The organism is Aeoliella sp., assembly GCF_965227375.1.
In the GTDB taxonomy this organism is placed as follows: Bacteria; Planctomycetota; Planctomycetia; order Pirellulales; family Lacipirellulaceae; genus Aeoliella.
The window spans coordinates 2,702,580-2,760,250 of record NZ_CBDDFX010000001.1 but is presented as its reverse complement, the minus strand read 5'-3'; the positions used below and the strand labels follow the sequence as shown (position 1 = coordinate 2,760,250).

The following is a 57,671-nucleotide window of genomic DNA, read 5'->3' as shown; positions in this document are numbered from 1 at the left end:
CGATCGCTTTCTCGTCAATGCATCGTGCGGGCACGATGGTGAAGGCCGTGTGAAATCGATTCGCAAATACTACCACAAGGCCAACGCGGCCTACTCGCTGTACACCACCACCGAAGACTACGCCCGGTTTCTCGTAGAGATTCTGAAGGAGGATCGCACCGCTCCACACTCGATCTCCGCCGAGATGCGCTCGCGGATGCTCACGCCGATCTCCGAGCGCGAGGATCAGCAGGCCGAGTGGGGTCTGGGTTGGGGACTTCGGAAGCTCGACCCTCATCGTCAGGTGTACCACAGCGGCTCCAACGGCACTGGCTTTCGCTGCTACAGCGAGTTCTTCCCCGAAACGGGCGACGGGCTGGTGATCATGACCAACAGCGCGACGGGCCGCCAGTTGTGGGAAGCGGCCGTCGATCAATGGCACTCTTCGGGCACGTGAATCCCGGAAAACAACCAATCTCGTCGGGAATCTCAGCTATTAGTGGCGGCGGTGCGGCCAACCGTGTACCATCCACACCAGTGCTTTACCATATCCGGATTTTGGAATAGCCAAAGCACTCGCGGGGGTTGGACAGTTCTTTTGGGAGGCATGATATGCTCAGGCGAATTCTTGGCGGATGGCTGCTCTTCGCAATCGCACTCACGACCGCAGCGGCCAACGCGCAAGGTCCCGCCAAGATCGGCGAGGACATTCGCCTGCCGGCTGCTCCGGAGCAATGGCTGAACTTTCCTCCGCTGTCACTCGATCGGCTGGGCGGCAAAGGCGTCGTACTCTATTTCTTCGACGAAGAGTGTTCCAACTGCGCGAAGCGTTGGCCTGAGTTGATGAGGCAGGCGGAGTTGCATTCGCAGGATCCGGTGGTGATCATCGCGGTGAACTCGGGCAACTCGCCGCGCGACGTGGCCGCCTATGTTCGCGAGCACCAGATTACCTGGCCGGTAATCGTCGACTCCGATCGCTCCTTCGAACGAGTGGCACTCGGCCTCATGATTAACGTGCAGACCAAGCCCTCCGGCATTCGCATTCGCAAGGCAGACGGCAATTGGGAAGCCAACATCCGCAGCCGCGTGCCCGACGCGATCAACGCCGCGGCCAAGGGCGGTAAGTGGCGAGTTAATCCCGCCATGGTGCCCGTGGAACTCCGTGCCGCGTGGGGTTTGGTGGAGCTCGGCAACTTCGCTGCCGCCCTGCCGATGATTGCCCGCACCGAACGCCGAGGCAACGACGCGGTGAAGAATGCCGCCGCCGCGCTGCGCGATGCAGTGGCCGTTTCGCTGGCCGAAGAACAAGAATCAATCGACAAGCTGCTGGCCGAGGACCGCCAGTGGCAGGCGTTCGTGGCTATCGGTTCGTTGCTGGAAACGTACAAGGGCTACGAGGTCGACCCAACACTCGAGGTGAAGTATAAGGAACTCAAGAAGTCGGACGCCATCCAACAGGAGCAAGCGGCCGCCAAGAAACTGCAACAAGCCATCCGCACCGGCTCCGTCGGTTCGCCAGCGGCGGTAAAGCGGGCGACGACAATGCTCGAAAAAATAAAGGAGCAGTATCCGGACACCGAGGCGGCCACCAAGGCGGAGAAACTCATCGAGCAAGTCACCGCCCCCGCAATGCTTGCACCTCCCGAAGGCTGAAATGCCCAGCATGGGTGGCGCATCTTAAGGTCGTTTTTGAGCACGCAGCGACAAGTTGTCTGCTCCTGCTTCAGGTAAAGTCGCCAGAAACTTCCTTTACCGTAGTTGTTGTCCGCTCTAATCTTGGCCCGAGCCTGCAACCGGGATATCATCAGACTTATCACAACTCCCATCCCACAGGAGGTCCGCTATGTTCCGATTCGTTCCTGTTTGTGCGGTTGTATTTTCACTCTCCTTCCTGGCGTCGCGACCGGGTATCGGTCAAGAACAAGACGCAGCAACAGTTCCTGCCAAAGAAGAGGCAGCGGCTCCCGACGAAACAGCGGCAGCTCCTGAAGTAGCGGCGGAGCGTGCCGAAGCAATGGCTCCTTCGAAAGCTGCTGCTGACTCCGACAACAAGCTGGCCGACCTGCCCACGTCGCCCGATCAGTGGATCAACTCGGCGCCGCTGCCGCTCGAAAGCCTCGTGGGCAAGGGTATCGTGTTCTACTATTTCGAGGAGCAGTGCCCCAAGTGCGAAGGTCGCTGGCCCGACATCCTGGAAGTGGCCGAGCGACACCGAGACGAGCCGGTGGTGTTCATCGCAGTGAACTCAGGAAACTCGCCGGAGCAACTTCGTAGCTACCTGAAGCGCAACAAGATCGACTGGCCGGTGATCGTCGACACCAATCGTGCGTTCGAAGAGTCGTCGCTCGGCATGGAGATCAGCCTGCAGAACATCTACCAGACGCGGATGATAACCGCCGGTGGAGAATGGAAGAGAGGGAACCCCAACGAACTCGACGATGCCGCGACGACCGCCTCCGAGGGTGGCAATTGGTCGATCGACCCGACGAGCTTGCCAGAGGAACTACGCGCTGCATGGCGAGACATTGAGATTGGCAACTACGCTCACGCCGCGCGGAGCATCATGCGAGCTGGCCGCGAAGGCGACGCTGCAACCAAGGCAGGTGCTAAGCAGCTGTTCGACGTGGTGCAAGGCTCGATGAACACCGACTTGGCGGCCATCGGCCAGCAGCTCAAACGCAACGAGAACTGGCCCGCCTACCAAGCCCTAGAGTCGTTCCTTGCCAAGTACAAAGGCTATCCCATGCACCCGGCCGTGGCCGAGAAGCATGAGCAGGTCAGCCAGATGGAAGAAGTACGGAACGAGAGCCGCGCGGCCAACAAACTGGCCTCCGCAATCCGCACCGGCTCGCGCGGCACCTCCTCCTCGGTGAAAAAGGCCGTGGAGATGCTCGAAGAGTTGATCGGCGACTACCCGGATACCGAAGCAGCTGTGGAGGCGAAGAAGCTGCTGGCGCAGGTGAACGGTGGGGAGGGCGAAGCGGGAAGCTCCGTTGAGTAGAATGTCTCCATGTCTGGCAAGCCGCAGAAGACCCGACTGACTCCCAAGCTTGCAGCCGCCACTAGAGAACTGCTGACCCGGTGGGGAGTGGCGGACCAAATCGACCTCTATCAGTCCGTGGCTTTGCCATGCATTAGCTACCGCGCTCCATCCAGTCAGCAGGATCCGAAGCCATCACTACCGACAACGTTTCTGGGCGGGGGCCCGCTCGCACCCCCTGAGTTCACCTGGCCCTGTCACAAAGGGAAGCGCATTCCATTCATTGGCCAGATTGATCTGAGCCACGTACCACAAGACTTCAGCAATCCGCTGCCAGCCTCGGGGATTCTCTACTTCTTCTGCTGGTGCACTAACGAGGAATTCCCAAACCCGTCGCAGGTCGTTTGGTTGAATCCTGAGGGGAGCGATCTGGTTCAATTCGAAGCAATCCCGCAAGGAACATTGCCTGACTGGCAAGGTGAATGCGTCTACGAACTAGAATCATGCCAGTCTGTTGTTGTCGGAGCAACCGTTACCCGTGATCGTCTTCGCTCTGAAGCAATTCGGACTGGTCTATATGTGGAAGAACAACTTTCGGAGTTCAGCGAAGACGTACTCGGTGATGTGCCCGATGAGTACGATGGCGACGTCGTCTCCCTCGCCCAAGATACGCCACTTCCAGTTGGTTCTGAGTGGGGTCAGTCTCTCGGATATGCTAGGGAAGACTTTTTACTAGGTATGGAGTCGTGCTTGGAAGGATACCAGGAAGAGGGAGAGGTCTGGCTGAACCTGCTTCAAATTCCTTCACTCGGCAACATGCTCTGGTCAGACTGTGGCTACCTGATCTTCCTCATCCGCCAAGCTGATCTCAAAGATCGGCGTTTCGACCGCGTGCGAGTGGAGGTGATGAGCAGCTAGTGCAGCCCTCACGGGCGGTTGGTGTCCGTAATCCACTGGGCGTTCGGCACTTTCGTCGATTGCGCTTGCTGTGGGCTGCCAAATTTCGCTCCTTGGGAGCTGCTTCTGGTCGAAGCTTCGAGAAATTCGTGTTCATCAGTGTCTAGGGGCAAGTTCCTACCCCCAAAAGTCAGCCTGTAACGGTTGTGACGGATTTTCTCTCAATTCCGGTCGCACCGATCGCCGATGGTATAGGCACCGGCCACTAGGTAGACCCAAACACCTCGGCGAGCCGGAACTGACCCGCACAAGACATCGATACATTCGGGGGGAACCATGCATCGCCGCTTTGCTATCGCCGCCTTCGTGGCCGCGATGCTGTTTGCCGGACTGTCGGCCCAAAAGGCCGAGGCCCAGCAGGCGTATGGGCGGGCTTGGGGGCACACGTACACGACCCAAGACTGGAACCGCTTTTACCACTACCCGTACGTTTACTATCCGCAGAACTACTGGGGCAGCGAGTACTACCGCAGCGCCGATAGTCTGTACCACCGCTATCCGCAGGAAATGCGGATTCCGGTCTACAACAAGCGTTGGCACAACTACTATCCGTCGCCACGCAAGTACCACATGGGACATCACTTCATTCTCGACGTCTTTTAGCCGCCGGGCCCCTGGGGCCCACCTCTGCTTCGGAGTCGATTCGGGGGGACTGACGCCGACGGCAGGCCGAAAGATCAAGCGAATGAGGGACCGTGAAAACCGCGGCGCCAGCCATCCGGCCGGCGTCGCGGTTTCGCTTATTTAGGGGTGAGAATCGGCGAGAACTGGGCTCGACGGCGAGATCTTCGCCAAATGGGCGGTTTTCGACTAGAATGGGCAATCTACGGCCCTTCCTTCCGCGGTGCTGCCCGGACCAGTACTCGCTCCCTCAATCCACAGCTTGCCCCCATGACGCTCTCTTTGCGCCCAGCCTGGCTGCTTGCTGGATTGCTCGCGTTCACCAGCAACGCACACGCTCAACACCAAACCGATAGCTTCTCACCGGTCTCGGTGGGCAGCGTGTTGCCGTATCAGGTGCAGCTCGCGGAAACCTCCCTCGGCACTGCCGAATTACCCACGCTGCAGTCCTACGCAGCCGCGGAACACGACGGCAAGTGGGTGCTGGTTGCTGGGCGGACCAACGGGCTGCATGGGTTTTCGCAAATCCCCACTGAAAACTTCCCGGAAGCCTACCGCTCGTACGACGTGTGGGTGGTTGATCCGGCGGCCGGGCAGTCGTGGCGAAGATCGCTCCACCCCGACGACAACGAGAATTCGGGCCTCACCGCCAACCAGGCGATTTCGATTGGCACCACCAACAATCAATTTGTGAAGCTGAATGACACGCTATATCTGACGGGTGGTTACTCGGGCGACGACACTATCGGAGCGCTAACCGCGTTGGACCTGCCGGGTATCGTCGACTGGGTGCAAAATGGCACCGGCATGGCGAGCAACCATATTCGCCAGGTGGAGGATCCCTACTTTCGCGTGACCGGCGGTGCGATGTACGAGTTGGACGGCAAGGTCCAACTGGTGTTCGGCCACGACTTCCCGGGCCGCTATCGTCCCGGCAAGAACGGCATTTACACCCAAAGCATCAAGAGTTTTGAAATCAACGACGACGGCACCACGCTGAGCTTCTCCAACGCCACCAGTACCACACCAGTCGACGAATACCGCCGCCGCGATCTGAACGTGTACCCGGTCCTCAGCCCTGATGGATTGGGCGGGCATACCGAAGGGCTCACCGCGCTGTCTGGCGTGTTCACCGAGTCCGATGGAGTGTGGACCGTGCCGGTGGAGATCGACGAGTACGGCGCCCCTTCGATGGCCGACCCCGAGCTGGCGGGCACCTTCAAGCAGTCGATGAACCAGTACCACTCGGCCAAGTTCGGTATGTACTCCGCCTCGACCGGCGCGATGCACGAGGTGCTGATGGGCGGCATCACCATCAACCAGTACGACTGGGGCACCGGCATGTTCGTGCAGGACAATGCCGCGCCGAACACCAGCCAGGTCACCTCGGTGGTGGTCGACGCCGATGGCAACTATTCGCAGCACCTATTGGGCGCGTTCCCGGTGATCCTCGACGAGCACGATTACTACTTGCGACTCGGCGCGAACGGCGAATTCTTCGTCGCGCACGGCATTCCGACGTTCGACAACGGGGTGATCGACTTCGACGAGCTTCCCGCCGGCGAGACGGTCATCGGCCACGTGTTCGGCGGACTGGCCGCCAATGCCGACCACATTCGCAACAACCCCGATCCTTACGCGGCCTCGATTGCTTCGGACATGGTGTTCGAGGTCACGGTGAGCATTCTCGAAGGCGACTTCAACCGCGATGGCTACGTGAACCTTGCCGATTACACGGTGTGGCGAAACACGCTCGGTGCGTCGGTCACTTATGGCACCCACGCCGACGCCAGCGGCAATGGCGTGGTGGACGCTGCGGACTATACAATTTGGAAGAGTAACTTTGGCCTGGCCAACACCCAGCCCGTCGCGTTGCCAGTTGCGGCACTGCAAGTGCCCGAGCCCGCCACGTGGCTGCTGTCCGCACTGTCGATCGTGTGCCTGGGTGCGTCACACCTTGCGCCCCGTCCAGCCATCTGCCGTGAGTAAACTCTCGCCCACCGACGCCCTATTTCGCTTTCGCCAAGAGCGGGCGAGTCAACTGGACGACCGGCTGTGCGTCTCGCTAGCCGGGGATAGCCCGGCGATGAAGCAAGTTCGCAACCAAATCGCCGCAGCCGCTGCGAGCGGCGCGAATGCGATGATCCGCGGCGGCGATGCCGCGCAACTGCTCGACATCGCCGAAGCGATCCACTTTCGCCGGCATTCCGATGGCGGCGGTGCTTTGTGGACCGTCGACACCGAAGACGCCCTGCCCAACGAACTCAGTCGCGTGCTGCAGGCAATGGAACGCAACCAGGAGCCCGGCACGTTGCTGGTGAACTCGGTCGATCACCTGCCCGCCGAGCAGCAGGTGGAACTCCTGAACGCGGCCGGGCGCGACGCGTGGTCGTCGCCAATTGTCGCCACGCAACCAGCGGCATCCGAGACTGAGTCGGTCGGCATCTCGGACGAACTGGCCGCGCTGCTCTCGACCATCGAGATCACCGTGCCGCCGCTAGCCGACCGCACCGAAGACATTCCGCCGCTGGTCGAGTTGCTGCTGGAAGAACTAAACCGCGAAGATAAGTCCAATGTTCAGATGGCGCCCGACGCGCTCGACCTGCTGATGATCTACCAATGGCCGGGCGAGTTGTCGGAACTTCGTCATGTGGTGGCTAAGGCGCACGCTCGCTGCCGCGGACAATTGATCACGCCGCAGCACTTGCCCCGCACGCTGCAGCACGCGGTGGAGCACGCCGGGGCGGAGGAAGATAGACCGCAGCCCATCGATCTCGACGACTACCTCAGCCGCGTGGAAGCCGCACTGGTTCAGCGAGCGCTGGAACTGGCCGGTGGCAACAAGGCCGAGGCCGCGCGACTCCTCGGCGTGTCGCGCCCGCGACTGTATCGCAAACTGGAACAAATGGGCCTAGTGGAGCCCGCGGTGCCGAAGGAGAAAGCACCAGTCGAAGAACCTGTTCCCGCGGAGAAGCCCACCCCGCGCGAAGTGTCCGACACGGATGAAGGAATCGAGTTCCTGCCCGTGGACGGAGAATAGTTGATTTCCCTCTCGCCATGCCCGTTCATCCACCCAGCCTCGCGTTCCCCTGGCCGCAGCCACATGAGTTGCGGGGGCCAGCGGTACGCATGGTGCTCCGCGACCCGGCGTGGATGGCCAGCGTGCGGCGAACGATCGATCTCTGGCGGACCACCCGACATCAACCGCTGCCGGTGGTGAAATTTACCGACCTCGCGGAGCTGGACGCCGCGGCGAGCGACCGGCGGTTGTTGGACATTGTGGAAGTCTCGAGCGGCGAACTGTCCAGGACCGCGGATTGGATTCGCCGCCGACGAGGCAAAAATCGGGTCGCCGCCCTGCTCTGCCGCCAGGCGTTCACGGCCCCCGAGGACCGCACGGCAGCCGCACAACTGCTGCGCGAGGCGGGTGCGGTCGCGGTAATCGCCACCCCGCAAGATGCCCAGCGGCTCGCGGAACTGCTTTGTTGGCTGTGCGAATGCTCGCCGGGCGTGGAAGATCCGCTGGACGAATTGCCGCTACCCTGCTGGGCCCCGCCTTGGCAACCGCGTCGCTGACCTCTACGGTTGAGGTAGCTCGCCGAGCCAAACCATCCGCCCCCATCGCAACCGTGGAGCATCACCATGGCGGGAGAACCCGTCCAAGAAGACGCCGTTTACCAGGCACTCTCCGACTTTAACGACCCCGAGACCGGCCGCAGCGTCGTCCGGATGGAGCAAGTCCAAGGCGTTGAGATCGGTACCAACAACGTCACCGTGCAGCTGGGCCTCACCAGTTGGGCTGGTCCCATTCGCGAGGTCGTACGGCAGGACTGCCTCACGCACCTTCGCGAGCGACTGCCGGCCGACGTGGCCGTGGAAGTCGAGATCGTGTCGCACGAGCGTCCCGCCGAGCGAATCGGGCAGATTGGATTGGCTGCCAAGAGCGTGATTGCCGTCGGGTCGGGCAAAGGCGGCGTCGGCAAAAGCACGGTGGCCGTGTCGCTGGCCTACGCCCTGCGCAACAGCGGAGCCAAAGTCGGCTTGATGGATGCCGATGTCTACGGTCCAAGTGTGCCCCACCTGGTCGGCGCCAACCAGCGACCTCACGTGGTCGAAAAACGCCTGCAGCCCATCGAGAAAGATGATCTGAAGATCATGAGCATGGGCTTCCTGGTCGCCGAAGGCGAAGCGGTGGTGTGGCGCGGGCCGATGCTGCACGGCGCGATCACGCAATTCCTGCGCGACACCGAGTGGGGCGACCTCGACTACCTGATCATCGACATGCCGCCGGGCACGGGCGACATCGCGCTGACCCTGTCGCAACTACTTCCGCTTTCCGGCGCGGTGGTGGTGTGCACTCCGCAGGACGTAGCGCTGTTGGACGCGGTCAAGGCGGTGGCCATGTTCCATAAGGTGAATATCCCCATGCTCGGCGTGGTGGAGAACATGAGCTACTTCCTCTGCCCCGACAACGGCAAGCGGTACGACATCTTCGGCTCGGGCGGCGCGCGCGATAAAGCGATTGAGTTGGGTGTTCCGTTCCTCGGCGAAGTGCCGATCAACATCGCCATCCGCGAACGGGGCGACGCGGGCGAGACCTCAGCCAACTTGACCGACGAAGAGACCAGCCGGTACTTCCAAGCGATTGCCGGGCAGATGGTGCACAGCATCGTTCGCAACAAGGCCAAGCAGCCGAGCAATTCGCTGCCGGTGCTGTAAGTCGGGACGGAGCAGAATTTCGGCGAGCCGGAAGCGTTAGCGCCCGGAGTAGTTCGCTGTAAGCGCAAAAAAGAGAGCCGCTCGGCCCGTCCGCGGATGCGTAGGGCCGTCGGCTCTTTCTCGTTACTACAAAAGGAACTGACCAGAAGAATTGTCAGTATCCTATTTCGATTTAGCGCTTCTTTTTCTTCGCGGTCTTCCGCTTGGCCTTCTTCTTGGTGGCCTTCTTCTTTTTGGTAGCCTTCTTCTTCTTTTTGGTGGCCTTCTTCTTCTTAGTGGCCTTCTTCTTCTTGGCTACCTTCTTCTTCTTCTTGGCGGCCTTCTTCTTCTTGGCGGCCTTCTTCTTCTTAGGCGCCTTCTTCTTCTTGGCAGCCTTCTTCTTGGTTGCCTTCTTCTTGGTCGCCTTCTTCTTCGCGGTCTTTTTCTTGACCCGCTTCTTCTTGGCCACAGTCAATCCTCCATTAACGGGAAGTGGCACGCCGGGAAGAGGTTGCCACTCGGTTGAACCCTCGTGGTTCGCTTCCCGGACCCGCCAGCGAAATAATCGACCGTCCTTCCGCGACGGTCTGTGGCAACTCGGTTTGGGATGCAAACAATCATGCGTTAACACAACGTTGCAACTTACGCCAAGTTACCATGTATCCTTAGTCGGTAGTTGTACGAAATCTTTCGCTTTATGCAACACGTCTTCAACACTTTTTTTGTGTCCAAACCCTTCGGCAAGGTCCACATCCACTGCGCGCCACCTTCATTCCGAAGCGCGATCGGGCGTGGTACGCAACTTCGAGGTGCATCTTCATGCGGTTGCTGCAGCGCGGGTGCGCGATGTTAGTAAATGGCCACTCGAGAACCATCGACGAGTGTTAACGAGGGTTGCGTGCGCGTTTGATGCATGCCCAACAACCATCGCTCCTGCGGACGAGCGGTGTTCAGTAGATAGCGGTTTTTGCAGGGAAAAACGCACTTTTCTTCATCACCGCCTGGCTCTTGCCAAGCATCGACGACCGCTTGCCACGCCGCGCGCCGACAACTTCGACGAATGTGTATCGGATCGATGCCATACCAGCTACTTGGCATCTGCAAGTGTTTACATCCATGCCGATTTGCCACTTCAATCAACCCTTCGTTGGTTCGCTGCGCATGGTCACAAGCCGTTTTCAAAGTGAGACGAGACGGTGGAAAAAAAATTGTGCGAAAAATTTGAAAGCGGACGTTCGAAGTCGCCAGAATTGATTCAATAGGCAGTTCGGTCACCACGATTTGCGCTTCGAGTTGTTCAAGGCGCGCGATGCACTCCGTAGCCCAATCGACCAGTTGTTGTGCACCTGCGCCATACAACAAATCGTTACCCACATCCGTTACCAATGCGAAAGTAGGTAAACTTGGGCGTTTTCGCACATCCTCCCACAAGCCACACGGAAGGATACCTGGCAGCTTGCGCCAAGGGATAGAAGACTTCCAGTTGTACGACCTTCCGAAGCCGTGCGCAACGAACACTTCCACCGGGCCACCTAGCCGCGCAAGCGCCGCGCGAAGCAGTGTCGACAACCCCAAACGAAGGTTGCTCGCCCCCAATAGCACCAAACGAGCGACAGGTTCGGTAGGAGCTCTACTGACAGATGTGGTCTTCACCATCCGTATCCCGGGCCACCGGTATACCGTTGCAGCGTGCGATAGTTGTTGTAAGCCAGGAAGCCAAACAAGATCGCCAGGTAGATGTCCTTAGTAATGATCACGCTCACCACCGCCATCCCCACTGCCACGCCGAACGAGATCTTGAGCGACAGCTCAATACCGTCCTGAGGGTCGCGAGGGCCTAGAGTAAGCACTTCGCGAGCGATTCGACCTCCGTCGAGCGGATAAACCGGCAGCAGATTCATCAGCCCCCAGAAAATGTTCACCCACAGGAGCATTTTCACAATGATGTTTAACGCCTCGAGGTTGAACCTCTGGAAGTACAAAGTGCCAATCACCAGCCACGTCCCGCTGAGTTGCTTCTGGTCCTGAAGTTCCATCGTTTGTGGATCGGCATAGCCCCAACGCGGTACGAAATCTGTGTACTGAGTCATCACCAAGATCGCGAGCACAATCACAGCGAACAGAAACCCAGCCACCGGTCCCGCGAGCGAGATGAGAATCTGGCTGCGCGGCGAGCGGTCGCAGTCGTCGCAAATTGCCAAACCGCCCAAGCCCCACAGCACAATGCGGGGCCAGCCACCGTATTTGCGCTGCAGCACGGCGTGCCCTAGTTCGTGCACCAGAATCGATACAAACACTACGCCTACGGTCAACAACGAGGCGATCGGCTCGCCGCCAAAAGAGTTGAGCCCAATCACCAGCGCGATCAGCCAAAACAACGGATGAACACGCACGGGAAAACCGGCGATGCGAAAGTGGACGTCGGCCTGGGTAGGTGCGGGTTCGCCGAGCATGGGTGGATCAAAGTGGGCAGGAGGTTAGGATTGTCCCCTCTCCCGGTCCCTCACCTTGGGAGAGGGACCGGGAGAGGGGACTTAGAACATTCTACGCTGCGCGTCTTTGCTTGCTCAACTCAGCGGTAATATAGTCGGCCGCACGCTGCGATGCGCCGCCCAGAGCTACGCGGTCGCGCAGGTCGCTCATGCGGCTCTCGAGCGATGCCCGCTTCGCATCGTCGGTAAGCCACTCGACTACGTGGCCCGCGAGGTCGGCAGTGCGGTCCTCGCAGGTCAGGTACTCGGGCATCAGCACGTGGGCGTCTTCGGGGCTCTCCGGGTCGTATACCGCGGGGGTTTCGGGAAACAAGTCGTCGGTTGTCAGCAAGTTCACAAGCGTGATGTACCGCACCTTGCGGAATCGCCGCTGCACCGCGTAAGCCAAACGGGATATGCGATACAGGATCACACTCGGCTTGGTGTGGTACAGCAACTCGAGCGAAACCGAGCCCGATACGGCCATGGTGGCCGTAGCGGCTTCGATCAATTCAGGCGTGCGGCCGACGTGTACCTCGGCGTCCAGGCCGCAGTCGGCCACCATCTGGCGCGCCATCTCTGCTTGGCTCTCCTTGAACGCGGCAATCGCAAATCGGGCTTCGGTCACCTGCTGGCGGACTAGTCGGGCGGCCTTCAGCATGTCGCGAAGGTTGCTCTTCACTTCCTGGGTTCGCGAACCTGGCAGAATGGCGACCAGAGGACGGTCGGACGTTTGCTGCGCGGCGACAAACTCACCATCGAGCTTGCGTTCCCGCAACTCGTCGAAGTAGGGATGGCCCACGTAGGTGGCGTTCACGTCGCGGTCGCGGAACCAGGTCTCCTCAAACGGCAATTTGCAGAGCGCGTGGTCAACACTCGCGCGCATCTTCTTGATCCGCCACGGCGCCCAACCCCAAAGCTGAGGGGTGCCGTAATAGAACACCGGAATGCCCCGCTCGTGCGCCTTGCGGGCCACGTGCCAGTTGAAGCCGGGATAATCGATCAGCACCACTGCGTCGGGCCGCTCGCGCTCGAAGTACTCGTCGGCCTGTCGCAGGTAACCGAAGAACTTGGGCAAGTGCAGCAGCACGCGGCCAAACCACATGATGGCTAGTTGCGTCAGATCCTGGTGCAACTCGCACCCGGCAGCGGCCATTCGCGGGCCACCAAAGCCAACGCACTCGACGTCGGGCCGACGCTCGGCAAGCGCTCGGATGAGGTTCGCACCGTGCAGATCGCCGCTCGGTTCGCCAACAGAGAAGAAGATTTTCATCGAAGTCACGCGGGGGAGAATATCGTCGAGCCGGCGTTGCATGCAGCCGGAATCCGCGGAGTATCCCAGAATTGTCAAACTGGGCAAACCGCAATTCAACGCGACTATTTCAGGGCTTCCTCGACAATGCTCGACTCGCCGTGGCGAGGTTCGGCGATGCGGAATGTCTGCCACAGAGCGGCCAGCACCATGAGGAAGCCGAGCACGAACACTGGCAGGTACCCCGCCCACTTGGCCAGCAGGCCCACCAGCGGCGCGCCGACCATCACAGGCAGAGCCATGCACAGGCCGATGGCGCTGATGTACTTCGGATGGTCGTGCCGATGCGCGATTTCCAGTGCGTAGTTGGTGAGCAATCGCAACGTGACCGGCGAAAACCCCAGCGGTACGAAGATCAGCCAGGCGTAGCTTTCGCGTAGCCAATCGGCGCCCAGCACCGCAGCTACTGCCAAGAGCGGCGACAGTGCGCCGCCCGCCACGGTGAGGTGCAGCGCGGCTCGATTGCCGTACCGATCGGCCAGCGGCCCGACCACCAGGCTCAACGCGGCCGTGCCGGCGTTCTGCACGCACACCCATAGGGTCATCCGGCGCAGGTCGAAGTCGGCGGCATTGGTCACGGCCGAAACGTAATGCGGAAACAGCATGAAGGACGTGCTGAACAGCACCGTCAGCAGCGCCAAGGCGCGGGCGTTTACGTCGTGCTCGATCACTTGCCACGCGTGATGAAAATAACGCCACACTGGCGAACGAGACTGCTTGAAGTCGTCGGGCGCTTCCCGGAGCGGCAACGTCACCAGCCCCGAAGCGGCAAACAACGCTGCCGAGCAGCCAAACAGCGCTGCAAAGCCTTGCTCTTGGTTCGACAGCCAATCGGGCATCCACGCAATCGCGGCGACAATCGCGATCGGCGCGCCCACGAGCACGCTGGCAGAGAACAGCCGACCGCGAAGTTGAATTCGCACCAACTTGCCCTGCAAGGCGTGGGCCGCGAGTTGGTTCATGCCAGTCAAGGCGAAGAACATCGCGTACAACACGAGGAACACCGCCGGCATCCACCAGCGAGGCCGACCACTGCTGTCCTGCCACCATCCGGTGCCGCACAACACCGCGAGCCCCGCGAACGGCACCGCCATCGACATGCTGCAGGCCGAGTACCACCACTTCTTGCGGCGGGCGATCTTCAGTGTCCGCGAAAACAACACCGGTGGAATGCTCAAACCTAGCCGACTGAGCACCATCAACAGCGCCTGCAATACCGGCCCCCCTCCGATCACGCGCATGAAGACCGGCATCACGATGCTCTCGGTCTTGAAGATCCAGCCCACTCGCAGCAGGATCTGGTGCAGGGCCAAGAGTAGGAAGTTCACTGCCTCGTCGCGCCGTTCCCGCGGATCGGCCTTCATCGGCGATGCGTAAGGCTCGACGTCGATCGGCAGTTCGTCGGTGTAACGCAAGGCGCGTGGCGGGGGTTGGGGAAGGGATTAAACCATCACTTGGTCGCGCGTTGCTCCAGGAGCATTCGCAGGTAGCTTCGGGGCTCGGCGTTGCCGAGGCCCAACTCTTGCGCCAGCTCGAGCACCGCCTGTTGCGCCTGTTCGGCTTGCGACTGGTCGGCGACGATTTCGATTTCGGCAAACAGCCCGACGTCATCCACGTGGTCGATCGCCAGTTCCACCTCAAACTCGCCGGAAGTTAGCTTGAACCGGCGACGATGCTTGCTGACAACCGCCACTTCGCGAAAGCCGAGCGCGTCGAACAAGGCGGGCCACGACTCGGGCGTGGCGAGTGGTAGTTCGATTTCCTGACGGGTCTTCACCACGGTCTTGTGCTTGGGGCCTTTGTAAGTCACCACGGCCCCATCGCCGGTGCGGCGGATGCGGAGCGCTTCGTCGGTAGTGCGAAAGTCGCGCGCGGGGTGGTTGTAATACGTGTCGCGCTGTTCGACCGGCTCGAGTTCCTCGGCCGAGAGCTTCGCAACCCGCGCGAGTAAGTCGTCCGCACTGTCGATTCGAAACTTTTGTTCGATTTCAAGCTGCATCGAAAACCTCTACATCAAGACACACCGCTAGCCGGACCGCCACGCGGTCCGCGACTCGCTGCAATGTCCGCGTGCACTAGTGCTTTGTCAAACGAATCTTTTCGGCTTGACGAGATACTAGTCGCGCAGGTACGTCGCTTCGGTGTACGTCGTGCTGGAGTCGACTCGTTTGGCGACCTCCCCAGCGTCGACTCCCCACACGGGGTCGATCTCCACGGCCACACCCTCTTCGACTTTGGCGCCGGCCTCGGTGAGCCACTCGCAATGCTGATCGACCATGAACCGCTGCACGTACTCCGGTGTGTCTTTCGGTGCTCCGGGGGCGTTCTTCAGGGGAGCGAAGCACTCTTGTTCGGTGTACTCCACCACGATCGGTCGCGCGGCTTGCGGCAGCAGGTCGAAGATGAATCGTTCGAACTTCAGCGCGTTCGGCTCGGTCGGTTCGACCAGATTGCCATTGGCGTCGAGGTGCGGCACTTTCTTATGGGCCACATGGAACGGCAGCGCGTCTTTGAACGACAGCATCCGCTCGAGGAACGCCACGTCGAACACGTGAATCGCAATGCTGCCGGCCCAGAACCGTAGCGATCCGTCGTCGTTGCGCACTTGAGCCACGTCGTCGGGAAAATCGCTGTACTCGATCACGTGCAGCCGGTCGCCTAGCATCACAAAGTTGCCAAGTTTCTCTTCGGGTGTCTCCTTGGCCACAGCGATGCTGGTGAGTTCCGACTTGCTCAGCAGGTGATAGCCGATCAGCTCCGCGTCGCACATCGGTACGATCGGATTGTCGACCTGGAAGTAGAACAACTGTTCGACGCCGCGCGACTTCATGTGCTTAATGGCGCCGCTATTCTCCAGGGCCGCTACGGTGCCGCCATGGCCATCGGGGCTCAAGAACAACTGATGCTTGTCGGCCAGCAGCAGTTTACCGGTCTTGTCGTCGACCGCGGGCATCGTGCCTTGGCAGAAGATCATCAGGTCTTCCTCCGGCAGACCAAACCGGTTGTGGTCGGCCAGGAAGGCAATGGTCTCGTCGTGCGTCACCGGGCTGGTCATCAAATAGACCGGCACGCTCTTGCCGTACTTCTTGGCCAAGCCGACCGCTTTACGGAGGTGGATCTCAAACAGCGACGCGCCCGACACCGGGCCGATGGGATACATGCCCTTGGGATGCTCGAACCCGAGTCGACTCCCCTGCCCTCCCGCCACCAGCAGGATACCCAACTTGCCATCGGCCATGGCCGCCGCGCCGGTCTGCTTTGCCTCGTCGGGCTTGAGCCCCAGCGTCGAAGTGCCCTCGCCACGGCGGTCGGCCAGTCGCATGGCCGGCGGCGGTGTCGCCCGCCGCGCTTCGGCCGCCCAATCGGGTTGATCCACGTCGCCCTGGAATAGCCCGGCAATGAGATGGAGGTCCACCGACTCGAGTTGCGTGCGGAGTTCGGCTTGCTGGTCGGCGGAGAGCGAGTCCCAGAAGGCGAGCAGGTGCTCTTGGCCGGCGGACGCTAAGCTCTTTGCAAGTTCTTGTGGAGGCAGAGGCATGGTTTAAAGTAAATCAAAGGCAATGGTCGGGGGAGGCTTCGCCTTCGATTATCAACGCTGCCCCGCGATGTGCCTAGGTGCTTCCCAGAGCCGAACGTTTACTGGCTTGCCGCTTTTTCCGCGCCGCGGAATGCTCGCATCAGATTGCCGCCCAGGATCAGCCGGATGTCGTCGTCCGAGTAACCGCGATCAAGCAGGCCCTGCGTGATGTAGGGGTAGGTGCTGACGTCTTCGAGCTGGACCGGTAGCGCCGTCACTCCGTCGAAGTCGGAGCCGATGCCAACGTGCTCGACGCCGGCCGTTTTGGCGATGTGGTCGATGTGGTCGAGCAAGTGGTGGATCGTGCCACGGGGCGTGGGGTTCTCGACGCGCCAACGCTTGACCTGCGCCTTCGCTTTGTCTTCGTCCATGGTTTCCATCAACTTGCGCCTCATCGCCATTCCCTGCTCGTTGACCTCCACCGCTTCGGGCACAAGGAATCCGGAGTAGAAGTTCACCATCACCACGCCGCCATTGTCCGGCAGGCGTTTCAGCACATCGTCGGGGACGTTTCGCTTCGCGGAGGCCACGCTGCGGGCGGAGGAATGCGAGAAGATCACCGGCGCGCGCGTCACGTCCAACGCGTCGTGCATCGTGGCGGCCGAAACGTGCGACAGGTCGACCATCATGCCCAGGTCGTTCATCGTCTTGACGACCTCGACACCAAACTCGTTGAGGCCGTCGCTCTTCGAGTCGTCGGTGGCCGAGTCGGCCCAACTCAACGTGTCGCTGTGGGTGAGTGTCATGTACCGTGCACCCAAGTCGTACAGGTTCTTCAGGTTCGACATCGACTCTTCGATGCAGTGCCCTCCTTCCACGCCGATCAACGACGCGATGCGTCCCTCGCCATAGATGCGGTCGATGTCGTCGGTGGTGAGCGCCAGTTCGAAATCGTTGGGATAGCGGGCGATGATTGCTTTGACCAGTTTGATTTGTTCAATCGTGTCGCCCAGCGCGGTGCCGCGATAGCCGGAACTGACCGGCACGTAGACGCTCCAGAACTGCGCTCCCACGCCCCCTTCGCGCAAGCGCGGGATGTCGGTGTGAAGCTTGGGCTGGTGCTGAGAAATGTCGACGTTCGCCAGGCTGCTGGAAAAGTTGTCGCGGATCTCCCAGGGCAAGTCGTTGTGGCCATCGACCAGCAGGCATTCGCGGTGCAGCTTCTTGGCCTGCTCGGTGAGCACGATGGGCTTTCCATAATTCATGGTCGCGTCCTTGGTAGTCTCGTCGGCCCACGCCTTAAATGTGCACAACAGAACCACCAGGGCGACGCTGCACACCATTCGACTACGCAGGATAGGTCGGGTATTCATGGACATGGGACAAAGCGGTCCTGTGGCGGGAGGCAAGTGGCGGGGGGTGGCGGCAAGCGCCGTTCATCGGCACTATCGTAGTGTGTCGCTACGACGGGCGAAAGCAAATTAGCCGCAGCACGACGCAGAAATTGCGCAGACGACGGTCTCGGCGGCTATAATCGGCGGAGATTTGGCTGTCTCATCTCCTTCGTGCAGGTCGATCATGACCCAACCTCTCTCGCGCATCCTCCGCAAGTGGTTCGCCTGGTTGATGGCGTTGGTGTTGGTCATGTCGTTGGCCACGTGGTTCTTCATGCGCGACACGCTGCCGCCGGTGATTCGCATCGGCACGGCGGTCGAAGGCGGCCTGTACTACGAAGAAGGGCTGAGCGTGCAAGAGGCCCTCGATCGCCGCACCAGCCATCCCACGCTGGTCGTAGAGACTTCCGGATCGCAAGACAACTGCGACCGCCTGCGAGCTGGTGAAATCGACGTGGCGATTGTGCAAGGCGGTTCGGTGTCGCTCGACGGATTGGCCATCGTCACTCCGCTGCACCACGACGTGGTGCACGTGGTAGTGCGTAACGAACTGCTGCACGCAGGCCCGCCCGAGGATCGAGTCACTTCGATCGCCGACCTGGCCGGCAAGCAAATCTCGATCGGCCTGGAGGGATCGGGCATGGAGAAGAGCGCTCGCGACATCCTGGCGCACTACAATCTGCTCGGCAAGTCGACGCTCCGCGAAGTGCACTTCACCGATTTGCAGACCGACGACTCGCTCGATGCGGCCGTGGTCACCACAGGCGTGGAGAACGGCGACTTGCGGAAGGTGCTCTCCAGCGGCGAGTTTGGTCTCTTGTCCGTCGACTCCGCAGCACTTGCGCGGCGGTATCGCCATTTCGACGCTTACGAGGTTCCCAAGAACATGTGGCCGCCGGCGCCAGACCGGGCTGTCTCCTCGGTGGCCACCTCGGCGCTGGTTGTGGTGCGCGACGATGCCTCCGACAAGCTCGTAAGGCTGCTACTGGATTCGTTGTTCGAAGACAACCTGATGAGTCACTTCTCCACGGTGTTCGCACCACAGGAAGCTCGCGACCTGGCCCCGGCGCGACTGCACCCGGTGACCCGTCGGTACCATGATCCGTTCGGCCAATACGGGGTGATGCACACCGTTCTCGAAGGCCTGGCGGCTGGCAAGGAATTGTTGTTCGCGCTGGGTGCAGCGGTGTACCTGGCGTGGGATCGCTGGCGGCGACTCAAAGAAAAAGAGAACCAGCAACAGATTCGGCGGCAGAAGGAACGACTCGACGCGTTCCTGGAGCAAACGCTGGCCATCGAACGCAAGCAGATGACCGAGGACGACGTCGACCAGCTCAAGCGGTTGCTGGATGAGGTGACCGACATCAAGCTCCGCGCGCTGACGAACCTGACGCACGAAGACCTCCGCGGCGACCGCACTTTCTCCATCTTTCTGATGCAGTGCGCGAACCTGATTAGTAAAATCCAGCGAAAGATCGGCAGCACCAAGTCGGGCAAGTAGCGCCGATCGGCGTTCGCGTGGCCCCCGGTGTCTGGTGTTGAGCTTTTTAGCCGTTGGCCAGCATCGCGGCCACTGACTACAACTTCGGGCCGCTCCGCATCTACGGCTTGCGCGGCGATTTTTCGTGCGCCGTGGGTGGCTTACAATTCGTTCCACGCCAATTCAAGCGACGACGCGACGGATTCTTGTTCGTTTTCGCGTGACTCCGTTTGCACTCCAGTCGCGGTGGCCTTCCGACTCAGGGGTTGGACCAACTCGCGGCGTAGCAGCAGGTCTTGCGACTGTGCGTCGCCAGCGTCTCCCTCGGTGCTGCTGGATACGGATTTCGAGCTATCGGTGCTTTCCGCTGACGGTGTGAGGTACATGGCAAACGCCGCGTCGGTGGCCAAGTCGCTCGGCTCGGCAGCCGCTGCGCTCGATATGGCAGCCGCCAACGGAGCCTCGACCGCGGCCGGCAAGCTCTGGCCGAAGTGGTCCTTCCACACCTGCTGGTCGCCGACGTTGACGAGCCCGTCCCCGTCGCCATCGGCCCCTTCGTAGGCGGCGACGCTCGCGCCCAGATTGTTTCGCCACACGGTGTAGTCGGCCAGGTTCACCGTGCCATCCTGGTTATAGTCGCCAGGTAGTGCGGGGCCAGTCGCTTGTTCGTCGACCCACAAGAACAGCGAACCAGCGTCGGTGAATTCTTGCTCGTCCAAGGGCGAGCCGATCCACAACTCGTTGCCGTTGAAGTCGACGATGCCCAGCTGTTCCGCTGAGAAACCTGAAGATTCAGACGCGGTATCCACAATCTTGCGGTCGAATTGCCAGCCACCCGTTTCGTCGTAGCGATACAAGTTGACCGCGCCGGCGCCAGGGTTCTGCTCATCGTCCACCTGGTCGCCAATCGCGAGTAAGTCGCCCGAGAGGGCGAGGCTGCTGTTGTTGTACACGTCGGTCGCCATGGTCCATTGCTGCTCGACAGTCCACGTAGTGTGATCGGTGGTGGAGTAGACCGCGAGCTCGTTTTGGCCGACGTCGGCCACCAGTCGGCCGTTGTCGTAGTCGAACGAATAGCCGATGCCCCATGTGTTCCCGACCGCCGGCAGGATCTGGCTCAAATGTGTCCAGCCAGAGCCGTTCCACTGATAAACCTCGATGTTGCCGGGATAGGTGTCGACGCCGACTGTGGTCTGCGTGTAGGGCTGGCTGACAAACAAGTAGTCGCCATCGAGTTGAAGAGAACCATAGGAGAGATCCGGCAGCCCAGTGACGGTGGCCGTGGTGGTCTCGCTCCACACGCCGGCTCCGTCGCGTTCGAATGTTCGCGCTTCGCCACCGAAACTTCCGTCGTCGACGTACACTACCGCTCGGTCGCCATCGATGTCGACTGAACCATAGAAATTGCCGAAGTCGAACGACTCGGCAGCGAGCCAAGTACCGTCGCCCTGCCGATTGTAGAAGTTCAGCGTGGTGAAATACTCAAAGCTCAGCGAGTCGTAGTAGTACGTGGTGACTGCTGCAGCCGAATCAGTGGACGCCACGTCGATAAACGTATCGAAAGGGTCGAGGGAGAGATCGAATTGGGCTGCTTCGCTCCAGACACCCGCTTCGCGGTTCCACAGTGTCACCGATGGCGCCAGCGTTGAGCCGCTTGCTTGGGCTGCAACCCCGCTGTCGCCTTCGAAGTCGAAGTGAGTCCCCAGTCCGCCGCTCGGGCGCTGGTTGGAAGCCGCAAATAGCATCATCTCACCCACGCGAGCACCGTTGCCCGTAGGCGCGTTGAGCAACGCTGTGCCATTGTCGAACACCAAGTCGACTGCACCGTCGTTGTTGATGTCGGCGGCGGTGGGATCGCTGAACACCGTGCTATAGCTGTACGTGCTATGGTACGTCAAACCTCCCAAGCCGTCGTTCTCGTAGAAGTAGGTTCCCGACACACCTGACTGCGGAGTGTACATCATGGCCAAGTCGAGGTCGCCGTCGGAGTCGAAGTCGATTACCTCCGAACCGTAGAAGACATTGGGGCTGAAGTCCTCAAATGCGATTTGCTCGGGCCATCCGATGCCGGTTGGGGTGACAAAGTCGCCAGCAGGCGCAAGTGCCACGGCAACCCGGTCGACGGTTCTCACCACCAGGTCGTCCCGCCCATCCGCATTCAGATCGGCAACATCGATCTCCAAGATGTCATAGCCAAAGGAACCAGCGGTCGGCAGCAGCGCGGGCGAAGCGAACGAGTGAACGGTCACCCCGTCGGCCGGCGGATTGCGGATAGGGTTGAGCCACATCCAAATATCGCGCAACACGTCGATGTCGCCGTCGCCATCGAAGTCGCCCGTGACGATTCCACTGGTTTCAGAGCCAGACCAAAAGAATCCGTCCGGCGTGACAATAGGGTCCTCGGCTTGGCCGTCCCGTTCAAAGTTGGCCAGCGTGGCAGCACTCGACCATGGACTGTAAAACTGCTCGAGTTCTCCATCGAGGTCGAAGTCGGCATATGCCGAAGCGTCGGCGCTAAAATAGTCCCACCCAAATGGTTCCAGCACACCATCGCCGTTGATATCGGCAAGGTCCACAAGGTCGGGAGCATCTGAGTTCCACTCGATGACCGGCTCCCAAGTCCAACTCGCGCCTTCCTGGAGCGCGTAATGCGTCGAATCAAGCACATCAAGCACGCCATCGCGATTTAGATCGCCAATGTTTGTTGGGGTGAGGCCAAAGTCGTCCGAAACGCGTGTCCGCACCCAGTTGCCCGTGCCGGCGGTCACGTTGCCGAGCTGCGTATAGATCTCCGGTTGATAAATCGGGTTGCTGCGAGCGCTCCACACGCCCGGCTTGTTCACCTCGTCGCGATCGGCTGGCAGGATGAGCGTGAGCTCCTCGCCTGGGAACGGAGCGTGCAACAGCGGCACGGTGACCGTCGGGCCGACGACCGTGAAGTTGGCCGTATCGTCGTTTACCAGTCCCGATTGGCTGCCCATGATCCTGACCGAACCGTGGGTCACCGTGCTGCCATCGATCGGGTCGGTGAACGTCAGCACGACTTCTTCGCTGGTGTACACAACGTCGAGCAAGCGAATCATCACTCGCACTTCAAAAGACGCAACGGTCACGCCCCCATCGTCGTCCGTGACGGTGACCGTTACGTCGTATCGCCCATCCTCGGCGTACGTGTGACTCGCGTCGAAGCTGCCCTTGGTAAGCACCGATGGATCCTCGCCCACCGGCAGCGTGCCGACCGCGTCGACCGTTACGTCGCCTGTGTCGTTGGCGGTCGCATCGTCCCAGTCGATGATGTAGGTGAACGTCTCACTGGTGCCTTGGGCCGAGTCGTCGTAGCCCGGATCGGTGATAGTGATGAAGTTAGTCCACTCGCGCAGCAGCTGCGAGCCGGCAATGTGATCGCTGAACGAGAGTGTCGGTGCGACGTTCTCGACCGTGACCAGCATGGTATCCGTGGTGGAAGCAAAGTCGCCGTTGGCAGCTTCGGTCGCGGTGGCCGTGACGGTGAGCGTGAACGTCGCATTGTCGGGCGACTCGAGCGTAAGGCCATCAAGCTGGCTGGGGGTCAACAGCCAATCACCGGTTCCAGGGTCGAGGGTGCCTTGATTTAGCAATGTGCCGCTGGGCACACCTTCGACCCGAATCTCAAGCGACTCCGATCCATCAGTATCGACCAGTGACGAAGTGATTGGCAGCATGTGCACGGTGCCTTCGTCGCCCGTCAGATCGGCAACGGAAAAAGTGGGCACATCGGCCACAGGGGTAACATCGATATTCACCGTCAGCACCGACTGCTTGTCGCCATCGTCGGCAATGTACTGGAAGCTGTCGGAGCCCGAGTAGTGTTCGTTGGCTTGGTACGTAAACGAGCCATCGGGGTTGAAGTTGAAGCTACCGGCGTGCGCGGGCGGCGTTTGCACGCTAAGCGTCATGCCATCGCTATCGGGATCGGTGACGATCACGCTGGAATAAAGCAGTGTGTCTTCGTCGACTGTTTCCGACTGCGGCGCGGAGACTGGCTGTCGATTGCGACGCAGCACGACGTCGTTGCCGTCGCCACCGGTATAGGTGATGAAGAATCGCTTGCCATCGACGTCGAACGCTGCGCCTTCGGGTAGCCCGGCGAACGTGCCGACTACGGGGTCGGTGCCGTCGTTGTCGATGATGAAGAACTCTTGGCCGTCGGCGGGAGTGTAGCCGAGGTCGATGTTCAGATTGGCTCCGGCAACTTCGATAGTGCCATTGACGTCGAGTTGATCGTAGCCTGTGCCGGCGATAACTCCATCCAGCTCGATCTCCAAGGTACTACCCGGTTCATACCAGAGATTCCCTGATACGAATTTACCGGGGCTAGTGCCTGGCAAATGCAGTGCTCCCTGCTGAAAATTCAATTCTCCATCGACTCCAGAGGCTCCAAGAAATCCCGAACCGGAGGCTGAACCTCCAGGTCCAACGTCGACGGAAACACCGTTCTGCGCAAGAGGCGAGTGAATTTCCAGCGATCCCGCGTTCACTTCGATGTAAGAGTCATCCACCGTAGCAGTGTTCTCAAGTCTTGCCCGGACGTTGTCACCAATCTCAACAAACGGAAAACTTAGTTGCCCACCAAAGGTCAGAGTACTGCCGTCACCACCGCTGGATACGATTAGATCCTGGCCGGCTAAGTTTCCCAAGAACTCCACGCTTACGCCCGCTGGTATCTGCAGATCAAAGGGATCGACGCCAAAGTCGATGTCTTCAGGAATAATCCATATATTCGAGTTGCCGCTACCAGGCTCCCCGAGGTTGTACACGACCGATACATTGTCGATGGTTCCGTCCGCATCATTGCCGTCTGGACTGCGTGACTCGATGCCGACCGTCAGTCTCCGCGTCCCTGCGGGCACAGCAATGTTGTTCAATTCTTTGTAGATGAGTTTGGTAATGCCCTCGCGTTCAGCCGGTGATGGACCGTTCAACTCCGCGACCGCGATAACGTCATCCAACTCTTCACCCCGAAACCACAACGTCCCCTTTCCTGAATCGTTTTGATGGGCCCAACCACCAAGATAGGCCGAGAAATCGATGGTAACCGCACCGCTGTCGATCAGCCCCGCGGGAAAGTCGAAGGGCAATTCTTGCCCGATTGCACTAAGACTTTCATCATCGCCTCCGTACCAGAGATTGCGTCCTGATCCAGGGGGAAGGTTGTCCAATGATGGTACGTCCGTGCCACCATAGTTTCGGACTTCCATACCGCCAACAGACCCAAGCGTCCAATACTCGAATCCCTGTTCAGCGCCAGGGTTCCGCACCATGTTTACTCCAAAGGTTGCTTCATCTGGAGCAAGCGGAGTGACGGAACCAACACCTTCTCCGTAGATAGCGCGAATACCGTCGATATCGTCCTGGAAAAGGAAAGCTGAACCCGGCCCGCTGTAACGGTTACCGTAGCTGGGGTTCATGATCGCCGTGGCATTGCTTGGATCTTCATGGTCCAAACCGAGGGCGTGCCCGATCTCATGAACAGCGATTTCAATGATGTCGACTACGCCGCCGGGAGCTGTGTCGTCGAGAGTCCAAGTGTTGCCGTTGTCGAAATGGACGTCGCCGTGGAGACCAGTACCAAATGGAGTATAGGCGTGGGCCAGGACGTCGGAAGTGACCGTTGGGTCACCATCGATGAAATGGTGGCCAATACGAAGCTTCGGGCTAGTGGGCGCAGAGTACGACTCGTCGCTAGGTGGCGGGCCTGAGTCGACCCACTCGACGAAGTGCAGCGGAGCGTATGTTGCCCACAGGCCAAGCGCCTCCTCAATCGCGGCACGAAGTTGGGCATTGCTAAGTCCTCCGGGCAGTCCTCCGTCCAGCAGATTGCTGTAACTGTAGGACAAAGTTAGTGGGACTCCCTGACCGCCCGACTGTTCCCACTGTGAACCGCTTGTGACGAATGACGCGACCTCCGAAGGATCCCACACTTGGCCGACCGGAAGCTCCGTCATTGCATCCGGCAAGTGCTCACACGCGTTGAAATCGGAAGCCAGTAGCCAACGGGACTCCAACGACTCAAACCGCATGCCGAGGTGATAGCAAGGAGTAGATGACCTGCGGATCCTAAGGCGATTGAAAGGCATAACTTACCCAATGTAGTGGAGTTGGTGGTTTCACCAGCCTTTGCTGATTGTCCCGGAATGTCGGCTACACGACTTTCCTGCTTGAAATACGATTGCGGCACACATAGGCAAGAAGAACTGTGCCTGCAAGCAGCGATACCGCACCTGGCTCCGGTACGACGTTGGGCGATGGGCGACCACTTTCAAACGTAAGCGTGTAACCTGCTTCTTCTGGAGTACGTCCGTCCGGCAAGGTGATGGACTCGATCGAAAGCGTATCGAGAAAACCTGCTTTCAGCGACCACACCAACTTATTGAGCCACGCTGGTACCGAGAAATCATTGAGTGTCGCCTGAATGCCGTAGCCAACGTCGAAAGATCCTTCGAGTATCTGTCCTTCACGTCCCAAGGGAAGCAAAACCACTGGAGCAAGGTTAACGTCGTATGTGCCGATGGCAGAATAGTCGACGTCGATATTTGTTTGGGGACCATAGAGATAGATGCGTGTATTGATCTGAGGATCTCCTCCTCCGCTGAACGTCTGCTCTATCACACCATCCAACTCCAACTGAAGTCGAAGATAGCCAGGGGAATTCGGTTCCGGGCCCTGCAACACGTCCCACTCTAAGAAAACGCGATCGGTTGTGCTGATTTGGGCATCTGCGCCGAGTGTCAGAAAACTAGGGCCGGGATCAACCTCCACTTTCGCTTCAATCGCAGCACCTAGCGTCAGCGGACCGGCAACGTAAGTGAAGGTGGCATCAGCCTTGTATCCCTCCACCGTTCTTTCGAAGTCAAATTTCTTCCCAACAAATGCCAATGGATTAGGAAGTGGCATGGCAAAGTCTTTGCTCTGAAATCCGACGAGATCCGTTTCATAGTGACCTTCTGCAACGAGGCCAATATCTTGTCCACACACCAACCGAGTGTTGCAGCACATCAACAAGGCAGCCATTGCCACCATGCTCATGCGCACTAGAAAGTTGGGGGAAGAGATCAGAAATGGCCTAGAGTGCATTGTTCACCTCCAAATTGACTTCAAGCGATACTTAGTTGCTCCGGGCCTCGGAGGCGAGCTCTGACACACAAAGGCACGGCTCGGCCCCCAGAGAAATCAGAAGAGAAACCAACGAAACGCGAAAAAATCAGGCGATTTGGCGCCCAATCCCCCCATTTTGGTTACAATCTTTCCGACGGCGATATTAGCCGGATCGCACACCGATGGCCAGGAACGCAACCGGAACAATCGCCCAAGCTCATCATTCAACGGGAACTTCTTTTCTTGGGGGGGAAAGCTACCATGGGCGACTCTGTACGTTCCACATCGTCCGTCGCATGCAATGCCGAGATGCTGAAATACCTCCGCGAGCAACGTGGATGGACGCAAGAGGAGCTGGCGCATCGGGCGGAGTGCAGTGATCGGCTCGTGCGCAAGGCCGAGTCGGGTCAGCCGGTGCAGCGGCAGTCGATCGCCAGCTTTGCGGCCGCGCTCGACTCCGCGGAGCACCCGGTACACCCCGATGACCTGACGAGCGACCCGGTGGCGCTAGCCAAGAAATACACCGAGGCGCTGCACGTGCATCAGGCCAATCTGGTCGACGCCATTCGACACTTCCTGGACGACGAAGTGGTGTTTCGCATCTCGGGCGATCCCGCGGTGGTGCCGTTTGCCGGCGAGCACCGAGGCGTCGAGGCGATCGACCGTGGTTTCAAGCTCTTCTTCTCCATCCTCGAACTGCCCGAGAATCACAACTTCACCCAGCACCATCGCTACATCGCGCAAGGCACCGACGTGGTGATCTGGGGTGAGAGCTACCTGCACCCGAAGGGCCAGCCAATGGCGAAACCAATGAGCATCTCGAACCTGCTCCGGTTCCGTCGTGGCAAGCTCTACCACTTCGAAGACAACTACGACACCCATTGGGCAGCGCAGGTATTAGCTTAAGAGCACCTACGCAAGTACCAATGACTTGAACTCTTCGTCGCGTGAGGAATCGTCTTCGTCGCCGGCAAAAGTCTCGTCTTTCGCCTGCGGTGGCCCGGTCAACAGCGGCTCGCCCACTTCCTGGCCGCCCAGCAGCAACAGTAGTGCTTCGCCATGGAGGTCCGTCGCGGTTTTCGCCGAAGTTTTCACCACGTTCGAAGCCACAGCGCCTTGGGCCACCGGCGACTGGTACATGGCAAACGCCGCGTCGGTAGAGTTGTGCTGGAACTGCACCGGCAGACTCTCACCGAAGTGATCCTTCCACACCTGCTGGTCGCTGGTGGTGACGAGGCCGTCCCCGTCGCCATCGGCCCCTTCGTAGGGGGCCATGCTCGCGCCCAAGTTGTTCCGCCACACGGTGTAGTCGGCGAGGTTCACCGTGCCGTCTTGGTTGTAGTCGCCAGGTAGCGTGGGAAGGGGGGCGCTTGCCACCGCGGCCGCGGCGGCGGGTACGGTGGCCAGGGAGAACGTGAATGTGTCGTACACGAACGACGTGGTGCCGTCGCCGGGGGTACCATAGATTTCGGTGGTCAGGGTGCCATCGGTTGAGACCACAAAGTTGGCAAAGTGGTGCAGCGTGTCGTCGCGCACGGCCGTCCAGTAGGGAGCGGGATCGGTGACGAAGTGCGACCAGTCGTTGCCGCGGTTCGAGAGCTTGCCGGCGGGGCTCACTTTGATCCACACCACGCCATCGTCGGTGTCGTAGTCGGTCAGGTTCGTGTCGGTGATCACGGGATCGCCGGCGCCGACGCCTGTGAGCGGGTAGGTCCGTTCGTAGTTCTGATCGTGCCCTGAGAGGACCAGGTGAACTCCGTTGGCCTCGAACACCGGGCCGAGTTGGTCGCGGAGTGCGATGTTCGACTCGTGACTCGTTCCGTCGGAGAACGCGGGCACGTGCATGTAGGGCACGATCCACTGCTGCCCTCGCGCCTGGGCGGCTTGGATATCGGCGACGATCCAATCGACCTGATTCTGCGGCAGCGCGTCTTGTGGATACACGGCCAGAATGGAAACGAAGTGCACCTGGCCGACGTCGAAGCTGTAGACCTGGAAGTTGTCCGTCTGCGTCGCCGGCAGCGCCATGCGGTTGATCCACAGGTCGTACGATTCCTGCAGCAGCACCTCGTGGTTGCCCAGCGTCGGCATGAACGACGTGTTGGTGAGGTACGGCGCCGACTCGTTGAACCACACATCGATGGTTGCGTCGACGGTGCCGTAGCGTTTGTCGTTGCTGTAGTAGGCGTAGTCGCCACCGCCCAGCACCACCAGCGGGTCCAATCCAGCGATGTCGTTGATCACCTGCTGCGTGCCGGTCGACAGTCCGTCGGGCCGGTCAAGCAGCCCCATATCTGTGAAGTAGACGAAATTGAAATCGCTCGGGCCGTCGGGCCCGGTGCGGAACGAGTGAATGTCCGACCACAATCCCGCATCACCGAGCACCCGGTATTCATACTCGGTGTCAGGCGTGAGGCCGGTGATGGTCGCCTCGCGGAGCGTTCCGGCGGTGCCGCTGGGCTTGAGCGCGCCCGACGTGCTCTGCCAGGCGGTTTCGCCCAGTTGGCGATAGTCGACGGTCGTCGGACCGGTAGTGCCAAAGGTTCGCCACACCACGGTCTGCGTGGTGGCCGTGTCGAGTGTCCACGACAGGTGGATCTGGTCGGGGGGTTGAGGCGCTTCGACGACTTGAAATTTCACCGTGAGCGAACCGAGCAAGTCGCCAGACGCCCCGCGGCCGCTGTAGGCGGTGCCGGTCAACGTATGGCTACCTGGCGCGAACGAGCCGGCGAAGTAGTCGCCGCTCTTGTCGCCAAACAGGGCGTATGGAGCACCGTTTTCGGTGCGGAAGCTATCGTCTGTGTCGAGCCCGAACACCAGACTGCCGACACTGCCCGTGGTATCGGCGCGCACGTTCAATCCGCCGCTGGGCAACTGCGTGAGGTCGACCGTCAAGCCGTCGGTGAGCGCCATGATCGGCTGATCGGTCACCGCGTCGATCAAGGTAAATCCGGTGACGACCGAGCTAGTCGGTTGGTCGGTTACCACAACCTCCACGTCGTCGGCAACGACGAACTGACCATCGTTGGCTGTGATCCGCAGCACGAACGTGCCGACCGCGGCGAACGTGGCCGTGGTGTCGACGCTCGAGTCGTCGCCAAACGCCACGCTGCCGGGACCACTCACCACGCTCCACATGGTCGAGAGCGGATTGCCCGGGAAGTCGTCGTCGGTCACCGTTGCGTCGAGGTCCGCCGCGTCGGTTGGTAGCGTGATCGATTGATCGCCGCCTGCGTCAACGGTGGGCGCCGTGTTCATCGGCGGGCCGGTTTGGTTGATCACGTTGAACGCGACGGTGTAGGCCGCACCCTCGTCGCCACCGCCATTGCGGCCGCTGAACGGAGTGACCGTGAGCGTGTGCGCGCCCAGTGCGAACGAGCCGGCGAAGTAGTCGCCGCTCTTGTCGCCAAACAGCGCGTAGGGCGCGCCGTTTTCGGTGCGCGTGTTGGCCTCGCCATCCAGGCTGAACCGCACGCTGCCCTGCGGATCGGCGACGTCGGCGCGCACGTTGAGGTTCACCGTCGACAGGTCGGCCAGGTTGATCGTGGCACCATCGACAAGCTCGCCAATCGGCTCATCGGTGTCGGCGTTGATGAGCGTCATGCTGGTGACCGGCGATTCGGGTGGATCAGGCGGGTCGGGGGGATCGGGCGGGTCGACGATGCCGTCGCCCAGGATCTCGATACCTTTAATCGCCGGGTTTTGCACCTCGCGCAAGAAGTCGATATCGAGGTTGTCATCGGCAGTGACCATGAAGCTCTTCACCACGCCGGCGTTGCCGCCCACTTCGGCGAAGACGTCGTAGTTGTCCAGCACGCTCGCGCCTTCAATCTCGACGTCGAACTGGCGCACGCCGGCAGCGAACGCGCCGCTCCAGGTTTCGGCGAAGTACAAACGAACTTCGTAGTCGCCCGGCGTTACCGGGAAGTCCCACAGCAAGTTGGCCACGCCCGGCTTGTCGAACCGCTCGCTTTGGAACACTTCGATCGGCGTGCCAGCGGGGATCGACGGATGGGTCATGTCGATCTCATTGCCGAACATCGACGCGGCCGAGTTGCCCGAGTCGGCGTTGTTCCACTGCGAGGGAGTGGCCGCGGTGTCGGCCTGCCAGACCGGATCGCCGGCGATCTCAGCACCTCCGGCGTTCACACGATACAGAACCGCTAAGAGCCGGCGGTCTTCGAGCGCCTCGAGTCCCAGCGGCCGATGCGCAGTTCGACCAGTGGAATGCTTGCGAGCCATGATACTACTCCCCAGTTGCAAAACTTCGTGCAATCAATGCCGAAAGCCTGCGAAGTGAGTACGCAGATTTGCCGCATCGCTACCAGGTGCACGACGGTGAGCGTTCCCGACGCTCAGAGGGCACGCATCGCCCCCGCGTAACCCCAAACCGACCTCCCAGACGAAGAGTCGCCGTGCACCGATTCTCTAGACGCTACCCCCAAAACACCCGAAATCGGACACCCAGAGTCTAATAGTCGCCGGTGCGCGAGTCAAGAAAACGCAGCCTCTCGCAATCCATTCCATTCGTCGCCAGATTCCGCAGCGCGAGTCGTGCCAGATGCGGGCTCTGCGGCTGGAGAATTCGACGGCGGCGAACTGGCCTGCTCCGCCCGCTGCAAGAGCAGCAACTCGACGCCCGAAGCACTTTGACTGCCAGGGTTAAGGTCGTTTTTGACGATACCGGCTGCGGGCGGATCGCTGGCTGAAGCTGGCGACAGGTACATCGCGAACGCTGCATCGGTCGCCCCAACGGCAGCCCCAACGGGGGGTTCGACTGGCGTGAGCGGGATCACCGTGTTGCCAAAGTTCTCGCGCCATACCGCATAGTCGGCCGAGTCGACCACGTCGTTGCCACTGCCATCGGCATCGAGCACGGTGGTGCTGCCGAGGTTGTTCCGCCACATGACGTAGTCGGCCAAGTTCGCCATGCCATCGTGGTTGTAATCGCCCACCGGATAGTCGGGCACGCCTTGCGACTCGTACGCGCCGATGTCGATGCGCAGTCCGCCGCCACCGTCGACGACTCGCGCGAACCCTTCGCCACGCTGGTCGTGCTCCATCGGGTCGTAAGCAATTGTTGGATCGCCCGCATCGATGGCGGGGCTACCGGGGAGCAGCGCGTGCGTTAGTGTGGGGCCGCCATGATCGGCCAGCGGGCCGAGGTGGGGGTCGATTGGTGTCGTCGTACCGCCGAATAGGTTGCCTGTGTCACCGGCAATGGAAAGCAGTTCGTCTGCTATACCAATGATGCTGTAATTGATGGTCAGAACCCCGTCCGGGTCGACGGCAAGGTCTGCCCCAACGGTAGCAGTATTGCCTGCGACGACTGAATTCTCGATGGTCAGCGTAGGATTACTGTCCGTGTCATATGCGAATATGCCGCCACCGTGCCTTGTCGAGGCGTTGCCGTGAAGGGTGCTGTTTTCGACGGTGATGTTGCCGGCGATGGTAAACACACCGGCACCACTGCCAACGCTGTTATTACCACTGAGCGTGCTATTGGAAAGACTCACATTACCCGCGTAGGTGCGTATGCCACCACCGCTGCCACCACTGGAATTCCCGTTTATGGTGCTTTGCTCAAGGGAGACATCGCCAAGCAGGGTGAAAATGCCACCACCTTCGGCGTTGCTAGTATTGCCACTGATGGTACTCTGACTAATCGACACCTCGCCAAGCAGGGTAAAAACACCACCGCCGTCTTTATTCGACCGATTGAGAGCGATCAAACTGTTGTTCAGAGAGACGTTACCAGCGTAAGTGCGAATTCCGCCGCCGTCGCTGCCGGAAGAATTCCCACTGACCACGCTGTCTGCGAGTGAGACGTTCCCCGAGAAGGTAGCAATTCCACCTCCGCCGAATGTTGAACTATTGCCGTCGAAAGTGCTGCCCACTACGTCGATGGTCCCCGATATCGTGAACAGCCCACCCCCGGCAGCTTCGGAATCGTTATTGATTACAAGACAATCGTTGAGGTTTAGAACGCCATTGGATCCGAATAGAACAGCGGCTCCAGATGTTGCCGCGAGGCCACCTGTTAACGTGAGACCGGTCAGGTTCAAGTCGCCTGTACTGTCGGTATAGTGCAATACTCGCGACTGTTGCTGGGCGTCAATTGTTATCGATTCGGCCAGCCCCGTCGCATCAATCGTAAGCGAGTTGGTGATTAGTAGCTCGCCGCCAACTAGCAGGATAGTCTCTCCGCTGAGTGATGGATCAAACTGGATTCCGTCGACATAGCTTAGTGAGTTAGCTCGGTTAACTGCCTCGCGGAGCGTCGTGACACCGTTGTAAATGTCCCCATCATCGGTATCTGCCAGGCTGTTGACGACTTGGGGAACTGCTTCAAATGCTCCGATGTCCATGCGACCATTAATGACACGCACATAGGGCGCCTCGCCACGCTGGTCGAACTCTTGAGGGTCGAGTTCAATCGCGGGGTCACCAGCATCCAATGCCGGGCTGCTAGACAGCAGCGCGTGCGTCTCCGTGTGCCCACCGTAGTCAGCAAGCGGTGCAAGTTTTGCGTCAACATCTAAAACATTGCCTGTGCCGGTCTCTGATGTGATATTCGACCCACGGGTGGCGGCGATTAACGAGTAATCAACTACGAGTGGGGTGGCCGAATTAATGTACAAATCGCGACCCCGATTGTCGCCAAGATTGCCGGCGATGATGGAATTCTGGAGAGCTACCTGAGAGATGTCTGAATCAAATGCGTAGATTCCCCCACCAAAGCTCCTCGCTGAGTTGTCGGCAATTGTAGACTCTTCGATAGTCAGCACATCGCCACCAAAGAAGATGCCGCCGCCATCGTCGAGAGTGCTGTTGCCGCTGACAGTGCTGCGCGTGAGATACAGACTACCATCCTCTACGTAGATACCGCCGCCATTGTCGGCTGTGCTATTGCCGCTGACAGTGCTGTCGACTATGTGGACTATACCTGACCGAGCGGCAATTCCTCCACCATCTCGGTTGGTGAATCGGGTCTGATTCATGTTCACCGTGCTTGCGGTGATTGTTATGTTTCCGGAGTTGGCGTAGATTCCACCGCCAGCACTGCTGGAGGTGTTCTCGGCAACCGTGGAGTCGACGAGGGTGATATGCCCCGAGGACGTACCGACGCCTCCGCCAGAACCATTGGAAATGTTCTCGGTAATCGAGGAGTTGTCGAGAGTGATGTCGCCGGAAGACGCAAAGATACCTCCACCAGCACTTTCACTCGAGTTGGCTTCTACATTACTGTTTTTGAGCGACACATCACCCGAAAGGGCGAGTATGCCGCCACCTCCGTTGGTGCTGATATTCTCGGAGACAAGGCTGGCTTCCAGTATCACATGGCCTGCCGCTGCATATATTCCGCCGCCAGCGCCGCGATTGCCTTCGACCACCCCGTCGGTGATGGCCAGTACCCCCGTGGAGCCAAAGTAGATCCCACCACCATCGAGACTCGTCCAGCCACCGGTAATCGAGAGATCCGACAGCGCCAAATCACCGGCGTCGTGGGAGTAGTTGAGTACTCTGGAATTGTGCTGGGCGTCTATGGTGAGCGCCCCTTGCTCCGGACCAATGATGGTGAGCGAGTCCGTAATTCCCAACTCCCCCTTCGTCAGCAAAATCGATTGTGGGCTGCCAAAGATCGCAGGGTCAAACGTAATTGTGTTCTCGCCTGCCACCAGATTGGCGGCGTTGATCGCTTCTCGCAGACTCACGCTGCTGTTGGGATACTCAAGCTCGTCATCGATTGTAGTCACCACGAACGGCGAAGGCAGCTCGATTTGCACTTCGTACGCTCCCATGTCGACAGCAGTGCCAACTTTGCGCGAGAAGCCTTCCCCACGCTGGTCGAATGGTGAAGGCTCCGTTTCGATGCCAGCGTTGTACGCAGGGCTACCTAGGAGTAAGGCATGTGTGTGGGTGGGACCGCCATTGTCAGCAAGTGGGCCGAGGATCGGATTGACGTTGAGTACGTTTCCTACACCGGTGCTATCATCAATGCTTGTCCCCTCAGTACTGCCAAAGAGGCTATGGTTGAGCGTAAGGCTCCCGGTTGTCTCGACTCGCAAGTCCCGCGAATCAAATCGGCTCGAATTGCCCGCGACAATAGAATTCTCGATTGTAATGGAGCTGACCGTGGGATAGTTGCGCACGTGCACACCTGCCGACACACCTCCTAAAAAGCCGACTTTCGCTCGATTCTCAGTGATCGTGCTGCTGTAGATAGTCAATGTCCCGGAGTAAGAGAAAATAGCGCCTCCGTTGTCGGCGGCGGCGTTTCCGCTAATCGTACTGTTCGTGACCGTTATCTCTCCCCCCCCTGAGCTGATACCGCCACCGTTGTCGTTAGAACTGTTGCCGCTAATCGTACTATCGATCACCGTCACACTACCGCCACCCACTGAGATACCTCCACCATCCGACGTCGTGGAATTGTCGCTTACACTGCTACGTGTGATTGAGACACTTCCAAAAGTCGCGTGTATACCACCGCCATGTCCACTCCCCCAATTGCCGCTCACTTCGCTATCAATGAGTGTTACATTTCCGCGAGTTGACGAGATCCCGCCGCCATATGCAGAACTGCCTAGAGTGCGGTTTCCTATGATCGAACCATCAGTGATCGACACATCTCCTGAAAGCGTCTTAATTCCTCCTCCATCGGCGTCGCGTCCTCGCGTGTAGTTTCCACTGAGTGCGCTTCCAGTGAGCGAAACATCCCCCAAATTCGAAAAAATTCCGGCACCTCTGGAAGAGTTACCCCTGGTGGTGTTTTCAGTAATCGTACTGTTTGTCACGACAACTTCACCAGAGATCGCATAAACTCCGCCGCCGTCAGCACCCGCTTCGTTTTTGCTGAGGAGGCTACCTGCTATGGTTATGTTTCCAGAACGAGAGTGAATGCCGCCCCCATCTCCTGTGACAGTGGAATTGCCGCTGACAGTGCTTTCGCTCAGCGATACGGAACCGGCATCGGTGTAAATTCCACCGCCATAAACAGCGGCGTGACTGTCAGTAATCGAGCTGTAAGACAGCGTGACAACTCCATCGGAAAGAAACTGTATGCCTCCGCCGTTGCTGCCGCCACCGGAGTAGCCTCGCGTGATGGTCACCCCACTTAGACCGAGGTCACCAGTCGACGCCGTGAAACTCATCACGCGCGAGCTATGCTGGGCGTCGATCGTCAAGGCATCTTGCCCGGGTCCGACAATCGACAGGCTCTCGGTGATCTCCAGTTCGCCAGATATGAGGGCGATCGTGCCCGAGGTGGCAACACCTTCGAAGACGATTTCATCGGCGCCCGCTTGAGTATTTGCCTGAGCGATGGCGTCACGAAGACTGCCGACCCCGCTGTCATCTAGATTGGTAACAGCGAAGGTGGCCAACACGCGGCGGTGTTCGAGTGGTTCGATGCGGAGCTTGCGTTGGAGCATGGTGTCGATCAGGTACCTTCGAACCGGCGGGAAATCGTGACAGTGAGACAGACAGCTACCGCTACCACCAGCCACAACGAAGCCGGTTCCGGCACGGTGGTCGCGGCGAGCGGAGCGGGCAGGGCCGATGCGCGGGCGCCGAAGTTTTGTTTCCACACTTGGTAGTCGTCCTGGCCGATGGCTCCGGTGAGGCCGGCGGCGCGACTGCCGTCGGCGAACACGGCGACCGCGTCGCCGCCCAGGTTGTTGCGCCACAGGGTGTAGTCGGCGGCGCTCACCACTCCGTCGCCGTTGTAGTCGCCGGTGACCGCTGGCAACTGCCCGACGGTCAACAGCGTGTAGCCAGCCAACTGGCCGGTGGTGAGGAACTCGAGCGTGTAGTCGTCGCCGAGCGTCGCAGAGGTGAGAGGCTCCCATTCTGCGGTCGACACGTCCCAATACTCGATGGCATCGGTGCCGCCGATGAGATCGAAGAACTCGGTGAGCGAGTCATCCGCATTGCCCTGTAGCAACAATCTGCCGCCAGTCGACATGCGCACGCGCCCGTCGCTGCCCAGGTCGTTGTCGATGGTGAGCGCTTTGGCAGTGACCTCTGCGCCGGCCGAGATGGTGAGCACGCCAGGACCGTTGAAGGCGACAATCAGCGTCTCTTCAATGTGGAATGAGGATCCGGGGCCATCGATGACGACCTGCCCCGAGGCGGCCGCACCCAACTGGCCATAGGTACATTCGACATTGGCGCCTCCGGTTACCAGCATCGAAGCACTTCCCTTGCCACCGACATTCAGCGATTGGCTAACGAATGTCGAGCCTGATCCATCGACGGTGACCGCGCCAGCCGATCCACCCAGATAGCCGAGATAGCTGGTTGGGCTGCTGACGACGCCTCCGTTGAGGATGTGAAGCTCGCCTTCGCCGGAGTCGCCGACGCGCAGGACGCTGCCGGAACTCAAAGTCGAACCAGCGCCTTCCACGGTAACCACGCCGGAGGATGCCTGACGGTCCGCGATGTAAATCCCTCTGCCCTCTCCGGCGACAGATGCTCCACCTGTTACCAGTAACGCCCCATCACCATCGTATCCGACGTTGAGACTACTGCTCAGATTCCATTCCGAGCCATCTCCATCGATAGTTACATTGCCCATCGCTCCTGCGAAATATCCGATGTAGCCAGCTCCCGATGCAAGTTGAATTCCGTCAGCAATTTGCAGCGATCCAGTGCTCTTGTAACCCGCTCCCATGTCGTTTAACCCGGTGGCGTTGAGGTGCAGGGTGATATCCTGGCCGGGAAGCTCATCGATGTGCAGCGTTTGCTCCAAGCCATGGGCTGCATCGAATACTAGATCCATGTCGCTAATCAACCCCGTGGCATGGATCGTGCCGACGCCGGGCAGTTGATCGGGGCTGGCGTAGAGCATCCCTGTAGTGAGCGCTGCATCGTCGAACTCGATGGTCCCGACGCCGCCTCTTGTAGAAACGTGGGTGCTACTTGCCGTAACGTGCCCACCCTGCGAGATGCGGAGCGTCCCCTGGCCTTCGATGGCCACCGTTAATGGCCCCGTGTTGGTCCAAGTCGAACCCTCGCCATCGACGGTAACCACCCCTGTGGAGTTAGCCAAAGTAGCAACATAGCCTCCGGTACTTGTCACGGTAGCTCCGCCAGTGATATCGAGAGTTCCGTCTCCAAGTGGTCCCACCACCAAGGACGACGAAAGCGTCGCAGCCGACCCGATGCCATCGACATACAGAGCGCCAGTCGAGCCTGGCTCTGCTCCGATGACGGCCCCATCCCGCGTACTGGCAATGCTGCTAATCGTGGCGCCGCCCAACACGTTAAGAGTGCCATCTCCGAATCCACCAACATGGAATGGGTACTGCATGGACAACATCGATCCCGGCCCTTCGACCGTGACCACGCCCATCGAGCCCGCCTGGCGAGCGATGTACGCTTGGGGCGTGATGATTTCGCTTCCGTCGTCGATGCGCAACTCGCCATGGGCCGTATCGCCGACGATGAAATCCGTGTTGCCCAGATACAACGGATCGTCGAGCGGGTTGGTGAGCATCGTGAGCGTATTGCCAAATTCCTTCCAGACGTCCGTCGCACCGGTGCTCTGCGGGTCGATGGTGTTCGCTGCGTGCGCACCGAGCGCGCTGAGGCTGAACAGAAGGGCGAGGCAAGTTCTCGAAGTGGTCATCTCTCAAGCTGCTCGCGCGCGACGGGATTCACGACATGTGCTCAGAAGCTTCGAGTATAACCGGGATTCGCGCCGGCGGACACTTTCGGGCGTTCGGGTGAAACCAGTAATCCGGACCCGTAGAACGGAATTCATTCCGTTAGTGGAACGGGGGCCTTTAAACGGAATGAATTCCGTTCTACGTGGTGGTTTTCTTACAACTCCGTGGGAGAATGGGGTTGCTGAGCGTTCACCAGACCTGGGGCGACGATGGTGTTGTGGCGGGTTGGTGGCGAGCTGGCTCTGGGTTTACTCCGGGCGCTGACGCTTCCGGCTCGCCGGAGGGTTTTGTCGCACCGCTGGGGGTTTTGTCGCACCCAATGCGTTTTGCGCGCGACTGATCGGCTGGGGCAAAACTCGGCTGGTGTTGTATCCCGTTGCAAGAGAACGACTTACGAGAAGCAGAATCAACCATATGGGTTTTGTCGCAGGGAGAGTTTTGCCGCAGTAGTGCGACATTATCCGCGAACGGAGAGCTTTGTCCCCAGCCTCGACCAAGCTTGGTCGGGGCTGATTGGGGCTTTGGTCGAGGTTGGGGGTGGCAATCGACTCCCGATTGCGCCAGCGGCTTGCCAGCTGTTGACGGTGACATTTATACTGTGGAGCTACCAATTTCTGCGCATTGTTGACCTTTTTAGTGGAGATTCCCTCGTGGCATCCGGAAAGTATCTTTTCACCAGCGAAGCGGTGAGCATGGGTCATCCCGACAAGCTCGCCGACCAGATTTCCGATGGCGTGCTGGACGCCCTGTTCGCTCAGGACCCTAACAGCCGCGTTGCTTGCGAGACCATGGTCACGACTGGCGTGGTGGTGATCGCTGGCGAGATCTCCACCGAGGCCACGGTCGACATGCAGAAGATCGTCCGCGAGGTGGTCAAAGACGTTGGCTATACCGACTCCACGATGGGCATCAGCGCCGATCACTGTGCGGTGATGGTGGCCATCGACGAGCAATCGCCCGACATCGCGATGGGTGTCGACAGCGACGACAGCAAGGGCAAAGACGTCGGCGCCGGCGACCAGGGCCTGATGTTCGGCTACGCCTGCAACGATACCCCGGAGCTGATGCCGCTGCCGATCGCGCTATCGCACCGCATCCTCAACCGCCTGACCGAGGCTCGCAAGTCCGGCGAAGTCGACTGGCTCCGCCCGGACAGCAAGAGCCAAGTGACCGTGGAGTACGACGAGAACACCCCACTGCGAGTCGACACGGTGGTGGTCTCCACGCAGCACGCCGACCATGTGTCGAACGAGGAGATTTCGACGTTCATTCGCGAGAAGATCGTCAAGCCAACGCTGGGCGAATGGGCCACCGACGAAATCACCTATCACATCAACCCGACCGGTCGCTTCGTGGTCGGTGGACCTCACGGCGACTGCGGCCTCACGGGCCGCAAGATCATCGTCGACACCTACGGCGGTTGGGGCCGGCACGGTGGCGGCGCTTTCAGCGGCAAGGACCCCACCAAGGTAGACCGCTCGGCTGCCTACATGGCTCGCTACGTGGCCAAGAACATCGTGGCCGCCGGCCTGGCGGAGCGATGCGAAGTGCAGTTGGCTTACGCCATCGGCGTTTCGGAGCCGGTCAGCGTGTACGTCGACACCGAAGGCACCGGTCGTGTGGACGATGCGGTGATCTGCGAGTTGGTGAAGGAGCACTTCCCGCTCACGCCCAGTGGCATCATCAAGCACCTGGACCTGCGGCGGCCAATTTACCGTAAGACGGCTGCTGGCGGGCACTTCGGTCGTAGCGAACCGGAGTTCACCTGGGAGAAGACCGACTTGGCCAAGACTCTGGCCGAGGCGGCCGAGACCGCCACGGCGGCCACCTGAGACGCCCGGTAATTCAACTGTTTTTCTCGCGAAAAGCAGAAAAAAGGTTGAAATCAGACGGCCGGGCTGCGAAATTATAACACGGTTGGGCGGAGAGCCTGCAACGACAGAGCGCGTCTGCCAACCACCGAATTGCTGCCCTTTGCTGCCCATTCAATGAACGTTGCCCAGCAACAATTTGCTGGCCAATCGGTTGCACGTCCGTTGGGTCGCCCCATGGTGACCGCTGCGCACGTGGCCGTTGGCCTCGCGTTTTCGTTCGGTCTGATTTTGGCCGTTCGGCGCTTGATGCTCGGTAAAGCCGAGCCGCTGGGTTTGTGGTCCACCCTTGCCACGGCGGCGGTGCTCTTGCTGTTGGTTCTCGCCATCCGCAGAGCCCCCGCCGGGGCGATTGCTCGCTGGGTGCCATCTGCCATTCTGCTGTTCTGGGCAGTGGTCTGCTCGTGGCCCGGCTCGCAGCCCGCGGCCTGGTTGATCTGGGGCGCAGCGATCGGCGGCGACTGGTGGCTGATGCACCTGCTCCGCCCACAGGACTCCTCGGTCGCCAACGCACCGGTTCCACCCGGCGGGTCGGTGGCTCCACGAGCTTTGGAGCCCACCGCTGAAATGGCGGAGAACGAACTAGAACAACTGGGCGAAGGCCACCTGCACGACGACGTTCCAGGCGAAGACGGCGAGATCGTCCTGCAGCACGTGGTGCGAGTGCGCGACGCCGACGGCCGCGAATACGTGCACGCCACGCTGCGTGGCGAACTTGCTGCCGGCGACCGCCGGGCGACGCTGCACCTGGGCTTCTGCCCGCCGTTTCCGTCGCAACCGGAGGTCGAAGCCGAAGTGATCGAAGGCCCGGCGGCCGTGGCCAAAGTAACCCAAGCCCTGCACAACGGAGTGCAGGTGGAAGTGGAACTCGACATCGCTGAGATTGAAGACTCGGTGGTCACCGTGGAGGTGGCCGCCTATGAAAGAGAGCCATCGCGCTCTCCAACGGACTCCTGATCCCTGACCCCAGAATCCTCTCTTGTTTCGCATCGGACTTGGCGAAGACTCACACCGCACGGCGGCGGGCGGCCCGATGGTGCTCGGGGGGATTGAGATCCCGCACGACCACCATCTGGTGGGGCACAGCGACGCCGACGTGCTGCTGCACGCGCTGACCGACGCGGTGCTCGGCGCCGCGGGACTGCCGGACATCGGAGAGCTGTTCCCCAACACGGCCGAGGAGAATCGCGACCGCAACTCGGCCGACTTCCTCACAGCCGCCTACGCGAAAGTCCGCGAGGCAGGCTTCCGGTTGGTGAACGCCGATTGCGTCGTGGCCGCCCAGGCGCCGAAGCTCAGCCCCTACAAGGATGCCATGCGGCACCGCATCGCGGGACTGTTGGGCGCGAGTCCCCTAGACATCGGAATCAAGGCAAAAACGGGCGAAGAAGTGGGCCCCGTGGGCCGCGGCGAGGCCATCGAGGCCCGCGCCGTGGTGCTCGTCGAGCGATCAATGAGCCCACACACCTAGAGAATGCCCCAAGAATAACTTCCGCATTTTTTCGTTAACCCCCTCTCCTAACCTCTCCCCGCAAGGGGGAGAGGGAACAGAAGAGGAAGTTATTCTTGGGCCATTCTTTGGGCTTCCCAGTACTGGGTTGGGCTTTCCCTACACCACCCGAAGGCTTTAACCTATCGGGCGCGATCCTTGATCGCCGAATGGAATCCTATCTAACGAACCAGCACGTCGCATTATGTCCACAGCCACCGAAACTATGAGCGCTGCTAGCACCGCCGCACACCCTTCGCTGCAGATTTACAACACGCTGACCAAGAAGAAGACCCCGTTCGAGCCGGTCGCACCCGGCAAGGTGGGCATCTACTTGTGCGGCCCCACGGTGTACGCCGAAGCCCACATCGGCCACATGGTCGGACCGGTGATCTTCGACTGCATCAAGCGGTACCTGGTGTACTGCGGATACGATGTCACCTGGGTGGTGAACATCACCGACGTGGACGACAAGCTGATCCACAAGGCCAACGAGCGTGGCATCACCATGCTGGAAGTGGCTGAGGAGAACATCGCCGACTACAACAAGAACCTCTCGGCGCTGGGCGTCGACCAGATCGACGAGTTCCCCCGCGCTACCGATTGCATGGACGACATCATCGGGTTCATCGAGTCGCTCGTGGAGCAAGGCTACGCGTACGCATCCGAAGGCGACGTGTACTTCGACGTCGGCAAGGACCGCGAGTACGGCAAGCTCTCCAACCGCTCGCTCGACGCCATGCAAGGCGAAGGGGGCGGCACCGCCGATCGCAAGAAGAACACGGCCGACTTCGCCCTGTGGAAGTCGGCCAAGCCGGACGAGCCAAGTTGGGACAGCCCGTGGGGCAAAGGCCGCCCCGGCTGGCACATCGAGTGCTCGGCCATGAGCAAGAAGATCCTGGGCGAGACGTTCGACATCCACGGCGGCGGCCTCGACCTGGTGTTCCCGCATCACGAAAACGAAATCGCCCAAAGCGAATGCTGCCACCACAAACCAATGGTCAAGTACTGGGCACATAACGGATTGCTAAAGCGGGACGAAGCGTCCGGCAAGATCGGCGGTAAGATGAGCCGTTCCGAAGGTGCTGGCGGCTTGCACGAACTGATCGACCGCCAGGGTGGCGAGAAGATCCGCTTCTTCCTCTTGCGAACCCACTATCGCAGCACGGTGGTGTTCAGCGAGCCGGCCATTGAGGAGGCAGCCAAGGGGCTCGAGACGTTCTATCGCTTGTTTAAACGCTACAAGCGAATCACGCATGCCGACTTCTATTCGCTGACTGCTCCCTCGAAGCGCGGTGCGCCGGCCATCGATCAAGCGGACGACCCAACACTCTCCGCGGCAGCGGAACGCAAACAGAAGTTCCTGGCGGCCATGGACGACGACTTCAACACAGGCGGTGCGATTGCCGAGCTGTTCGAGTTAGCGAACTTGACCAACAAGTACTGCGACGAAGCCGACTTCGAAGGCAAGGGAGCGGGCGACGCGGCGAGCATCGCGACGTTGACCTTGTTGATGGAAACGATCAAGGAACTTTCGAACGTGCTGGGCTTGTTCCTCCAGCCTCCGGCGGCAGCCGGCGGTTCCGACGAACTGCTGGGCCAAGTAATGCAACTGGTGATCGACCTCCGCGCCGACGCCCGCAAAGCGAAGAACTTTGCCACGGCCGATGCGATCCGCGATGGCTTAGTGCCCACCGGCATTGTGCTCGAAGACCGCGCTGGCGGAACCGAGTGGACCGGCGGCAACGACGGCTCGCTCGAAGGCGTGATGAAGATGCTCATCGAGCTGCGTCAGTCGTCGCGCGCCAACAAGGACTTCGCCACCGGCGACGCCATACGCGACCGCTTGAAGGACCTGGGCGTCGTGCTGGAAGACCGCGCCGGCGGAACGGAGTGGACGCGCGGTTAACCAACGAAATGCGTAGCCGGATTCGCAAGAATTCGGACTCAGCCAACCGTCACAGCATGCCACGCTACTCACTCAAGACCTTGCTGGGAGTTATGACGGTAGTCGTGGCGATGGCGGCGTTCTACTACGTTCGCAGCCAGCCGCGGGTCGTGGCGGAGAGGTTTCAGTCACTCGTTGAGCAGGGCAAGCACGAAGCGGCAATGAGGATGTTGGAAGATTCGACTTTGTTGGAGAAACGAAAACTGCGCACCGGCGAGCGGCTGGAGTTAGAGAGCTTTTCGCACGAGAATCCCTCCAACTCGGACTGGTTGCTCGGCAAGCGACATGGATTGCTGAAGGCAGGGATTTTCTTCAAGTCCGAATACGTTAGTGCGGGAACCTCGCTTGAATGCGAAGCTGAAGTTACTCGCTCGGGGATTCGTATCCTGCAAATAGAAGAGTCTGAACCAGTAGTCGCCATGCTAGTTGACCCGGATGAGTTAGACAGCGACGAATGACCCCAACTTCCCGAATTCTTGCGAATCCGGCTACGAGACCTGGCAACACCTTATGATCATCCTCGGCATCGATCCTGGCCTGAACATCACCGGTTATGGGGTGATTGAAACCGCCGGCCGGCGCGTGCGGTTGGTGGAAGCGGGCGTGGTGCGGGGTGGCAGTTCGTCGAATCGTTCACTCGCCGAGCGAGTGGCCGAAGTGCATCAGGGCATCTGCGAGGTGATCGAGTCGCACTCGCCCGACGTGATGGCCATTGAGGAACTCTACTCCCACTACGATCGTCCCAAGACGGCCATCCTGATGGGCCACGCGCGGGGCGCGATTATCCTCGCCGGGCAGCTCGGCGGGCTGTCGGTAAAGCACTACGCAGCCACGCAGATCAAGAAGACCCTGACCGGCAACGGCCGCGCGCCGAAAAGCCAGATGCAAAAAGCCATCGCCCGCGAGTTGGGCCTCCCCGCCCCACCCGAGCCAGCCGACGTGGCCGACGCGCTCGCGATTGCGATGACACATTGGTTTTTGGATTGCCGGTTGTCGGTGGAGAGCGGGTAACAACTTCAAAACTCTGCATGCAACATCGCGGACCGCGAGGCGGTCCGGCTATTGATCACGAACATTGCTTCCTACATCCCTGATCCCCGACCCCTGAATCCTCCCCCTCCCCATATGATCACCAAAATCACTGGACGATTGGTTTCTCTCTCTGGCGACACACTGACGCTTTCGGTCGGACCGTACGAGCATGAAGTGTTGATCCCCGAGTTCACGCGGCGGCGGTTGCAGGACGGCATCGGCAAGGAAACTTCGCTGCACACTATCGAGTACATGGAAGGCGATCCGACGCGGGGCCGCATGACTCCGCGGATGGTGGGGTTCACTTCGAGCATCGAGCGGGAGTTCTTCGAGCTGTTTTGCCAGGTGGACGGAGTCGGCGTGAAGAAGGCCCTCAGGGCGATGGTCCGCCCCGTGCAAGAAGTGGCCGCGCTGATTGAAGATCAGGACGCCAAAGGTCTGGCGGCGCTACCCGGCATCGGTCCGGCGACCGGCGAGCGGGTGATCGCCAAGTTGCGCCGCAAGGTGCCGAAGTTCGCCCTGCTGATCGGCCGCGACGCGCCGGACGTGGCTCCGCGCGAGCGCGATCTGGCCGGCGAGGCGTTCGAGACGCTCCGCGCCCTGGGCCACAGCGAATCGGACGCCCGGCGACTGCTGGACGAAGCGATGGGTCGTAAGAAAAAGTACAAAGACGTGGAGGAACTGCTCCGCAGCGTCTACGAAAATCGGGACGCATAGCAATGGCTCAAGAATCGCTTCCGCAGACTCAATAACCCCCTCTCCCAACCTCTCCCCGCAGGGGGGAGAGGGAAGATAGGAGGAAGCAATTCTCGAGCCACTGACGGGTTGAAATCTTGGCGTTTCGCGGAGATGAACTATCCTTGGAAGGGCGACGTAGACAACACTATTGTCCAATTGCACCCCGCCAGGCCGCTAGCAGGTGGCCCGGTTCTCACTTCTCAGGAGAACCCGATGTACGCTATGTTTCATCGAACCTGGCGGGTCGCGCGTCCGCTGTTGGTGGCTTACCTGCTGCTGGTGCTGATCATGACATTTATCGAATCCTGGCTCGTGTACCCTGCCCCGGCGCTGACGACGGGCAACTGGCAACCCGAGGGCTTTAACCATCAGGACGTGTGGTTCGAGTCGGCGGACAAGACCAAACTGCATGGCTGGTTGTTCGAACATCCGAGCCCCCAACACGTGGTGCTGTACTGCCACGGCAACGGGGAGCTCGTCGCACACAACGTGCGTTTGATGTCGCGTCTGAGAGACGAGCTCGACGCCACCGTACTAGTGTTCGACTATCGCGGCTACGGACAAAGCGGCGGCAAGCCCCACGAGGCCGGCGTGGTGGCCGATGGCATCGCGGCGCAGCAATTCCTGGCCGAGCACGCCGGCGTGCAACTCGACGAGGTGGTGCTGATGGGACGCTCGCTCGGCGGCGGCGTCGCCGCGGCCGCGGCCGCGCAACAGGGCGCCAAGGCCGTGGTGCTGCAGAGCACGTTCGCCTGCATGGTCGACACGGCGGCGGTGCACTATCCGTGGCTGCCGGTGCGGTTGGTGATGCGGAACCGCTACGACTCGGTGGCGCGACTGGCCGACTACAATGGCCCGGTGCTGCAGAGCCACGGCACCAGTGACGAGGTGGTTCCCTACAGCGAAGGGCGGCGGCTGTTCGAGTCGGTGCCGTCGGATCGCAAGCAGTGGATCGACGTGCCAGAGGGAACACACAACACCCCGCAGCCGGACGACTACTACCCCGCGCTGCGCGAATTTCTGGATTTCTAGCCTCCCAAAATAGGCACCCTGGGGCGACGCCGAACTCTACAAATGCGGTGCTAGTGCGGCTTTCCGTCCCCCCAGGCCGCAAAAACCACGCAGATTACCCGATCGACACCACCCCCTTGATGAGCTACTCTGTTGTGTTGTGGCGCTTTGCTCCGATACAAGCACTGTTGCCGCGTCCCTGCCTTACCCCACCCCCCCGGGCCCATTTCTGGCCAATATGTCTCACTTGCCTCTGAATCCGATTCGCGCGGTAGAGCGGTTTCTCGTTTACCCGTCCCCCTCCACATCCACAGGCGATTGGTCGCCACGGTGGATTGAGAACGAAGACGTGTGGTTCGAGTCGGCCGACGGTACCAAACTGCATGGTTGGTTTGTGCCCCACCCCGAGCCGAAGCATGTCATCCTCTACTCGCATGGCAACAACGAGCATGTTGGCAACCAGGTGAATCAGTTGCTGCGATTGCAGTCGATGCTCGACGCCACGGTGTTCGTGTACGACTACCGCGGCTACGGCAAGAGCAAAGGCCGCCCCACGGAGAAAGGCCTGATTGCCGACGGACTGGCCGCGCACGACTGGCTGCTCAATCGCACCGGTGTAACTGCGGACAACATGATACTGATGGGCCGCTCGTTGGGCGGTGGAATCAGCGTGGCCATCGCCGCGGAGCGCACCGCCAAGGCCGTGGTGGTGCATGCGACTTTTCCGCGAATGGTCGACGCGGCGAGCTACAACTATCCGTGGCTGCCGGTCAAGACGCTGATGCGGGATCGCTACGATTCGCTCGATCGGGTCGAACGCTACGAAGGGCCGCTGTTCCAGAGCCACCGCACCACCGACGAAGTGGTGCCAGTCGAACTGGCCCGGCAGCTGACCGATCGCGCGCCCAGCTACTTGAAGCACTTCTTCGAGATTCCCAACGGTCGCCACAACGAACCGTTGCCGCCCGACTACTACACGGCGCTCGACAAGTTCCTGAACCGCGTCGATCGGATGCGAGAGTTCCACGCCCCAACGAGTGTGGACATGGAAGCGGCTCCCCCGATGCTGCAGACGAACTGACGTCTGAGTACGCTACACGTCGATGATCGACTCGGGCATCTCGCGCAGGAACATGTAGACCATCGCGCCCAAGGACACGGCCGGCGCGATCACGCTCTTCGCGGCCAGTTGCAAACCAACCAGCGACGAGAGGTACACGAGCGTCGCTGCGATGACGATTGCCACGGAGGCCAGGAATGTCGCGGTCAGGCTGATCGTCTCGCCTGGCGCTTCCCACCAGGTGCGCAGTTCGTGAAAGAATTGATAGGACAGCAGCACGAACAGTATGAACGCACCCATGGAGTAAAGTCGCAGATCGGGCAGCACGAGCAATGCGTCGTACATGCCGTGGACGAAGATCACCAACAACACAATGGCGATCGCTTCGCCCAACCTTTGGCGTGGGTTCCAGATGGCCCGGCAGAGCGCCAGCCCACACAGCCCGGTGGCTGCCATGTGAAAGAAGTTGGCCGTGAGGAAACGGGCCGAGGTATCTTGGCCCTGGGAGAACTTGCCGATGTTCTCCTCCATAGCGAAGCCAAGCCCGACGCAAGCGGCTACCAAAAGCGCTTCGCGCTCACTGCCACGACGAATGATCCACGGCACCAGCGGTAGGAACAGCAGTAGTTTCGAAAGCTCTTCGCGCAGCCCGACCCCGAGGATGAAAAACTTGAGCCCCTGGCGAACGTCATTGCCCAGGACGAGATTCCATTCGTACTCCTGCCAGTAGATGGCGAACAACGTAGGCCAAATACTCAATACCCCCAGCACGACCGCCACGGCGGCTAGCGGCCAGCGAATCCCCCCAGTGCGGTACGGCTGCCCCGCCTGCACTGCGAAAGCAAACCAGCAAGCGCCCGTGAGCGCAGCAAGCAATGCTGGACCGGGCACTATGTCTAGCCACATGCTGCGGGGAATGGCCCACCAGAGTTGCCACCACTCCCGCTCAGCGATGAATTGTCGCATTTGGTCGTGGTGCTGCTCGTACCCTTCCGGCGACTCGCGGAGCACGATCACGTTGTCCACCGCCGCGGGAGCTTGCACCAAGTACGCCAGCACCAGGCCCACCACCAGGATGGCTAGCACCATCCGGCCGAGGAACTGCGGCTGGCGGGTGTGAGATCGCAGGTAGGGCTGCAGTTGCATGGCAATTCGACAGGGGAGCGGACTTCGAGAAACCGCGAGTATAGCACGCAGGCGCGGTGACCCGCTGCCCGGCGTTTTCGCCCCGCTTTCGATCCGCATTCCGCACCCCAGGTGCGATTTGGTATGATCAGGCGACCGCCCTCCCTGTACTTTTGCCCCCTATGCCGCCATGCCCCGCGAAACCATCCTCTCGTCCGACGATTCGTGGCCCGAAGACGAGCCCGAGAGCACCTTCGGCAGCGAGCATCCCGCGCGCACCGGCGAAGACGACGTGGCGCTGCGGCCTAAGCACATGAACGAGATGGTCGGCCAGCGGCAAGTGGCCGAGCGGCTCCGCATCGCGGTCGACGCGGCCGCCAAGCGGGGCGAACCGCTGGGCCACATCCTGCTCGACGGCCCGCCGGGCTTGGGTAAGACCACGTTCGCTACGTGCATTCCCCGCGACCTGGGCGTGAGCCTCCAAATCGCCAGCGGCGCTGCGCTCGCCGCGCCGAAAGACCTGCTGCCGTACCTTACGAATGCCGAAGAAGGATCCGTGCTGTTCATCGACGAGATCCATCGTTTGCCCAAAGCGGTGGAAGAGTTCATGTATCCCGCGATGGAGGACTTTCGCGTCGACATCACGCTGGGCGAAGGAGTCAACGCCCGCACGGTGAACATGAATCTGCGCCCGTTCACCCTGATCGGCGCGACCACGCGCACCGGATTGCTGTCGGCTCCGCTGCGAGATCGATTCCAAATTCGCGAGCACTTGGACTTCTACGACCTGGAAGAGCTGATGGAAATCGTGCGCCGCAACGCGACGAAGCTGCGCACGCCGCTCGACGACGAAGCGGCACGCCAGATAGCGCTCGCCAGCCGTGGCACGCCGCGCATCGCCAACAACCGTTTGCGGTGGGTCCGCGACTACTCGACCAGCAAAGCCGATGGCCAAATGAACGGCGAAGTGGCCCACGCTGCGCTCGCGATGCTGGGCGTCGACCAACTGGGCCTCGACCCGCAAGATCGCAAGTACCTGGAGACCATCCTCCGCGTATTCCACGGCGGCCCCGTAGGCGTCGAAGCGGTGGCCCACACGCTAAACACCGCCTGCGACACGCTGACCGACGAAGTCGAACCGTTCCTCTTAAGAACGGAACTGGTCGTGCGCACCCCCCGCGGCCGCAAACTCACCACCAAGGGCTACGAGCACCTGGGCCAATCGCCGCCCGGCGGGGCGACGCTGTTCGCGAGCTAGATCGCTTTCAGAATTAGCCCCACGCCTGTAGCTGGATTCGCAAGAATTCAGACGCTCGGGTTGCGCCGTCCGAATTCTTGCGAATCCGGCTACGGGGATCCTCTTCCGTAAAAGATTCTGAGAATCTTCTTGACTTCCGCTCCCGCTATCGGTAAAACCAAATCTAGTTAACCAAATTTCACGCCACGGAGACTCTACGATGGCGCGACCAAAGGCTGCTGAGCTTACCGAACGGGAGCTCGAATTGATGCACGTGTTCTGGGACCAGGGGGCCATGACCGCCATGGACGCCCGCGACCAGATGGCCGAGGGGGGCCGCGATCTGGCGTACACCACCGTGGCGACGCTGGTGAAGATTCTGGTCGAGAAGGGCTTTCTCGAGCAAACCGGCGACGCACGGCCGTTTGTTTACAAGCCGCTGCGAAACTTCGACGACGTGTCGAAGCGGCTGGTGAGCGACATGGTGCAGCGGGTGTTTCAAGGTTCCCGCGAGGCGCTGTTGGTGCGACTGCTGGATGGGCGAAAGCTCACCAAGAAAGAACGCGAAGTGCTGGAGCAGATTCTCGAAGGGGGCAAACAATGAGCACGGCAATTCTCATCTGGTGCGTGGTGCAGGTGACCTTGTTCGCCCTGGTGGCGGGCGTCGTGTACCTGGTGGCAAGAAGGTTGCACGCGTCGCTGGGTTCGATCACCGCATCGGTCAGCCTGGCGTTGGTGCTCGCGCTCACCGCGTTGGCTGCAAGCCCTTGGCCGCGGTGGGAGTTGAACTCACCGGACCGGGCAGCTAAAGCTGCTGCGGCCGTGACACCAAATGTGGAAAGCGACCCGGAAGAAGGATCGACCGTTGTGGCGCCAAACGTCGCGGAGCCTGCGGACGACTCGATGCTCTCCCCTGCCCTGGCGGCTTGGAGTGCGTTTGCCGATGCGTTGGCCGAGCCTCCTCTGGCGGCAACCGCCGCAGAACCTGAAGCTGCGTCGCTGGTCTTCTCCTGGAGGACTGCGGCGCGGTGGCTGTTGATCGTTTGTCTGGTGGTGGGCGTGTTGCGGTTCGTGTGGGGCGTGTGGGTCGTACGGAGCTTGGTAAACGAGAGTAGCGCACTCGGCGACGACGATGCGGCGCTCGTACTGCTCGCCGACCTGCAGTCGCAGCTGGGGGTTTCGACTCCCATCGAACTCCGCCAGTCACCGACCATCGCCACGCCTGCCACGGTGGGTTGGCGACGTCCCACGATCCTGCTCCCCACGCGGTGGCGGGATTGGACCGCGAGCGAACTGAAAGCCGTGCTCGCGCACGAGCTGGCGCACATCGCGGCCCGCGACTATCGCTCGTGGCTCATCGCGCGGCTGGCCGTGGCGGTCCACTTCTACCATCCACTGGTGCACTGGCTTGCCGGGCGGTTGCAGATGGAGCAAGAACTGGCCGCCGACGCCATGGCGGTGCGGCTGGTGGGCGATCGGCAAAACTACCTGCATTCGCTGGCGTCGTTGGCGCTGGCGACTCCCCAACATCGTTTGTCCGGGCCGGCGAGGACACTGATCCCTGGCCGTTCCCTCCTCATGAGGAGAGTAGAGATGTTACGCGAAGCGAAAGGGCGAACCTCCAGCAAATCGATAAGCCCAATAACTCGCGCCACCGCAGCGGTGTGCCTGGCCGTGGTCGCCGTGGCGGTGGCGGGCGTACGGCAAGTGGCCAGCGGGCAGGACGCTCCCGGCGCAGTCGCCGAAGAGTCGCCCACCATAACGCCCACACCGGCCAACGTGCCGCGGATTGGACTGGAAGTACTACCCGACAACACGATCTACGCTGTTTCGGTCCGCCCGGCGGAGTTGCTCAGCCAGCCTGGGTTCAAGGACCTTGCGCAGAAGCTGGACGACGTGGTACCGGAGTCGTTGAGAAAGCAGGTCTCGGTTAGTCAGATCGCCGAGGTGCTTGTGGTGGTGTATGGATTCCCGCGTGATGAGCCAAGGTTTGTCGTCCGTTTTGTCGAACCATCGGCATGCGAATCGTTCGTCGCCGCACTGGTCGACAAGATGACGAAGGCCGACGGATACACTGCACCGAGCTCCACCGTGTGGCAGACGAAAGACCAACGGCTCACCAAGGTCGACCCGCAGACGATTGTGTTGGATCACTTCGGCAGGTCCGACGCACGGAATGCACTGCCACCCGCGGTGCAGAGCAAGCGGGAGTGGGATGATCCGTGGCAGCAGGCGTCCGACAAGCAACTGGTGTTTGCCTTCGACATGCAGCGATTCTGGTCGCAGACGAGTCCGCAGGACCAAGCGCAGTTGGTAGGTGGATTCCCAATGCAAATGATCGGCCCCCTGCTTACCGACACAAAGTGGTGCGTCGCTTCCGTGGATGCCATCGACGGGCTGAAGATCGACGCCATGGTGCAGTGCACCGACGACAAGACTGCAGCCGCGGTGGCCGACACAAGCAAAGCAGCGTTGACGCTCATAGGCAATATGGTCGAGCAGCAACGGGCGGTCGCTAAGGGTGAAGTAAGCAACTTGGGTTTGCCGGATCACAACCTGGCGTCGGTCGATGCGTTGTTCGATCTGGCGGCGGAATTCACCAGCGAAACCGAGATCGACGCGGACGGCCAGCAGGTAAAACTCTCGTTTGCCAGCCAGAAGCTCGATGCCGAAAAAGTGGCCATCACCACAGGCCTATTAATGCCGGCGATTCAAGCCGCTGGCGAAGCTTCACGGCGCACGCAAAGCACGAACAACATGAAGCATCTAATGCTGGCGCTGCTCAACTACGAATCTACTTACAGGCACTTGCCGCCGGCGGTGGTGTACGAAGAACTGCCCGACGGTACCCGCGTCCCGCGGAGCTGGCGGGTTGAGATCCTCCCCTTCCTGGAGGGTGGCGCGGAGCTATACCAACAGTACCGCAGGAACGAACCGTATGACAGCGAGGCGAATATGAAAGTAATGGCCAAGATGCCGACGGTGTTCCGTTCGCCGTCGGACGATTCGTCCTCAACCAACACCAGCTACTTTGCCATCACGGGACCCGAGACGATCTTCCACAACGAAGAAGGCGCTCAGTTTGCTGAGGTGACCGATGGTACGTCGAACACGATCGCCCTGGTCGAGTCGAAGCGACCCATCGCTTGGACCAAGCCGGAAGATATCGCCTACCGAGCCGACGAGCCGATGCCAAAAATGAAAGGCTGGCACCCTGGCGGTTTCATTGCAGCCAGGGTCGATGGCAGTGTCCACTTCATGATGCAAGACATCGACGAAGAAACGCTGCGGTGGTTGATTGAGCGGGCCGACGGCAATTTGATCAGGCACTAACGGCTGACTCGGCGGCCATGGCTTTGCTGTCCCGCCACCACAGGAAGCTGAACACGGCGATAATGCCGAGTGACGCCCATTGGTAGGCGGTGAGTTGGCCCCACATTTCTGGCTCGGGGCGGATTTGCTCGCTCACCAGGCGGTACATCGCATAGACGATGATGTAGAGCTTGATGAGCTGCCCGCGAAACATGCCGCGCTGCTGCAGCACCAACAACACTGCCGCGGCGGTGAAGTGGAACAGCGACTCGTACAACTGCGTCGGGTGGCGCGGCAATGTGTCGATCGCCGGAAACACCACGCCCCACGGCAAGTTGGTCGGCGTGCCGAAGCAGCAACCCGCGTAGAAGCAGCCGAGCCGGCCAATGGCGATCGACAGCGCGACCGGCGCAGCGAACGAGTCGCCCGTCTTGGTGCGGATGCCAAGCACCCACTTCACGAGCTCGACCCCCGCGTACCCGCCCACCAGTCCGGCCATGATCGTCTTGCCGTTGGAAAGCCACGCCGCGGCGGTCCAGAACTCGGCCTCGCCAAACAGCGCAAAGGGCAGCTTCGCGCCGAGCGTCGCCCCGCAAAACGCACCGATGCCAATCGCCAGCTTGTCTTCCCAAGCCATGGCGAGCGACCGCTGAGAGAGCCGCAACAAGACGGCTCCCGAGGCGACGGCGATGAGCATGATCAGAGGGTACATTCGCGCGAGGGGTTAGGGTCAGGGATCAGACAGAAGCGGCGAGCCGGAAGCGTCAGCGCCCGGAGTGAATGAGTCGCGATGTTCAACTGCAAACGACGGTTCGGCCCAGTGCCGGCAGCGGGACATGCCCTTCGCGGTACAGAGTGTTGTAAGCGCTGAACGGGATGATGTGGCCGCTGGGCAGGATGAAGTGCACGCACGACTTCATCAATTGCCGCACGTCGAAATTGTAGGCGTCCATGAAGCTGGTGGTCGTGATGCGAAACATGTCGCACGGATCGAGATCCTCCGAAAGCGCGCGGAGGATGAATTCCTGGCCGATCTGTTCAAGCGACTGACTGGAATCTTCCATCGGTGCATCACCAGCCGACGAGCTACGCTTCGACGGAAGAACCCCAGAACCGATGAGATCGTTGGCTATCTGGACCGATTCATTCGAATCGCAGCAACCTCCAGAACCACAGCAGTTGCGATTCATCACCTCCTGAATCAAATCCCGCGCGCGGGGTCGAGTGTAGGTGATGCGACCAGACAGCAGGTCGATGTGCTCGGCGATGTCGATCAGCCGCGCGAGCGGCGTGGTGCGGCCGCCGGCGCGGTAGCCGTAGGACACGGTGTGGGCGTTGGGGTGCGCGCAGGGCAGCGGTGTAAAGTCGCTCTCGCACCACCGGCCTTCTGTCTCGCGCTCGATCGCGTGGATGATGTCGGGGAACGTCACCCGCTGCTCCAACTCGTCCGGCAGAAAGTGCCGCCCCGTGTAACAAGTAGGCTGGAAGCTGACTCCCGTGATCCAGGGTCGCTCCATGGCGAAGTCGAGCAAGCGACCAAGCCACGGAGAGGAGGAATCCGAAGGGAAGTTCACTCCCGCTTGCAGCGTTGCGACCAACGTGACGTTGACGCCCAGTTCGCCGCACGCTTCGATGCAATCGAGCTTCGTTTCGAGCAGCGGTTCGCCACGCAGCGACTGGTACACCGTGTCGTCGAAGCCGTCGAATTGCAAGTACACCTCCGCACGCTTGCGATGCTCGGCCACCGCTTCGAGGAACCGTCGGTCGCGGGCGAGGCGGACCCCGTTGGTGTTGATCATCACCATGTCGATCGGCTGATCGACCGCGTAAGCCAAGATGTCGAGGAATCGCGGGTGGATGGTTGGTTCGCCGCCGGAGAGCTGCAGCAGTTCCGGTTGACCTTCGGCCGCCACCAGGTGGTCGATCGCGCGGATGCAGTCGTCGTAACTCAGGTGCTTGAGTCCCGGCGCGCTGGAGGCAAAGCACATCGGGCACTCCAGGTTGCAGTTGGCCGTGATCTCCAAGAGCCCCAAGCAGGTGTGCTGCTCGTGTTCGGTGCACAAACCGCAGTCGTAGGGGCAGCCGCGATTGGGCTCGACGGCCATCTCCAGCGGCACCTTGCCGGGCGTGCTGCCGACGTGGCGATCGAACCAACTAGCGTCGCCGCACACAAAGTCCTCGCGCATGCCGTGCATCTGGCAATGCTTGCGAAAGTAAACACGCCCGTCACGATTGAGGATCTTCGCCGGCACCAACGCGAGGCACTCGGGGCACAGACTTTGAGTGGCGCCGAGGAATTGATAGTCGCGGTAGTTCATAGTCGTCGAGCCATCTTGTAGGTGACAAGGAGTAGCAACAGAGAGATTGAAACGCCAACGATCACTGACACAATAAGGGGCAACGGTTCGCGAAGCGGGATGTTATAAGCCACTGCGCAGGAAAACACGCTGGCGATCAAGGTTGCCGGGATAATCAAAAGCACGGCGACACCCCACACAAGCAACCGCCAAATCCCGCTCCGGCTACGCTTCGCCGCCTCGGTCCGCGCCATCGGCGGCCTGTAGGGGTTCGGATCGGGCGTGGGGGTTTGGGGCGGCATAAGTAGTGCGCTCTCTAGGGAGTTACCTCAAATTGGCTGATTTCGTTTCAAGTAATTCTTCCCACAACGACTAGGAACTTTGGCTCCCTATCACGACTTATTCCACAGTTTGTTGGCGATGTAGCACATTCCTACCAGCACAGCCAATGCGGCGATCGCTCCTCCAACACAGCCGACTACGAACGAGTCGAAGGGTTCGCCAGAGAACAGGCAGCCAAAGAAGAAGGCAATGCACACCGCCGGCGGGATGAGCAATATCGACAGCAGCAGCACGATCACACGCCGCACGATGGTGGCGCGGTCGGAGATGTCGCCTGCAGGGCTGAGCTGCTGAGGCGACTCGAACGGGTTCTCACCATTGTGCTGCTCGCTCATCATCCCTCCCGATTCGATTGGTCGCTCGAATACGTTGGGTCGTTCACCCGCTTCCAACGCTCCCCGTAAATGCGAGCTACCTTTCCCGCTACCACAACACCCAACACCAGTCCGCCAAACCAACCGCAAATCACAGCAATTTCATTCGGCCAATCGGCCCCGAGCATCTCGCCCAGTGCGGCGCCGAATACCGATAAGCCGATCATGGTTGCGCTGCAGGTAACACCAAACGAAACAAGCACCGCCAGTGGCGTCAGGAACGTCAGTCCGATGAGCATGACAAACCGCTGGAAAGCGCTCCCCGACGGTGCGCGTCCAGGTAGCTGCTGCGGCGCTTCGTAAGGGTTCTCCTCTTCCGGGCATGGAGGTTGGGTATCCATACGAGTGGTTCCTCGCAGCAGTGGCGTTTTGCTCGACGCGCGAGGCATCATTAGACCACACCCAGGCGCGGGACCACAACAGAATTTGGCGCCCAACTATCTTAGCGCAAGCTCACTTGCGCGTCAGAATCCCCCACCAGGCGGTGACGAGTTTCAAAAGCGAGAGCGCCACTAACGCCAAGCCGGCGCCGCTGGCGAAGCTGGTTTGCGCCACCGCGTCGAGCAGCAGATCGCCGAGTTGGTTGGGCGATACCGAGTTGCCATACCGCCCGGTGCTGCACATGGTGACCAGCCAAATGAATGCCGCCAGCATCGCGGGCACCAGTCCCAGGGCCGCCAGCCACATTCGGCGGCGCTTGCGCTGGTGCTCGTGGACTTCTTTGCGACGTCGACGCTCGACGCGGTGCATGACTTGCCCCCCTTGAAGAAGGTGAACTTCGAAAGTAGTCGTGCCACTGCGGATAAATACCCGATCGCAATGCGGTCGGTTTCAAGCGAGTTCTTTTTTCCAGAATGCCATGCTCTCGGGAGGCGACCACTCGGTGGGCCCACGAAATCCGAACGACCAATACAGGTGCCGACCGCGGGCGTTGTCGGCTCGCACTTCCAGCGTCAGAGCGTGGCAGTCGTTCTCGCGGGCGTAGTCTTCCACGGCCGCCAGCAACTTCCGCCCGATGCCCTTGTCGCGATGCCCGGCGACCACCGACAGGTCGTGAATGTTCACCCGCGAGCGGGCGGCGAAGGTTCCGAACAGCAGCAGCCCCGCGGCTGCCCCCACTGGCTGGTCCCCCAGCCAGGCGATCCATCCGAGCGTCGCGGGATGCTCGGCGAATCGGTCCGGCAGCACCTCGCGCACCTTGCCATCGAGCGGCTCGGCGCCGCCCATCGCGTCCTTAGCGTAGGCATCGATCATGTCCACCAGGACGGCGACATCGGCAGGATCGGCCTTGTCGACCAGGCGAATTTCCAGTGGCTGTTGTTCGTTCATCGGATGGGCGTGGGGGCGAGAGTTCTGGGGCCCCTTAGTTTACTGGGTCTTTTAGGATTTTGGGCACCCCCGGCCTGCGTCGGAGGCCATTGACAATTCGGCCCTGGGTGCGTTAATCTGCTTGGTTTCTACCCAACTACCAAGCTTCCGCATGTTACCCTCGTGAGGCCGTCCGATGGCTGTCCCCAAACGTAAACACTCCAATTCGCGTTCCGGTAAGCGTCGTTCGCACGACCAACTCAAGGGCCGCCAACTGCAGCTTTGCCCCAAGTGCGGCGAGCCCAAGCCCAG

Annotated in this window: 44 protein-coding genes (2 of these 44 cut by a window edge); 24 read left to right on the top strand and 20 right to left on the bottom strand. The window is 60.5% G+C overall.

The annotated features are described in order from the left end of the window. The 9 genes from ACQK2L_RS11280 to ACQK2L_RS11240 form a co-directional block, all read left to right on the top strand. On the top strand, positions 1-436 hold the 3' portion of the coding sequence (locus tag ACQK2L_RS11280) for a serine hydrolase domain-containing protein (RefSeq protein WP_425397066.1). It extends 671 nt beyond the left edge of the window; only the last 436 of its 1,107 coding nucleotides appear in the window; its start codon lies off the left edge, out of view; the stop codon is at positions 434-436. Positions 437-591: 155 nt separating this feature from the next. After that, positions 592-1,632: a TlpA disulfide reductase family protein gene (locus ACQK2L_RS11275; protein ID WP_425397065.1), complete on the top strand. Its 1,041-nt coding sequence runs from the start codon at positions 592-594 to the stop codon at positions 1,630-1,632. A 190-nt stretch (positions 1,633-1,822) separates the two neighbouring features. Continuing rightward, complete coding sequence (locus tag ACQK2L_RS11270; RefSeq protein ID WP_425397064.1) at positions 1,823-2,980, top strand: redoxin domain-containing protein; 1,158 nt, start codon at positions 1,823-1,825, stop codon at positions 2,978-2,980. Between the two features lie 9 nt (positions 2,981-2,989). Next, on the top strand, positions 2,990-3,877 hold the full coding sequence (locus ACQK2L_RS11265; protein ID WP_425397063.1) for a DUF1963 domain-containing protein: 888 nt from the start codon (positions 2,990-2,992) through the stop codon (positions 3,875-3,877). Between the two features lie 354 nt (positions 3,878-4,231). Further along, on the top strand, positions 4,232-4,519 hold the full coding sequence (locus ACQK2L_RS11260) for a calmodulin-binding protein (protein ID WP_425397435.1): 288 nt from the start codon (positions 4,232-4,234) through the stop codon (positions 4,517-4,519). 288 nt (positions 4,520-4,807) lie between these two features. Continuing rightward, complete coding sequence (locus ACQK2L_RS11255) at positions 4,808-6,526, top strand: dockerin type I domain-containing protein (protein WP_425397062.1); 1,719 nt, start codon at positions 4,808-4,810, stop codon at positions 6,524-6,526. Continuing rightward, complete coding sequence (locus ACQK2L_RS11250; RefSeq protein ID WP_425397061.1) at positions 6,519-7,577, top strand: helix-turn-helix domain-containing protein; 1,059 nt, start codon at positions 6,519-6,521, stop codon at positions 7,575-7,577. The genes ACQK2L_RS11255 and ACQK2L_RS11250 overlap by 8 nt, the downstream gene beginning before the upstream one ends. A gap of 17 nt (positions 7,578-7,594) precedes the next feature. Continuing rightward, positions 7,595-8,113, top strand: coding sequence for a hypothetical protein (locus ACQK2L_RS11245; RefSeq protein WP_425397060.1), 519 nt, complete (start codon positions 7,595-7,597; stop codon positions 8,111-8,113). Positions 8,114-8,179: 66 nt separating this feature from the next. Then, positions 8,180-9,256, top strand: coding sequence for a P-loop NTPase (locus ACQK2L_RS11240; RefSeq protein ID WP_425397059.1), 1,077 nt, complete (start codon positions 8,180-8,182; stop codon positions 9,254-9,256). Between the two features lie 172 nt (positions 9,257-9,428). On the opposite strand, the gene ACQK2L_RS11235 is transcribed toward ACQK2L_RS11240, so the two are convergent. The 8 genes from ACQK2L_RS11235 to ACQK2L_RS11200 form a co-directional block, all read right to left on the bottom strand. After that, positions 9,429-9,704, bottom strand: coding sequence for a hypothetical protein (locus tag ACQK2L_RS11235; protein ID WP_425397058.1), 276 nt, complete (start codon positions 9,702-9,704; stop codon positions 9,429-9,431). A 380-nt stretch (positions 9,705-10,084) separates the two neighbouring features. Continuing rightward, a complete protein-coding gene (locus ACQK2L_RS11230; protein ID WP_425397057.1) occupies positions 10,085-10,804 on the bottom strand; it encodes a hypothetical protein in 720 nt (239 codons plus the stop codon). Between the two features lie 80 nt (positions 10,805-10,884). After that, positions 10,885-11,688 carry a site-2 protease family protein gene (locus ACQK2L_RS11225; RefSeq protein WP_425397056.1) on the bottom strand — a complete coding sequence of 268 codons (804 nt, stop codon included), beginning with the start codon at positions 11,686-11,688 and terminating at the stop codon, positions 10,885-10,887. 91 nt (positions 11,689-11,779) lie between these two features. Next, a complete protein-coding gene (gene lpxB / locus ACQK2L_RS11220; protein ID WP_425397055.1) occupies positions 11,780-13,021 on the bottom strand; it encodes a lipid-A-disaccharide synthase in 1,242 nt (413 codons plus the stop codon). 62 nt (positions 13,022-13,083) lie between these two features. Next, positions 13,084-14,433, bottom strand: coding sequence for an MFS transporter (locus ACQK2L_RS11215; protein ID WP_425397054.1), 1,350 nt, complete (start codon positions 14,431-14,433; stop codon positions 13,084-13,086). A 35-nt stretch (positions 14,434-14,468) separates the two neighbouring features. Beyond that, positions 14,469-15,017, bottom strand: coding sequence for a class IV adenylate cyclase (gene cyaB / locus ACQK2L_RS11210; RefSeq protein ID WP_425397053.1), 549 nt, complete (start codon positions 15,015-15,017; stop codon positions 14,469-14,471). Positions 15,018-15,134: 117 nt separating this feature from the next. After that, the gene (locus ACQK2L_RS11205) at positions 15,135-16,556 is read right to left on the bottom strand and encodes a UTP--glucose-1-phosphate uridylyltransferase (protein WP_425397052.1); all 1,422 of its coding nucleotides are present in this window, start codon (positions 16,554-16,556) and stop codon (positions 15,135-15,137) included. 98 nt (positions 16,557-16,654) lie between these two features. Continuing rightward, positions 16,655-17,914, bottom strand: a complete 1,260-nt coding sequence (locus ACQK2L_RS11200) for a dipeptidase (RefSeq protein WP_425397051.1) — start codon at positions 17,912-17,914, stop codon at positions 16,655-16,657. Positions 17,915-18,113: 199 nt separating this feature from the next. Here ACQK2L_RS11200 and ACQK2L_RS11195 point away from each other — a divergent pair, with 199 nt between their 5' ends. Next, complete coding sequence (locus tag ACQK2L_RS11195; protein WP_425397050.1) at positions 18,114-19,430, top strand: TAXI family TRAP transporter solute-binding subunit; 1,317 nt, start codon at positions 18,114-18,116, stop codon at positions 19,428-19,430. Between the two features lie 140 nt (positions 19,431-19,570). Here the strand turns inward: ACQK2L_RS11195 and ACQK2L_RS11190 are convergent, their stop codons facing one another. Together ACQK2L_RS11190 and ACQK2L_RS11185 are read right to left on the bottom strand one after the other, a co-directional pair. Then, on the bottom strand, positions 19,571-25,285 hold the full coding sequence (locus tag ACQK2L_RS11190; protein WP_425397049.1) for a matrixin family metalloprotease: 5,715 nt from the start codon (positions 25,283-25,285) through the stop codon (positions 19,571-19,573). Between the two features lie 304 nt (positions 25,286-25,589). Further along, positions 25,590-26,474: a hypothetical protein gene (locus tag ACQK2L_RS11185; RefSeq protein ID WP_425397048.1), complete on the bottom strand. Its 885-nt coding sequence runs from the start codon at positions 26,472-26,474 to the stop codon at positions 25,590-25,592. A gap of 330 nt (positions 26,475-26,804) precedes the next feature. On the opposite strand from ACQK2L_RS11185, the gene ACQK2L_RS11180 reads away from it, so the two are divergent. Then, positions 26,805-27,449: a helix-turn-helix domain-containing protein gene (locus ACQK2L_RS11180; protein ID WP_425397047.1), complete on the top strand. Its 645-nt coding sequence runs from the start codon at positions 26,805-26,807 to the stop codon at positions 27,447-27,449. Between the two features lie 6 nt (positions 27,450-27,455). Here the strand turns inward: ACQK2L_RS11180 and ACQK2L_RS11175 are convergent, their stop codons facing one another. The 3 genes from ACQK2L_RS11175 to ACQK2L_RS11165 form a co-directional block, all read right to left on the bottom strand. Further along, entirely contained in the window at positions 27,456-30,785 is a 3,330-nt protein-coding gene (locus tag ACQK2L_RS11175; protein ID WP_425397046.1) for a fibronectin type III domain-containing protein, read from the bottom strand. Between the two features lie 251 nt (positions 30,786-31,036). Continuing rightward, a complete protein-coding gene (locus tag ACQK2L_RS11170) occupies positions 31,037-35,977 on the bottom strand; it encodes a choice-of-anchor Q domain-containing protein (RefSeq protein ID WP_425397045.1) in 4,941 nt (1,646 codons plus the stop codon). Between the two features lie 8 nt (positions 35,978-35,985). Further along, positions 35,986-38,175, bottom strand: coding sequence for a hypothetical protein (locus tag ACQK2L_RS11165; RefSeq protein WP_425397044.1), 2,190 nt, complete (start codon positions 38,173-38,175; stop codon positions 35,986-35,988). Between the two features lie 690 nt (positions 38,176-38,865). On the opposite strand from ACQK2L_RS11165, the gene metK reads away from it, so the two are divergent. The 9 genes from metK to ACQK2L_RS11120 all read left to right on the top strand — a co-directional run bounded on the left by metK (position 38,866) and on the right by ACQK2L_RS11120 (position 47,385). Next, entirely contained in the window at positions 38,866-40,047 is a 1,182-nt protein-coding gene (gene metK, locus ACQK2L_RS11160; protein WP_425397043.1) for a methionine adenosyltransferase, read from the top strand. Between the two features lie 204 nt (positions 40,048-40,251). Continuing rightward, on the top strand, positions 40,252-41,043 hold the full coding sequence (locus tag ACQK2L_RS11155; protein WP_425397042.1) for a hypothetical protein: 792 nt from the start codon (positions 40,252-40,254) through the stop codon (positions 41,041-41,043). Between the two features lie 22 nt (positions 41,044-41,065). Beyond that, positions 41,066-41,557, top strand: coding sequence for a 2-C-methyl-D-erythritol 2,4-cyclodiphosphate synthase (ispF, locus tag ACQK2L_RS11150; RefSeq protein ID WP_425397041.1), 492 nt, complete (start codon positions 41,066-41,068; stop codon positions 41,555-41,557). A gap of 244 nt (positions 41,558-41,801) precedes the next feature. Beyond that, positions 41,802-43,484, top strand: coding sequence for a cysteine--tRNA ligase (gene cysS / locus ACQK2L_RS11145; protein WP_425397040.1), 1,683 nt, complete (start codon positions 41,802-41,804; stop codon positions 43,482-43,484). A 56-nt stretch (positions 43,485-43,540) separates the two neighbouring features. After that, positions 43,541-43,981 carry a hypothetical protein gene (locus ACQK2L_RS11140; RefSeq protein ID WP_425397039.1) on the top strand — a complete coding sequence of 147 codons (441 nt, stop codon included), beginning with the start codon at positions 43,541-43,543 and terminating at the stop codon, positions 43,979-43,981. 52 nt (positions 43,982-44,033) lie between these two features. Then, entirely contained in the window at positions 44,034-44,534 is a 501-nt protein-coding gene (gene ruvC / locus ACQK2L_RS11135) for a crossover junction endodeoxyribonuclease RuvC (protein ID WP_425397038.1), read from the top strand. Positions 44,535-44,648: 114 nt separating this feature from the next. Further along, a complete protein-coding gene (ruvA, locus tag ACQK2L_RS11130) occupies positions 44,649-45,272 on the top strand; it encodes a Holliday junction branch migration protein RuvA (RefSeq protein WP_425397037.1) in 624 nt (207 codons plus the stop codon). A 243-nt stretch (positions 45,273-45,515) separates the two neighbouring features. After that, positions 45,516-46,325 carry an alpha/beta hydrolase gene (locus ACQK2L_RS11125; RefSeq protein ID WP_425397036.1) on the top strand — a complete coding sequence of 270 codons (810 nt, stop codon included), beginning with the start codon at positions 45,516-45,518 and terminating at the stop codon, positions 46,323-46,325. A gap of 217 nt (positions 46,326-46,542) precedes the next feature. Then, a complete protein-coding gene (locus ACQK2L_RS11120; protein ID WP_425397035.1) occupies positions 46,543-47,385 on the top strand; it encodes an alpha/beta hydrolase in 843 nt (280 codons plus the stop codon). Between the two features lie 12 nt (positions 47,386-47,397). Here the strand turns inward: ACQK2L_RS11120 and ACQK2L_RS11115 are convergent, their stop codons facing one another. Beyond that, positions 47,398-48,510: a PrsW family glutamic-type intramembrane protease gene (locus tag ACQK2L_RS11115; RefSeq protein WP_425397034.1), complete on the bottom strand. Its 1,113-nt coding sequence runs from the start codon at positions 48,508-48,510 to the stop codon at positions 47,398-47,400. Between the two features lie 169 nt (positions 48,511-48,679). On the opposite strand from ACQK2L_RS11115, the gene ruvB reads away from it, so the two are divergent. The 3 genes from ruvB to ACQK2L_RS11100 all read left to right on the top strand — a co-directional run bounded on the left by ruvB (position 48,680) and on the right by ACQK2L_RS11100 (position 53,059). Further along, positions 48,680-49,747, top strand: a complete 1,068-nt coding sequence (gene ruvB / locus ACQK2L_RS11110; RefSeq protein ID WP_425397033.1) for a Holliday junction branch migration DNA helicase RuvB — start codon at positions 48,680-48,682, stop codon at positions 49,745-49,747. Positions 49,748-49,946: 199 nt separating this feature from the next. Continuing rightward, positions 49,947-50,330: a BlaI/MecI/CopY family transcriptional regulator gene (locus ACQK2L_RS11105; protein WP_425397032.1), complete on the top strand. Its 384-nt coding sequence runs from the start codon at positions 49,947-49,949 to the stop codon at positions 50,328-50,330. Continuing rightward, positions 50,327-53,059 (top strand): M56 family metallopeptidase, encoded by a 2,733-nt coding sequence (locus ACQK2L_RS11100; RefSeq protein ID WP_425397031.1) that lies wholly within the window; start codon positions 50,327-50,329, stop codon positions 53,057-53,059. The genes ACQK2L_RS11105 and ACQK2L_RS11100 overlap by 4 nt, the downstream gene beginning before the upstream one ends. On the opposite strand, the gene ACQK2L_RS11095 is transcribed toward ACQK2L_RS11100, so the two are convergent. From ACQK2L_RS11095 to ACQK2L_RS11070, 6 genes are all read right to left on the bottom strand, one after another. Then, positions 53,049-53,750 carry a prolipoprotein diacylglyceryl transferase gene (locus ACQK2L_RS11095; protein WP_425397030.1) on the bottom strand — a complete coding sequence of 234 codons (702 nt, stop codon included), beginning with the start codon at positions 53,748-53,750 and terminating at the stop codon, positions 53,049-53,051. The two genes, ACQK2L_RS11100 and ACQK2L_RS11095, sit on opposite strands and share 11 nt — an antisense overlap. Before the next feature lie 82 nt (positions 53,751-53,832). Then, positions 53,833-55,356 (bottom strand): radical SAM protein, encoded by a 1,524-nt coding sequence (locus ACQK2L_RS11090; RefSeq protein WP_425397029.1) that lies wholly within the window; start codon positions 55,354-55,356, stop codon positions 53,833-53,835. A gap of 371 nt (positions 55,357-55,727) precedes the next feature. Continuing rightward, on the bottom strand, positions 55,728-56,015 hold the full coding sequence (locus ACQK2L_RS11085; protein WP_425397028.1) for a hypothetical protein: 288 nt from the start codon (positions 56,013-56,015) through the stop codon (positions 55,728-55,730). Then, positions 56,012-56,392 (bottom strand): hypothetical protein, encoded by a 381-nt coding sequence (locus ACQK2L_RS11080; RefSeq protein ID WP_425397027.1) that lies wholly within the window; start codon positions 56,390-56,392, stop codon positions 56,012-56,014. The genes ACQK2L_RS11085 and ACQK2L_RS11080 overlap by 4 nt, the downstream gene beginning before the upstream one ends. Positions 56,393-56,504: 112 nt before the next feature. Beyond that, positions 56,505-56,801 carry a hypothetical protein gene (locus ACQK2L_RS11075; protein WP_425397026.1) on the bottom strand — a complete coding sequence of 99 codons (297 nt, stop codon included), beginning with the start codon at positions 56,799-56,801 and terminating at the stop codon, positions 56,505-56,507. An 81-nt stretch (positions 56,802-56,882) separates the two neighbouring features. Next, positions 56,883-57,380, bottom strand: coding sequence for an N-acetyltransferase family protein (locus ACQK2L_RS11070; RefSeq protein WP_425397025.1), 498 nt, complete (start codon positions 57,378-57,380; stop codon positions 56,883-56,885). Between the two features lie 175 nt (positions 57,381-57,555). Here ACQK2L_RS11070 and rpmF point away from each other — a divergent pair, with 175 nt between their 5' ends. Beyond that, positions 57,556-57,671, top strand: partial view of a 50S ribosomal protein L32 gene (gene rpmF / locus ACQK2L_RS11065; protein ID WP_425397024.1) — the 5' portion only. Its footprint extends 70 nt past the window's final position; 116 of the gene's 186 nt are visible here — the first part of the coding sequence; its start codon is at positions 57,556-57,558; the stop codon falls past the right edge of the window.

What these genes read in the sequence shown, in the direction of transcription:
- ACQK2L_RS11275 (WP_425397065.1), top strand. Translation starts at nt 592, where the DNA reads ATGCTCAGGCGAATTCTTGGCGGATGGCTGCTCTTCGCAATCGCACTC.
- ACQK2L_RS11270 (WP_425397064.1), top strand. Translation starts at nt 1,823, where the DNA reads ATGTTCCGATTCGTTCCTGTTTGTGCGGTTGTATTTTCACTCTCCTTC.
- ACQK2L_RS11265 (WP_425397063.1), top strand. Translation starts at nt 2,990, where the DNA reads ATGTCTGGCAAGCCGCAGAAGACCCGACTGACTCCCAAGCTTGCAGCC.
- ACQK2L_RS11260 (WP_425397435.1), top strand. Translation starts at nt 4,232, where the DNA reads ATGCTGTTTGCCGGACTGTCGGCCCAAAAGGCCGAGGCCCAGCAGGCG.
- ACQK2L_RS11255 (WP_425397062.1), top strand. Translation starts at nt 4,808, where the DNA reads ATGACGCTCTCTTTGCGCCCAGCCTGGCTGCTTGCTGGATTGCTCGCG.
- ACQK2L_RS11245 (WP_425397060.1), top strand. Translation starts at nt 7,595, where the DNA reads ATGCCCGTTCATCCACCCAGCCTCGCGTTCCCCTGGCCGCAGCCACAT.
- ACQK2L_RS11240 (WP_425397059.1), top strand. Translation starts at nt 8,180, where the DNA reads ATGGCGGGAGAACCCGTCCAAGAAGACGCCGTTTACCAGGCACTCTCC.
- ACQK2L_RS11225 (WP_425397056.1), bottom strand. Translation starts at nt 11,688, where the DNA reads ATGCTCGGCGAACCCGCACCTACCCAGGCCGACGTCCACTTTCGCATC.
- lpxB (WP_425397055.1), bottom strand. Translation starts at nt 13,021, where the DNA reads ATGCAACGCCGGCTCGACGATATTCTCCCCCGCGTGACTTCGATGAAA.
- cyaB (WP_425397053.1), bottom strand. Translation starts at nt 15,017, where the DNA reads ATGCAGCTTGAAATCGAACAAAAGTTTCGAATCGACAGTGCGGACGAC.
- ACQK2L_RS11205 (WP_425397052.1), bottom strand. Translation starts at nt 16,556, where the DNA reads ATGCCTCTGCCTCCACAAGAACTTGCAAAGAGCTTAGCGTCCGCCGGC.
- ACQK2L_RS11200 (WP_425397051.1), bottom strand. Translation starts at nt 17,914, where the DNA reads ATGTCCATGAATACCCGACCTATCCTGCGTAGTCGAATGGTGTGCAGC.
- ACQK2L_RS11195 (WP_425397050.1), top strand. Translation starts at nt 18,114, where the DNA reads ATGACCCAACCTCTCTCGCGCATCCTCCGCAAGTGGTTCGCCTGGTTG.
- ACQK2L_RS11185 (WP_425397048.1), bottom strand. Translation starts at nt 26,474, where the DNA reads ATGAGCATGGTGGCAATGGCTGCCTTGTTGATGTGCTGCAACACTCGG.
- ACQK2L_RS11180 (WP_425397047.1), top strand. Translation starts at nt 26,805, where the DNA reads ATGGGCGACTCTGTACGTTCCACATCGTCCGTCGCATGCAATGCCGAG.
- ACQK2L_RS11175 (WP_425397046.1), bottom strand. Translation starts at nt 30,785, where the DNA reads ATGGCTCGCAAGCATTCCACTGGTCGAACTGCGCATCGGCCGCTGGGA.
- ACQK2L_RS11170 (WP_425397045.1), bottom strand. Translation starts at nt 35,977, where the DNA reads ATGCTCCAACGCAAGCTCCGCATCGAACCACTCGAACACCGCCGCGTG.
- ACQK2L_RS11165 (WP_425397044.1), bottom strand. Translation starts at nt 38,175, where the DNA reads ATGACCACTTCGAGAACTTGCCTCGCCCTTCTGTTCAGCCTCAGCGCG.
- cysS (WP_425397040.1), top strand. Translation starts at nt 41,802, where the DNA reads ATGAGCGCTGCTAGCACCGCCGCACACCCTTCGCTGCAGATTTACAAC.
- ACQK2L_RS11140 (WP_425397039.1), top strand. Translation starts at nt 43,541, where the DNA reads ATGCCACGCTACTCACTCAAGACCTTGCTGGGAGTTATGACGGTAGTC.
- ruvC (WP_425397038.1), top strand. Translation starts at nt 44,034, where the DNA reads ATGATCATCCTCGGCATCGATCCTGGCCTGAACATCACCGGTTATGGG.
- ruvA (WP_425397037.1), top strand. Translation starts at nt 44,649, where the DNA reads ATGATCACCAAAATCACTGGACGATTGGTTTCTCTCTCTGGCGACACA.
- ACQK2L_RS11125 (WP_425397036.1), top strand. Translation starts at nt 45,516, where the DNA reads ATGTTTCATCGAACCTGGCGGGTCGCGCGTCCGCTGTTGGTGGCTTAC.
- ACQK2L_RS11120 (WP_425397035.1), top strand. Translation starts at nt 46,543, where the DNA reads ATGTCTCACTTGCCTCTGAATCCGATTCGCGCGGTAGAGCGGTTTCTC.
- ACQK2L_RS11115 (WP_425397034.1), bottom strand. Translation starts at nt 48,510, where the DNA reads ATGCAACTGCAGCCCTACCTGCGATCTCACACCCGCCAGCCGCAGTTC.
- ruvB (WP_425397033.1), top strand. Translation starts at nt 48,680, where the DNA reads ATGCCCCGCGAAACCATCCTCTCGTCCGACGATTCGTGGCCCGAAGAC.
- ACQK2L_RS11105 (WP_425397032.1), top strand. Translation starts at nt 49,947, where the DNA reads ATGGCGCGACCAAAGGCTGCTGAGCTTACCGAACGGGAGCTCGAATTG.
- ACQK2L_RS11100 (WP_425397031.1), top strand. Translation starts at nt 50,327, where the DNA reads ATGAGCACGGCAATTCTCATCTGGTGCGTGGTGCAGGTGACCTTGTTC.
- ACQK2L_RS11095 (WP_425397030.1), bottom strand. Translation starts at nt 53,750, where the DNA reads ATGTACCCTCTGATCATGCTCATCGCCGTCGCCTCGGGAGCCGTCTTG.
- ACQK2L_RS11090 (WP_425397029.1), bottom strand. Translation starts at nt 55,356, where the DNA reads ATGAACTACCGCGACTATCAATTCCTCGGCGCCACTCAAAGTCTGTGC.
- ACQK2L_RS11085 (WP_425397028.1), bottom strand. Translation starts at nt 56,015, where the DNA reads ATGATGAGCGAGCAGCACAATGGTGAGAACCCGTTCGAGTCGCCTCAG.
- ACQK2L_RS11080 (WP_425397027.1), bottom strand. Translation starts at nt 56,392, where the DNA reads ATGGATACCCAACCTCCATGCCCGGAAGAGGAGAACCCTTACGAAGCG.
- ACQK2L_RS11075 (WP_425397026.1), bottom strand. Translation starts at nt 56,801, where the DNA reads ATGCACCGCGTCGAGCGTCGACGTCGCAAAGAAGTCCACGAGCACCAG.
- ACQK2L_RS11070 (WP_425397025.1), bottom strand. Translation starts at nt 57,380, where the DNA reads ATGAACGAACAACAGCCACTGGAAATTCGCCTGGTCGACAAGGCCGAT.